A 57,671-nucleotide genomic window follows, 5' to 3' on the forward strand; every position below is an offset into this window, starting at 1 on the left:
AGTTCCACGCCGCTCGGAGCGGCCATCGGTCTGGCGATCTCGGACTCGCCCGCCGGGCCGTGGAAGGACATCGGTCACCCGGTCGTGGACTTCGTCGCGGACAGCGAGGTGATGGAGATCGACCCGATGATGTTCATCGACGAGGACGGCACGAAGTACCTGTACTACGGCTCGTTCCGCCGTGGCGGGATGCACGTCGTACGCCTGGCGCCCGACGGCCGCAGTACGGTCGGTACGTCGCAGCAGGTCGTCGCCGGCGAGCGTGGCGAAGGCGCGTGGGTGACGAAGCGCGGACCCTGGTACTACCTGTTCTACTCCGGCTACGGCTGCTGCATCGGCAACGTCGGCGGCGGTGGGTACCCGGTGCTGGTCGGGCGCTCCACCTCCCCCACCGGCCCGTTCGTCGACGAGAACGGCGTGTCGCTGACCGCCGCGCGGCCCGGCGGGACGATCGTGAACTCGTTCAACGGGAACTCGCTCTCCGCGACCGGACACAACGCCGTCACGGTGGACCGCTCCGGGCAGCAGTGGAACCTCGTCAACTCCGACATCCGCGCCGACCACACGTGGGGCGGCCGCCCGCAGTCGATGGACCGCCTGGACTGGATCGGCGGCTGGCCGACGGTCCGCGCCGGCCAGTGGACCTCCGACCAGCCGCAGCCCGCACCCGCGACAGCGGCGAGCGTCAGCAGCTCATTCGACGACGCCGCGGCACTGACGGACTGGCGCACGGTCGCCGGCGAGTGGAAGGACGCATCAAGCGGTGGGTACGTCGAATCCACCGAGGCCTCGTCGTTGCTGGTCAGTCGTACGAACGGACCGGCCGACTACCGCGTAGAAGCCGACCTGCGCACCTCGGCGGGCAAGGCCGGGCTGGTCTTCGCCTATCACTCGCCGCGGAACTACTCCGTCGCCTGGCTCGACCCCGAGCGCGGCTCACTCCGCGTCGAGCAGCGTGTCGGCGGCAAACTCGTCAGCTCCTCGGAAAGCGTCCTCTACAAGGGCTTTCGGTACGACACCTGGCACTCAGTCAGCGTCGAGGTCCGCGGTGACCGCGCCACGATCCAGGTCGCGCCTGCGCTCGGCGACAACCCGTTGGGTGAGCTCACGGTGCGCGTGCTGGCCGGACCGGCGCAAGTGGGCCTCGCCGGAGCAGCACAGGGCGACAACATCGCGATGACCAAGCTCTACCAGCCGGTCACGCGGAAGGTCCCGGATCCGCACGTCGGCAAACTGCTCCCCGCCTTCAGCGACGAGTTCACCGCCGCCGACTCCCAGTGGCAGTGGACCGGCGCCAACCAGGGTCACCTCGAGAACGGTCAGCTGGTCTGGGACACCCAGGCCACCGACCTCAGCAAGGAAGACAACCTCGCCACCGTCCTCCTGCGTGATGCGCCGCAAGGCGACTACACAGTGGAGACGCGCCTGTCCCTGCCGTTCCAGGGCAGCACCGGCAACGCCCGCGCCGGACTCATCGCCTGGGCATCACGAACACAGTCACTGCAGCTGGCTCCGACCCGCACAGGCGCCGTACAACAGTCCTTCCTGTGGCCAGGGGCGGACGCGACTCCTTGGGCCGAGGCGATTCAGCTCGGACCGAGCGCCGACACGATGTGGTTGCGGCTGCGCCACACCACACAGCCGACCACTGGTGAGCATCTGTTCCAGGCCGCCACCAGCCTCGACGGTCGCCACTGGCAGTGGGGCAGTTACTGGTACCTCCCCGCCGACGCCGGCCCGCTCAAGCTCGGCCTGATCTCTATGGGCGGCACAGGCACGACAGCCCGGTTCGACTACGTGAGGACGTACCAGTCATGACCATCACCCGCCGTACCGTGCTAGCCGGCGGCGCGGCCGGAGCATTGGCCGCCGCTCTCCTGCCCGGCTCAGCATTTGCTGTACCGCCCAATGAAAACGGCTACGACCTCTGGCTGCGCTACCGCCTAGTGGCCGACAGCAACCTCTTGACTCGGTACCGGGCCGCGTTCACCCACGTCGTTGTGCAGGGCAACCACGCCGTACTGCGCTCCGCGGGTGCCGAGCTGGCCCGTGGGCTGTCGGGACTCCTCGGCCGCTCGATACCGGTACGCGACCAGATCGGCCGAGGCGCCGTGGTCGTCGGGACCAAGGCCAACGACGCTCTCGGCCCAGAGGGATTCACGATCAAGCGCCGTACCGACCGGGTCGAAATCACCGGGACGGGAGAGCGTGGAGCGCTCTACGGCGCCTTCCGGTTCCTGCAGCAACTGCAGCGGCGACGCCCGCTCGAGCGCCTCGACCTGACCGACCGGCCCGCGTCACCGCTGCGCATGCTCAACCACTGGGACAACCTGAACCGCAGCATCGAACGCGGCTACGCGGGCAAGTCCATCTTCGTCTGGGACGAGCTCCCCGGACTCCGCGAGCGGTACGTCGACTACGCGCGCGTCCTCGCCTCGGTCGGGATCAACCACACCGTCATCAACAACGTCAACGCCAGCGCCGAGTTCCTCCGCTCCGAGCGGTTGCCGGGGCTGGCGGCGCTGGCCGGCGTACTGCGGTCGTGGGGTGTGCGGCTGTGGTTGTCGGCCAACTACGCGGCGCCGATCACGCTCACCGCGGGTCAGTCGTCGCCGATCACCGTCGCGGATCCGCTCGACGCACGGGTGCAGCAGTGGTGGCAGGACAAGATCGACGAGATCTACCGGCTGATCCCGGACTTCGGCGGGTTCCTGGTGAAGGCGAACTCCGAGGGACAGCCAGGTCCGCTCGACTACGGGCGGACGCATGCCGAAGGCGCCAACATGCTGGCCGACCGGCTCGCGGCGTACGACGGAAAGCTGGTCTGGAGATCCTTCGTGCACGAGGGGTTCGACGACTGGGCCGAGTACCAGTACCGCGTGTTCCAGCCGCTCGACGGGCAGTTCCACGCGAACGCCGTCGTACAGACGAAGAACGGGCCGATCGACTTCCAGGTCCGGGAGCCGGTCAACCCGCTGTTCGGCGGGCTGCCGCAGACGAACCAGATGATCGAACTGCAGGTCACGCAGGAGTACACGGGGCACTCGACGCATCTGTGCTACCTGGTGCCGGAGTGGAAGTCGATCCTCGGTTTCCAGACCCATACCGGCACGGGCAGCGGTCCTTCGGTCGCGGATATCGTCACCGGCGTCGCGTACGACCAGGAGAACGTCGGTCTGGCCGGGGTCGTCAACCTCGGCGATGACCGGGACTGGACCGGGTACCAGCTCGGCGCGGCCAACACCCACGGTTTCGCCCGGCTGGCTTGGAACCCGAAGCTGTCCGCGGATGAGATCGTCACCGAATGGATCGAGCTGACGTTCGGGGGCGATCGCCAGGTCGGGTCGGTGCTCAAGGCAATCATGTTGCGGTCGTGGGAGACGTACGAGAGCTACACGTCGCCGCTCGGGATGGGCTACCTCACGTATCCGCTCGGCTCGCACTTCGCGCCGGCGCCGACCACCACGCAGAACCTGTCGCACCACACCACCGCCGATGGGACAGGGTTCGACCGGACCGCCGCGACCGGCAGCGGGTTCACCGGGTTGTACGCCGAGCACTGGCAGAACATCTACGGTTCGCTCGAGAACTGTCCGGACGAGCTGCTGCTGTTCATGCACTGGGTGCCGTACACGCATCGGCTGCGCTCGGGGAAGACCATGATCCAGCACATCTACGACAGCCACTTCGACGGGTACGAGCGCGTGGTGGAGTTCCGGCGCGCGTGGGGCCGGTTGGCGGGGCGCGTGGATCAGGCGCGGTACGCCGATATCGCGGCGACGTTCGACGCCCATGTCATCGAGGCGGAGCGCTGGCGGGACACGATCGTTGCGTACTTCTATGGGTTCTCGCGGATCGTGTCGAGCGGTACGGGGTGGTTGCAGCTCGCGTATCCGGGCGGGCGACTGCTGTTCGGTGGGCGCGCCAACAGTCTCGCGGTGGAGGTCACCAACGCTTCCGGCGCGGAGCGGTCGATTACGGCGGCTGTGCATCCGGTGGACTCGGGTTGGCAGGTCGGCACGGCTCGTGCGACGGCCGCGGCGGGGGAAGCTGCGACCGTCGTACTGCCGGTGACTCCGCCTTTGATCGCTGACCATTTCGACCTGGCGATCGATATCGATCCTGCGCAGATGGCGTTGGGGTCGCGGAACCAGACGTTTGTCGTCACGCCGGATGCCGGGCAGTGTCATCTTGCGTTGGACATCGGGACCACGGACAGCCCGCTGGTGACGGGTTATGCGCGGGTCTCCCCCAGCACTAGTTGGGACGCGACCCGGGGATATGGCTGGGTCGGTACGGCGCCGCAAGGTCGGGATCGCGGCAGTACGTGGGACGCGCTCCGGCGGGACTTCTGCGGTGACTATCCCGCGCGCACGCTGCGGATCACCCTGCCGCCCGGTCCGGTCCGGCTGTCCGCGCTCGTCGGCGACGGCGGCCCGGACTGCCCGCCGACGATCATCGCCGAGGGCAACAAAGTCCTTGCCACGTCCACCGATCTCCCCGGCGGCATCTTCACCTGGCTGCACGCCGACCTCGACGGCGGCCCCACCGGCCGCACCGCCGACCTAACCCTCGACAGCGAACCAGACCGCTTCTGGCACCTAGGAGCCCTGATCCTCACCTAACCTCATCGCCGGCGGGGTGGGACTGTGGTGTCGCGGAAGACTATTTCGGTGGGGGCTGCGGGGAGGGGGGCTGGTTCGGGTTCGTTGCGGATGGCTGCGATGAGGCGGCGCATGCCGTGGCGGCCTGAGGTCTCGCGGTCCACGCGGACCGTTGACAGCGCGGGGGTTCCGTAGCGGACGAGGGTCAGGTCGTCCCATCCGGTGACGCTCAGATCCTCCGGCACCCGCCACCCGCGCCGGAACGCGGCATGCATCACCCCGACCGCGATGTGATCGCTCGCCGCGACCACCGCGGTAACAGGCGTGTCGTCAGCCAACGACTGCACAGCCTCGACACCGGTATCGGGATGCCACGGCCCGTCGTACACACCGTGCGACCGCAACCCCAACCGCTCACAAGCCTTCAGATACCCGGACTTGCGGAGCTGCGCCGACCTCCAGTCCTGCGGCCCCGCCGCGTGAAAGAAGTCCCGATGCCCGAGCTCCGCCAGCCTCTCCAGGATCTCTTCCATCGTCGCCTCATCGGCCGCCACCGCCTCGACCGCCCGCAGCCGATGGTCGAACTCAGCAGTCTGTACGACGACACCCGCGCTGTGGGTGTCGACCGTCAACGGTGTCACCGACAGCACCCCGTCGACCTGACCGCGCGCCAGGATCTCGTCCGCCAGCCGGCTCAGCTCGGCCGGGTCCTCGTCGACGCCGATCACGATCTCCACCTGGTACCCGAGCCGCTGCGCCTCCTCGCACGCCGCGGCCACGGTCCGTTCCGGCCCGGTCCACCCCGGCAGGATGATCGCGACCGCCCCGGTACTCCGCGTCCGCATCGCCCGCGCCATCAGGTTCGGCCGGTACCCCAGCTCGTCGACCGCCGCCTTGATCCGCACCGACGTGTCCGCCCCCACGGTCGGATCGGCCCGCAGATACCGAGACACCGTCTGATGCGACACACCGGCCAGCGCAGCCACGTCGTACATCGTCGGCCGCCGCTGCACACTCATACCGCCACGATACTTGGACGAAGTACCGATCAGTCCGAGCCGCCGGCCAGCAACTGCTCCAGCACCTCCGCAGCCTCGTCGTAGCCGGCATCCGCAATCCGCTGCAACTCCAGAAGATCACGAGCGGCCGCCGCACGCCGCGTCAGCAACTCCCCCGCGTGCAGACACCCCTCGTCCAGCAGATCGCTCAACTCCTGTACGTCGCCACGCGCCTCAGCCAGGTCCGCAAGCCGGTCCAAGGCCCGCTCGTTGCCGTCATCGGCCAGCGCCCGCAGCGTTTCCCGATCAAAGTCCGTCATACCGGCATCATCCGCCTTCTCGTGCTCAGCCGACGTGGACCCAGGGGCGGTTCGAGCGTTTGGGTTCGGCTCGGCGGAGGACTTCGCGGGTGACTGGGGGTACGTCGCCTTCGCCGGAGATCAGGTAGCGGAAGAGGAAGTAGAACGGGTTGCCCTCGGCCCAGGCGAAGTAGATGTGGGGCATCACGTTCCAGTCGTCGCGCATCTTCAGCAGCAGGGCGGCGATCGCGTTCGGGACGCTGGGGCTCTCGACGCGGAGGATCTTGTAGCCGTGGCGTTCCTCGCCGCGGACGTCCAGCTCGGTCTCGAACTGGGACGCGTCGGTCAGCGTGACCTCGAGGAACAGGATCGGCAGGCCTTCCGGCAGGTTGCGCACCTCACGCTGCTCGGCCTCCTTCTCCTGGTACTCCGCCTTGTCCCGGGCGTCCGGTTCGTTCGCGATGATCCGCAGCTCACCGTGCCGGGCGGCCGCGGCGATCAGCCGGCTCGCCTCCTCGTCGAACCGGACCTCGGTGGCCCGGAGCTCCAGCGACCGGGTGGCGCGCGAGATCAGCGAGGTGAGGATGATCGCGACGATGAAGAACGAGGCGATCTGTACGCCGTCCGGCCGCTCGATGATATTCGCGACGGTCGTGTAGAGCAGCACCACGCTGATCACGCCGAACCCGACCGTCTTGGCCCGCTCCCCCTTCCGCCGGGCGGACAGCGTGACCGCGATCGACGCGGACATGATCAGCACCAGTACGCCGGTCGCGTACGCACCGCCCTGCGCGTCGACGTCGGCCTTGAACAGGATCGTGATCACGAACGCGATCAGCCCGAAGACGATCACCAGCGGCCGGGTCGCCCGTGCCCAGTCCGGAACCATGCCGTAGCGGGGCAGGTAGCGCGGCACGATGTTCAGCAGGCCGGCCATCGCGGACGCCCCGGCGAACCACAGGATCAGGATGGTGCTGACGTCGTACACCGTCCCGAACACGCTGCCGAGGTGCTCATGCGCAAGGTACGCGAGCGCCCTCCCGGAGGCTTCGCCGCCGTCCTTGAACTCGTCCTCCGGGATCAGCACGATCGTCGCGAAGCTGCTGGTGATCAGGAACCCGCTCATGATCAACGCGGCTGTGGTCAGCAGCTTGCGGGTGTTGCGGATCCGCGTCTCCGGGTGGGCCGGGTCGTCCCCGGCCGCACCGTCGACCTGCGGCATCACGGCGACACCGGTCTCGAAGCCGGACAGGCCGAGGGCGAGCTTCGGGAACACGACCAGCGAGATGCCGATCATCACCCAGATGTTCGAGTGCTCGGTGGTCAGCATGCCGCTCCAGTTCGTGACCAGCTCCGGCGCGGTGACGACGTTCCAGAGCGCGTTCGCGACCACGATCAGGTTCAGGCCGAGGTACACGACGACCAGGGCGACCGCGATCCCGATCGCCTCGCCGAACCCGCGCAGGAACACGCCCGCCAGCAGGGCCAGCAGCACCAGGGTGATGATCACCTCCTTGCCCTCGAACCAGTGCGGCACGTACGGGTTCTCGACCACGTGCGCGGTGGCGTCGGCGGCGGACAGCGTCATCGTGATGATGAAGTCGGTGGCCATGAAGCCGAGCAGGACCAGGATCGTGAACTTGCCCTTCCAGCGGCCGAGCAGCCGGTCGAGCATCGCGATGGAGCCCTCGCCGTGCGGGCTCTCGGCCGCGACCCGGCGGTAGACCGGCAGCGCGCCGAGCAGGGTCAGGAGAACCAGGATCAACGTCGCGACCGGTGACAGCAGGCCGACCGCTGCCGCGGCGATCGCAGGCTGGTAGCCGAGCGTCGAGAAATAGTCGACACCGGTCAGGCACATCACCTTCCACCAGCGGTGCGTCGGGTGCGGCGCCGGCCGATGCGGGCCCGGGTGCCCGGCCGGACGGTCGTGCAGCAACCAGCCGACCACCCGCCCATGGGTAGGCGGCGGGACGCCGACCGTCTCGTTCTCACGCGTTTCTGTCACCGCCCGGAGCCTAACCAGCGCTCGGCGCCCGACCCGGCCCTTCTAACGCCCTTCTAACAACCCCACCGTGAGAGCCCCGCCACGTCGGCTACGGCGCGGTGTTGAACCACGCGGTCAGGCGTGGGACTCGGCGGAGCACGAGTTGGTCGAGGAGTAGTGCGGCGGCCAGGGTGAGGCCGAAGAGGGGTAGGAACAGGGCGAGGGCGACGACGAGGACGGCCAGGGCCGGGGTGGCGCGGAGTGGGAGGCGGCCGCGGGGTGCGCCGAGGGCGTTGCCTTTCGGGCGGCGGCGCCACCACATCAGCGGTCCGCTGACACACATGAACATCACACCGAGACAGAAGACCGTGGTCGCCCAGAAGTTGAGCGTTCCCAGGCGCCGGCCCTCGTGCAGCGCGATGCCTTGGGCAACGACCTTCGCGAGCGCCGGGTAGTCGCTGTACCCGTACGTTGACACCACGCGACCGCCGTACCGGTCGACGTGCAACGTGCGCTCCTTGCCGGGGTCGTTGAACGCGTAGCCGATCGCCGAGTAGACGCCCGCGTCGTCGGCGGGCAAGGCGATCGTCATCGGGCGGCGCAGCCCGTTGCGCTGGCCGACCGCGATCGCAGTGTCGACGGTGGCGACCGACCGTTTCCCATCGGCCGGGTTCGAGCGCGGCACTTCGGTCTTACCGAGACCCCACGGCACCGAGTGGCTGTGCGGGAGCGACTCGTCGAGGGTCGAGGTCGGGTTCGACAGCGCACCGGGATCCTCGCCCCAGAACGACGTACCTTGATGCGTCGCGAGCTCCTGGGTCTTCGCGCCCCAGAACCCGGTCCACGGCAGACCCGACACGATCAGGAACAGCAGCCCGATACCCAGGACCGCGCCGGTGCGGCCGTGCCGTGAGCGCAGTACGGCGCCCGCCGCACCAGCAGCCCGTCGACGCGCCCGCGCGACCCTGCCCTTGAAGAACAGGTAGTAGCCGGTCAGCGCCATCACGATCGCCCAGCAGGCGGCGATCTCGATCACGTAATCGCCCCAGCGGCCGGCCATCAGTTCGCCGTGCAGCAGGATCGCGGCGCCCGACAGCGTCGTGTCCGGGTCGAGCGAACCCAGGACCTTGCCTTCGTACGGGTCGACGAACACGTCCCGCGGACCGGCCGCGGTGTCGACGGAGAACACCGTCGAGCGGTTCGGCGCGGAGGGCTCGGTCATCGAGACGACCGTGGCGTCGGGGAAGGCCTGGTGTACCTCGTCCAGCTGTGTCTCGTACGGCTGCGCGACCAGACCCGCGGGCTGGTCGACCTTCATCAGATCAGCGTGCAGAACCGGTTCGATCTGGAAGCGGAACAGGTAGATGAGGCCCGTCGCGGCGAGGATCAGCAGGACCGGGATCACCAGGAAGCTCGCGTAGAAATGCCATCGCCAGAACGCCCGGAACAACCCGGCGCCGCGGGTCCGCGCACCGTTGTCCGGCTTCGCTGGGGCCTCCAGTACTGCGCTCACGTCCACTCCTTCTTCGCACCGTCCACACCAGGAGTCGGTTCGCCGGCGCGATCAGTTCCAGCCGGCCGATGTGGCGTGGGACACAGGTGCGGCCCGAAGGGCTGTCCGAGCGGGATGCGACGATGGTCCGGCCATGCAGCAGACGTGGGGGTTCCGAGGGACGCGGGCCGCGATGTTCGCGGTCACCTGCGTGCTGCTCGCCGCCCTCGGCCACGTCGTGATGTCCGGCGCGGGCCTCCCGTGGTGGGCGATCCCGATGGGCTTCGGCTGGATCGGCGGCACCGCGTGGATCGTCGCCGACCGGGAGCGCAGCGTACCGTTCGTCGTCCTGAGCACGCTGGTGGCGCAGGGCGCGCTGCACCTGGTGTTCTCGCTCGCACAGTCGATGGCAGTCCCGCACGCAATGCACACCGGCCATCAGATGACCGGTACGTCGTCATTCGGCATGCTCGGTGCTCACCTGCTCGCGGCGCTCCTGTGCGGGCTGTGGCTCGCGTACGGGGAGCGCGCCGCGTTCGCCGTACTGCGCTCCGTCGCCCGCCTGATCCTGGTGCCGTTGCGGCCGTTCACGCGCCCACAGATCACCACGCACCGGCCCCGGATCCGGCCCGCCCACTCCCCCGCGCCGTACGACGATCTGCTGCTCGCGCACGCCATCACCTCCAGGGGTCCACCGAGCGGAATCGCTGCTTTCTGACAGCACGATTCACCCCGGGCGTTCGCCGTCCGGGGCTGTGCCATGCCATTCGGCAGGCCTCCGCTCACCGGTGCCGCGGTTCCCCGCGCCGCCGGATCATTTGGACCCCAGAAGGACTCACTCCATGGCTTCTGCCTTGATCGACGACCGATCGACCCATTGGGCGATCGCCGCACGTGACGGTGATCTCGTTGCCCTCGACCACTTCGTCCGCGCGCTGCACCACGACGTACGGCGCTACGTCGCCCACCTCAGCGGCGACGCGCACGCGGCCGACGACCTCACCCAGGAAACGTTCCTGCGGGCGCTGCAAAGCCTGCACCGGTTCGAGGGCCGCTCGTCAGCGCGGACCTGGCTACTGTCGATCGCCCGGCGTACCGTCGCCGACGATCTGCGCCGCAAGGCCGCGCGCCCGCGGATCTCGCGGCACGACTGGCAGCGCGCCGCCGAACAGTCCCAGCCGCGGGGCCTGCCCGGATTCGAGGACGGCATCGCGCTGACCGAACTGCTCGACAAGATCCCCGGCGACCGCCGCGAGGTCTTCGTCCTCACCCAACTCGCCGGCGTCCCCTACGCCCAGACCGCCGCCCACCTGGGCTGCCCGATCGGCACGGTCCGCTCCAAGGTGTCACGGGCCCGAACAACCCTCGCCGATCTGCTCACCGCCTGACGGCCCAGGCTGCCTCCCGATGCGGGAGGCAGCCTGGCCTAGGATCGGCCGTATGGCGACGCGGCTGGTACAGATCTCGATGAAGGCGCACGACAGCTCGGCGCTCGGCAGGTTCTGGGCGGAGGCCCTCGGCTGGGAGGTCACCGCCGACAATGCCGAGGAAACCAACCTCGAGCCCGTGGGTTTCAGCTATCCCGACCCGACTGCCGTCTGCATCGACGTCATTCCGGTCCCCGCTCCCAAGACGGCGAAGAACCGCGTCCACGTCGACCTCGCCACCACCTCCGCGGCTCACCAGGCCGACCTGATCGAACGCCTCCAGAAGCTCGGTGCGACACCCGCCGACATCGGCCAGGGCGACGTCCCGTGGACCGTCCTCGCCGACCCGGAGGGCAACGAGTTCTGCGTCCTGGAGCCCCGGCCGATCTACAGCGACACCGGCCCGATCGCCGCGGTCGTCGTGGACTGCGCGGACCCGCGAGCGATGGGCCGGTTCTGGTCGGAAGCCATGGACTGGACGCTCCACGAGACGACCGACAACTCCGCCGTACTGCGGTCCGCCAAGGGCGTCGGGCCCTACCTCGAGTTCATCCGCACCTCCGACCCGAAGATCGGACTGGACCGCATCCACCTCGATCTCCGCCCGTACCCCAGCGACGACCACGCAGCGGAGGCGGACCGGTTGCGCTCACTCGGCGCCACCGACCTCGACATCGGCCAGGGCGACGTTGCGTGGACCGTCCTGGCAGACCCCGAGAACAACGAGTTCTGCCTGCTCACTCCCCGCTGAGCACGTCACGCCGGGCTCGCGTCGGTGGCCGCCTTCTTGCGGGCCCTCGGCTTACGGGGTTTGGTCCCGTTGCTGCCGTTGCCGTTGCTGCCGTTGAGCGCGGGCTCAGCGGCGAACGGGACGAACGGCATGGTCAGCGGGAGCGCCGCCAGCCGCATCAGGAGCAGGACGTTGTCGTCGCCGGCGGTCTTGTTCAGGCGCAGACGCCCGCAGTTGGTGCACCGGTGGATGAGGACCCAGCGGCCCTCGCCGCGGACCGTGACCGCGATCGGCTCCATGCCGCCGGCACAGTCGGCCTTGCGATCACCCGGCACGTTGCGGTCGAGGTGACGCGACCACAGGCAACTCGGGCAATGATTGCGATGGGTAGTTCCAGGGGCGTCGAGGGAGACCTCTACGCCGCAATGTTCACAGCTGAACGAACGTGCGAATACCAAACCGAAGAACCTTTCAGAGCAAACCTGCAGGACAGAGCAGACATACGCGTCCCTCCTTCCGGTCCGCACCGACTGATCCGGCGCACGTCCCCCCAGCAGATCAGTCCCCATCGGCACCGTCAATCAAATAACCCGCACGCGGCCGCTTGACCTTGACGCTGGGTCAACCCCGCAAGGTGATCCCCATGACAGTTCAATCGACCTCCGGCCCGGCGATCCGGGTGCAGGGTCTGGAGAAGGCGTACGGGACGAAGGCGGTGCTGCGCGGCGTGGACTTCGACGTCGCGCGCGGCAGCATCTTCGCCCTCCTCGGCTCCAACGGGGCCGGCAAGACCACCACGATCAGGATCCTCTCCACCCTCCTCAAAGCCGATGCGGGCGCCGCCGCCGTCAACGGTTTCGACGTGGCCACGCGGCCGGCCGACGTCCGGGAATCCATCAGCCTGACCGGGCAGTTCGCCGCCGTCGACGAGATCCTCACCGGCCGCGAGAACCTCGTCCTGGTCGCCAAGCTCCGGCACGTCGCAGACCCCGGCGCGGTCGCCGATGCCCTGCTCGACCGGTTCTCCCTGACGGAGGCGGCCGCCCAGCGCACAGCGACGTACTCGGGTGGAATGCGCCGCCGCCTGGACATCGCGATGAGCCTGATCGGCGACTCGCCGGTGATCTTCCTGGACGAGCCGACCGCGGGGCTCGATCCCGAGGCACGGATCGAGGTCTGGCAGACGGTGAAGGAACTCGCCGGCCACGGTACGACGGTGCTCCTCACGACGCAGTACCTGGAAGAGGCCGAACAGCTCGCCGACCGGATCGCGATCCTGCACCAGGGCCGGATCATCGTCAACGGCACCCTCACCGAACTCAAACAGCTCCTCCCACCCGCCGAGATCGAGTACGTCGAGAAGCAGCCGACCCTCGAGGACGTGTTCCTCACCATCACCAAGGACCGCGCATGACCAGCCATTTCCTGGGCGACACCGCAGCCCTTACCGGACGCAGCCTGCGCCACATCGTTCGCAGCGTCGACACGATCATCACGACGGTGCTCACGCCGGTCGCGATGATGGTGATGTTCGTGTATGTGTTCGGCGGCGCGATCGACACCGGGTCCGAGGCGTACGTGAACTACCTGCTGCCCGGCATCCTGCTGATCACGGTCGCGTCCGGCGTCGCGTACACGGCGTTCCGGATCTTCATGGACCTGAAGAGCGGAATCTTCGAACGGTTCCAGTCGATGCCGATCGCCCGATCGGGCGTGCTCTGGGCGCACGTCCTCACCTCGCTGGTCGCCAACCTGGTCTCGCTGGTGATCGTCGCGGGCGTCGCGCTGCTCATGGGATTCCGTTCGAGCGCCGGCGTACTGGACTGGCTCGCCGTCGTGGGGATCCTGTTCCTGTTCACCCTGGCTCTGACGTGGATCGCCGTCATCCCGGGACTCTCGGCGGCAACGGTCGAGGGCGCGGGCGCGTTCGCGTACCCGCTGATCTTCCTGCCGTTCGTCAGCTCGGCGTTCGTGCCCACGCAGACCATGCCGGGCCCGGTGCGCTGGTTCGCCGAGAACCAGCCGGTGACGTCGATCGTCGACACGATCCGCAACCTGTTCGCCCAGCAGCCGGTCGGGGACGACATCTGGACCGCTCTGGCGTGGTGCGTCGGCATCCTCGTCGTCGCGTACGTCTTCGCCGTGGCTGCCTACCGCCGCAAGATCGCCTGAGGCAGGCTGGGACCCATGCTCACGATCAGCCAGCTGGCGACGCACGCCGGGGTGACGGTGCGAGCGGTGCGGCACTATCACAAGATCGGCCTGCTGCCGGAGCCCGGACGCGACCACTCCGGGTACCGGGCGTACGACGCCGGCGCGGTCGTGCGCCTGATCCAGATCCACACGCTCGCCGGTGCCGGCGTACCGCTCGCCCGCGTGCAGGAGCTGCTCGACGCCGCTCCGGAGGAGTTCAGCGACGGCGTCGAGAAGATCGACAAGGACCTGCGCGCCGAGATCCGGCGGCTGCAGGACACCCGCAAGCGCCTGGCCAGGCTCGCCGCGGGCGAGCACCTCGCACTGCCGGCGAGTGTTGTGGACTACCTCGATCGGCTCCGCGAGCTCGGCATGGACGAGCGGTACATCGTGCTCGAGCGGGACGCCTGGATCATGATCGCGGCCCAGGTCCCGCACCTGGTCGACGATGTCATCGTCCAGAAGCACCAGGCGCTGGAGCACCCGGACACGGTGAAGCTCTACCGCCTCGTCAACGAGACCCTCGACGCGGCGGCCGACGACCCGCGGATCGTCGAGATGGTCGACCTGATCGAGAGCATGATGATCGCCGCCGTACAAGCAGGTGCTGCCGGCAGCTACGGCCTCGACGACGACCTGGTACGGCTGATGGACACCGCGATGCTGGAAGCCGCCCCGGAGGCCCAGAGAATCATCACCCTCCTCGAACAACGCGGCTGGAAAGGCTGGACCCGCATCGAACGGATACCCGCTGACCGACTCTGAATCGTCAGGTGTTTCGGTCGATCAGGTCCGGCGCCGCTGGTGTGTCGGAGCGTGCGATCTCGCGGCGCTCGGCGGCTGAGATCAGGCCGAGCTCGTGCAGGATCCCCGCGGACCGGCGCCAGCAGTCGCGGGCGGTGCCGGCCGCGCCGAGATCGGCCTGCGTCCGGCCGAGCCCCCACCAGATCTCGGCGTCGAGCAGCGTCTGCGTCGCTTCCGACCGGCGGCTGGCCGCATGCGCACGCTCGAAATGGGCAAGAGCCTCAGCAGGCCGACCAGCCAGCCGGGTCGCCTCGGCCAGGTTGCAGAGAATGTTCGCCAGCCAGTTCATCTCGTCCAGCGACTCAGCAATCGCCAACGCCTCGGTGTGCGCGGCGACCTCGTCCGCGGGCCGGTCCGCGTGCCGATAGGTCAACCCGAGGCTGGTCAGAGAGTCGGCCAATGCGGTCGGCCGATCATTGCGCCGGTTCAGCTCGATCGCAGCGCGCGAGTGAGCGATCGACTCGTCATGCCGCCCGAGCAGCCGGTACGCCGACGCCATCGAAGCCAGCTGCACCGCCTGACCAGCCTCGTTCCCGATCTCCCGGTACGCGGACAACGCGCGCGACAGGTGCTCCAGCGCGAAACTGTTGTCCCCCCACCGCAGCAACGCGGCCCCGATGTTCTCGTGCGCAACCGCCGTATGGAACGGCTCGACGGCCGCGGCCAGCACCAGCTCACCGAGCCGGAGCCTGTCGCGATGCCGCCCGCGCAAGGTCAGCCCAAGACCAACCGCCGAGCCGATCGCGGCCGACAGCCCCGGGTCCATACCGGCAGCCTGGCGCACGATCGCGGACAGATTGTCGGCCTCCGCATCGAGCCATGCGTAGACCTCGTCGCGATCGCGGAGTTCGACACCGACCCCCGGCAGGGTTGCGGGTCCGGCCTCGGTCCGCCAGGCGGCATCGGCGTTCAGCAGTCGGCACGCGGTCCGCGCGGTCGCCAGGTAGCAGTGCAGAGCCCGCCAGACAGCGGCTGCGCGACTCGCGTCGTCGTCCGTTGCACGAGCACGGTCGCGTCCGAACAGCCGGAGCAGGTCGTGCGCCCGGTACCGGCCTGGCGCGTGGCTGTCGAGCAGCTGCATGTCGACCAGGCTCTCGAGCAGGTCCTCGGCGGTACTGGTGCTGGTGTTCGCCAAGGCCGCGGCAACTGGAATGCCCACGTCGGCAGCGTCCAAGAGGTTGATCTGCCGGAAGAGCCGCTGTTGCCGATCGTCGAGCTCCTGGTAGCTGACCTGGAAACTTGCCCGCACGCCGCGGTCCTCGGTCTGCAACTCACTCAGCCGCCGGCTGCCGTGGTCGGTGGTTGCGAGCCGGTCGGCCAACGTCGGCAAGGTCCACGACGGACGGGAGGTCAGCCGGGACGCAGCGATCGAGACCGCGAGCGGCAGCGCGCCACAGAGCCGTACGACGTTTGCGGCGGCCTGGCGCTGCTCCGGGTCGGCCAGGTCGACCCGCTGGACCAGGCGGGCGAGCAACGCGATCGCGTCTTCTTCAGGCAGGACCTCGAGCGGTTCGTGGACGGCGCCGGTCAGCGCCGCGAGGATCCGGCGGCTGGTGACGATGGTGCGGCACTCCGGCCCGGCCGGGATCAGCGGTTCGACCTGGCTGACGTCCAGGGCGTTGTCCAGGACCACGAGCAGCCGCAGGTCGTTCGTCATCGAGCGGAACCGGGCGGCTGCCTCGTCGGTGTCCGCAGGTACGGTCCCGTCGGCGGCGCCGAGCGACCGCAGGAACCGTCCCAGCACCTCGGCGGGTTCCAGGGGCGCGACATCCGGGGTGGATCCGCGAAGGTCGACGTACAGCTGACCGTCCGGGAACGCGTCGGCAACCAGATGCCCAACATGCACCGCAAGTTCCGACTTCCCCACACCACCAGGCCCCGCAAGAGCCGCAATCGGCGCCGGCCGCACCCGCACACCCCCCAACACCTCCCGAAGCCGACCAATAGCCGCCCCCCGCCCCACAAACCCCGGCACCCCCAACGGCAACTCCGCCGGCACAACAGCCCGGGGCTCGTCCCGGGGCTCGTTTGGAATTGTTCCTGCTAGTACTGCGCGTTCGAGGTCACGGAGTTCTTGGCCGGGTTCTATGCCTAGTTCCTCGACGAGGAGGTCGCGGCCCTCGCGGTAGCACTCGAGGGCCTCCGCCGGTCGGCCGGAGCGCCACAGAGCTGTCATCAGCAGGGCGCGCAGGTGTTCGCGCAACGGCTGCTCGGCGACCAGCGCACTCAGCTCCGCGATCGCCTGCCGGTACCGCCCCAGCGCGAACTCAACGTCGTACAACTGCTCCGCGATCGTCAGCCGCAGCTCAGCCACCCGCTGGGCGCTAGCACTCAGCGCCCGCGTCGACAGGTCCCGCAACGCCGTACCACGCCACAACGCGAGAGCAGCCCGCAACCGATCAGCCGCATCCTCGAGATCACCCGCAGCCTGCGCCTCGGCCTGCAACCGCTCGGCCTCTGCCAGGTCGATCCGAACCTCCTGGTCGTTCAGACGGTACCCATGCGGTGTCGTCTCGATGAGTTCCCGTTCGCATCCGGCGTCCGCGAACGCCCGCCGCAACGTGGACACCTGAATGGACAACTGCGTCCGCGCCGAAGCCGGCGGACTCTCGTCCCACACCGCATCGATGAGTTCGTCGGCCGACACCGCCCGACCGGCCTCCATCAGCAGCGCGGCCAGCACCTGATGGGCCCGCTGACCCCCGAGGCTCGCCGGTCTCCCTCCGACCATCACCTCGACCGGGCCCAGCACCCGGATCTCCACCCCGTCCCCGACCATCACTTCAGGTTAGGCGACGACCGGGTCCCCTACTTCCTGTAGCTGTCGCGCGAGCTATTTGACACGCCAGCCGAAGAAGCGTTTGCACTTGTCCGGCTTCATCTCTCGGTGCGAGCTGATGCTGTTGCTCCAGTTGCCCGCCTCGTCCTTGCCGTCGCCGTACATGTAAAGCTTGGTGACGTAGTGCCCCGGGCGGACGCAGAAGCGATCCCCCTTGTCGCTGTAGTTCGTGCGCGTGTAGAACTCCACGGTCGCGTCACTGTGATTGATCAGCGAACCCGCGTTGTTGTCCCACTTCTGAATCTGGCCCTCGCTGTCGCCGTGGTCGCGGTCCTCACCGGAATCGTCCTTCGCACCATGGGCGGTTTCGCAGTTCATCGCCGTGTACAGATAGATGTGCTTGTCACTGCTCGGCAAACTGTTGGCAGTCGCCCGGCAGTCCTTCTCCCGCGCGGACTCGGCTCCCGCTTTCACGGTCGGCCCCATCGCGGTCGCGCTCACACCGCCCACCATCAGCACGGCGGTCGCCCCCGAGATCAGCACCCATCGCGTGCCCATCACAACTCCTCTTCCTGGATGGTTGATGCCACGACACTAGGAACAGCCGCTATACGCGCGTTATCCCGGCGCGATAACCGGCACATAACCGGCGTACCTACCGTCGCCGGTATGAAACCTTCGGATCTGGTCAAAGGACTCGTGATCGCCGCGACGACAGGCGCACTGGTGTACGGCGGAGGCGCCCAAGCCACCGCTGCGGCGCAGGAGGAGGGGAACGGCGCGCCCGACAAACCAACCATGTTCGTGGACAACGATCCGAACGGCACCGACAATCAGCAGTTCCGGATCCGCAACTACCTCGTCAACCTGATCAAGGGCGCCAAGGACGGCTCGGAGATCACCATTGCGTCGTACCGGTTCGACGACACGGACGTGTCGAAGGCGCTGGTCGACAAGATCGAGAACCATGGCGTGAAGGTGCGCGTGATCGCCGACGGGAAGGACGCGGACAAGAAGGCCTACAAGGATGTGGCTGGTACCGACGAGCCGGGGTCCTGGATCCACAACTGTGGAAAGCCCCAGGAAGACCCTGACCACAACATGCACACCTCGTGCAACGGTATCCACATTATGCACAACAAGTTCTACCTCTTCAGCAACACCGGCGGGAAAACGAATGTCGTCATGCACACGAGCTCGAATCTGAGCACGAAAGGCGACGATCACGTCACGTCCTCGGGTCCGGAGATGTGGAACACGGCGTACACGGCCATCGGCGAGAAATGGCTGTACGGCATGTACCAGAACTACTTCAACGACCTGACCGCAGGTATCGACGTCCCCGACTACTACGAGTACTTCAACAAGAAGTACGGCCAGTCGAACGGGAAGTACAAGCTGTACGTCTCACCGCGCAAGGAGTCGGACGAGAACGTGACGTTCGCGAACATCCTGAAGAACGTGGAATGCGGTGACAACAAGACGGGCGGTACCAGCGGCACCGGCAAGGACGCGCACCGCACCATCGTCCGGGTCGCCGCGGCCCAGATTGCGAAGGGCGGTGGCGCGACCGTCGCCGCCGAGCTGTTCAGGCTGGACAACGAGGGCTGCTACGTCGACGTCGTCGGCACGGAGGTCAGCCAGGCCAAGGACGGGCCGCTCCGCGGTGGACTGCTGCGCGCTCCGACGGGCATTTACCACGGGCCGGAGGTCCGCGAGTTCAGCGAGAACCAGTGCGGTACGCACGAGAAGAACATCCTGATCGACGGCAACTACGACGGGGACGGGGACCAGAAGATCGTCTTCACCGGAAGCCACAACCTCAACAAGAAATCGCCGTTCCACAACGACGACATGATCCTGCGGATCAACGACGCGGACGTGCACGAAGAATTCAGGAAGCACTTCTTCAAGATCCGCGCCGCCGCGGCGATCACGTGGCAGACGAGCAAGTACGAGACGACCGACCCGGACGATCTCAAGTTCGAGTGCCCGGTGAAGAAGTGAGGCCCTACGAGACCCGCGCCGCGGCGTGCAGGGCGAGGCCGTCGGTTGGGGCGATGTCGGCGCGGAACCAGCCCGACGAGTCGACGGTGTACGTCGGGCCGGTGCAACGGCCGGCGGAGTAGTCGCCGTGGAAGATGTCGCAGTACACGCCGGCCGGAAGCTGGGTGTGGAAGCTCCGGCCGGTCAGCGCCGTACTCTCGTCGTTGAGGACCAGGTAGCCCTTGCCGCCACGCCCGAACGCGATCGCGTCGTTGCCGTTGTCCCACCACTCGGTCACGCCGGTCCCTCGTACGGCGTTGTGGAAGCCGACCATGTTGGCGATCACCCGCCACTCGTGCTCGCACCGCCAGCGCTTGCTGAAGCAGGTCGTGTCGACCGTCTGCCCGCTGCCGGTCGAGGGCGGTCCCTGGTCGTTCGACGTGTACTCGTAACTCGACATCACCTTCGGCGTCCCGTACGTCCAGGCCAGCATGAAGGCGTTCGCCATCGCGTACCGCCCGTTGTCGCGGAACGTCAGTACGCCGGTGCCGCGCTGGGTGTCGTGGTTGTCGGTGAACACCACCGCGCGATCCGAGGCCAGCGGCTCCGCGAACGTCTTCAGGTAGGCGAGCCGCTCGGTGTTGAAGATCTTGGCGAGATCCTTCCCGTACCGGAACTCGAGCACATCGCCGTTCCCGACGTACTCGTCCGGGGTGATCGGCTCGCCGGCGCCGTAGATGACCTCCTGATACAGGTACGCCGGACGCGACAACCGGGACTTGATCGCGGCGATGTCCGCGGCGGGCATGTGCTTGGAAGCGTCCAGGCGGAACCCGTCGACGCCGATCGACAGCAGATCGTTCAGGTACGCCGCGATCCGGCCGCGCACGTAGTCGGTGTCGGTGGCCAGATCGGCGAGGTCGACGAGTTCGCAGTTCTGCACCTCGTACCGGTCGCCGTAGTTGACGATGTCGTCGTTCCCGTTCCGCCCGCAGTGATGGAAGTCCTGCGTCTGGTACGTCCCCGGGTAGTCGTAGTGCGTGTACGACGAGCCCGCGCTGCCGGTGCCGCCCGACGAGCCGCCGGTCATGTGGTTGATCACGGCATCGACGTACACCTTGACGCCGGCCGCGTGGCAACTGTTGACCATGGCAACGAATTCGCCGCGGGTCCCGCGCCGTGTGCTGTCGAGTTTGTAGCTCACCGGTTGGTAGTCCTGCCACCACGGATACCCGGATCCCGGCAGCACGACATGCTCCTGCGGAGGCGAGACCTGGACGGCGCCGTACCCCTTCGGGCCGAGCACCTGGCCGCACTCTCGCCCGACCGACGTCCAGTTCCATTCGAACAGCTGGACGATGACGTCGCGCTCCCCCGCCGGCGCCGCCTGCGCAGTCGCCCCGCTCATTCCGGCCATCGACAGACCCAGCAACAGGACCAGCAGTTTGCGCATCATCGGACTCCTCGGGGCGGTGGGCCTCCTCATCAAACCACGCGGTCCGGCGAGTCCGAGGGGTTCCCGTGTCGCACAGTCGCCCGGGACGGCGCATACTGGAGGCCTGATGCTGCCCTATCGCGCGACGACGCGTCGTCACCTGTCAACCAGTCCTTTCAAGGCCCAGGTTTCTGACTCGCTCAAGAGTTACGAAGTCGGTGAGCGGGTCTCCCACGACAGGGAAGGACTCGGCCGCGTCCATGCGGTCGAAGCCGATGGCACCACGGTGATCATCGACTTCGGCGCCGGACGCCTCCTCCGGGTCGCGGCCCCGTTCTCGAAACTCCACTCCCTCGGCCAGGCCGACGCCTGATCCGCTCACGCTGCGCAGCGGGTGTTGCGCGGCGGGACCGTCAGCGACGCCAGGTAGTCGGCGACGTACCGGTTGATGCAGTCGTTGCGACCGACTGCGGTATGCCCTTGACCCTCCCAGGTCAGTAACTCCGCGTTACCCAGACTCGCGGCCATCGCGACGGCACCGGCGTACGGCGTCGCGGGGTCGTGACGGGTACCGACCACGACGATCGGGTGCGGCGTGGCGGCGACGGGCGGCTGCAGCGTGTGCCGCGCCGGCTGCCAGAACGCGCAGCCGAACAGCTGCCACGACCCCCAGACCCCGAACAGCGGGTACTCCTTCGAGAACCGGGCCCCGGCCGCCCGGATCTCACTCTCCGTCGGCCCCGGCGCGCTGTCGTTGCAGTTGATGACGAGGAGTGCGTCTTCCGAATCTCCTCCGCGGCCGGCCTCGGCCAGCTCACGCAGCGTGCCCGAGTCGCCGTCCGCGGCCTCCCCCAGCCCATCGGCGAGATCGGGCCAGCGCGCGTCGTCGTACAGGGACGCCACCACAGCATCGACGACATCGACGCCGTACGTCGGTACGTCGTCGCCCGGCCGCCCGCTCGGGATCGGCGACGCCTGCGCCTTGCGGACCAGCTCGCCGACGGACCGGCGCACATCGCCATCACACCTGTCCTGAGTCCCGCACCAGGCCGCGAACTGATCGAACGACGCCTCGAAGCCGGCAATCTGCCCTTCGACGGTCTCGATCCAGGTCGTGCCCGGGGCGGTCGGAGCGTCGAGTACGGCGGCGCGCACCTTGTCCGGATAGCGGCGCGCGTACTCCGCACCGAGTTTCGCGCCGTACGACCAGCCGAGGTAGGTCAGTGTCGACTGGCCCAGAGCCACTCGGATGCGGTCGATGTCGCCGGCCGTCGCCGTCGTACTGAACAAGGCCGCCTTCGGGCCCAGCGCCGCGGCGCATTCCTCCGTGATCCCGCGCATCACACCGGCAGCGCGCGCGTACCCCGCGTGGGTCAGCAGATCCGGGAACGTCGGCGTACCGCTGTCCGCGTGCTCACACCGAATGGGCCGCGACCGCCCAACCCCACGCGGATCGAACCCCACCAGATCGAACCGATCCAGCACAGCCTCAGGCAGCAACCCTGCTGCAACCACCGCATGATCCACACCAGACTGCCCAGGCCCACCCGCAATCAGCACCAACGGATCCTTGACCTCGGCCCCACCCAACCGATGAACCCGAACAACCTGCACCCCGAGAGTCCCCGCGCCCTCGTCCGCAGGATCGAACTCAACCTCCACCACCCCACACCGAACCTCAAACCCCTCGCCCACGTCAGCAACAGCCGAGCAGTCCCCCCACTCAATCCCCGCCGACTCCCCCACCGACGAACAAGAGCCCAGACCCAACCCAGCCACCAACCCCAAAACCACCCCCACCCGCCCCACACCCCCAGTAGGCACCCACCCCACCCCCACGACAAGACCGAACCTCGGTCAGCCGAGGAACTTCTCCGCTCGTGCCACGTCGGCTTCGATGCGTTCCGGTGAGAAGTGTTTGAGGACTGACTCGTGGACCTGGTCGACCATCCAGTGGGCCTCGTAGCTGCGTCTTGTTGCCGGGGTGAGGTGGGCCAGTTCGTTCTCGACTACCTTCAGCTCCTCCGTGCCGACTGTCTTTCGGCCGATGCTGCCCCAGTGGAGGCCGAGGAGGGCGTAGTGGCGGTCGCCGCGGGCGGTGCCGGTGTTCCAGTCGACGACGCCGGTGACGTTGCCGGTGTCGTCGAACAGGACGTTGCCCGGTGTGTAGTCGGTGTGTACCAGGTCGTCGCCTTGCATGCGGAAGGGGCGTCCGCCGTCGACTTCGAGCAATCGCGCCAGCAGCCGCCGGCCACGCTTCCCGAGTCGGCCGATGGTGTTCTCGAACACGCCGTCGACGTCCGGGAAGGCCCTCGGCCGTGGGACCTGTGGATCGTGGCGGAGCAGGCCGGCGAAGCGGTTGTTCATGGCGACGAACGACGCTGCGGTGGTCTCGTCGAGCGCGTTCACGTGGTGGCCCGGCAGCCTTTCCTGCACAACAGCGACGTACCCGTCCGAAAGCTCCATCACCAACTGATGCTCCGGAACGGGCAGGCCTTGTCCGCGTACCTTGTTCAGCACGCTCGCCGTCTGCCGCATGACGGCCAACGGTGTGCGCGTGCGCGTCATCGCCGACTCGCGCCCGTCCGCCCACGCGACGAACGCCGCGCTGCTGGAACCGCCGTCCTGATCGGCCAGCCCGGTCAGCACCAATCCGCTGCCCGTGCGAGCGTTCACCTCTTCGATGACCGCGGTCGGCGCCCACGGATTCTCCGAAAACCGAAACTCGATCTTGTGCTCTGTCACGGCCTCACCTCCGAGACATTCTCGACCAGCCAGCGGGCCAACGGGCGCAGTTGGGAGAACGCGGCGAGCACCTGATCTGCCGCGGCGGGCGTGTGAATCCATTCTTCGCAGCCGAGCGAGCGGGTCGCGATCACCGACTTGTGCCGCAAAAGCTCCGCCCGCGGATGATCAACGGGATAACCCCGCAGCGGCCGCTTCAGCAGCTCGCCCGAGAGTACGAATCCCTCCCGCTCGAGCTTCCGCACAATCGCCACCAAACGCGAACCAGAACCGTCGACCGCAACGGCAGCGCGATAACGCTCGATCTGCGCCGACGGCGCGTACCACCACGCCACGCAGACCTCCAATCCCTCCAGATCGAACCGCACCCCGAGCTCGATATTCCGGGCCAATCGCACAATCGCGCTCTGCCGCTGCCACGCTCTCAGCAACACCTCGCCGTATCCCCAGACCGAAAAGTCCTCGTACGCCGAATCCGCGTCCGCCACCGCATTCAGCAGGTCGATCATCGGCTGCCGAACCAATTCCTCCCGCTCCCGCCGGCACTCCCGCCGCACATCGGCCGAAGGCTCCCCCTCGAGCCTGAGCAGCACATCGAACGCCTCGCGCGGCCACCCCTCGAATGTCCCACTCACCCAAGGCAGCATAACGATTGAATACGCACCTCCAGGCGCCGTATCAGCTGCCGTTCACCCGCCTCTTATGGGCAAGAGAAGCGGAGGTGGAGCACATGGGGATTCTTCAGGATCCGCCAGACAACGGGCTCGGATCGACCACGGCTGTTTCCTTTCACTACTGGCGGCGGGTCGGGTTCCTGCTGGCAGGCGTCGCCCTCATCGTGCTTGCCGTCGTATTTCTCGGTGACCGTGCCGGGGACAACGATTCGTCTCAGGCCGTCTGGGTCGTGCTCCTGCTGATCGCCGTCGCGCTGAGCGGCGTCGCCCTCTTCACGGCCACTCACATGCAGCGTCAATGGCACGCCGGGCTGCGCTGGCTCGCCCTGATCCTGGGCGCTGTCGTCGCCGCACACTTCGGCGACCTGGCGAGCCTCAAGGGTCAGAAGAGGTCGATCGTCGAGATCGAGCTCGCCGGCAGCAGCGAGGCCTGGACGGCCTGCGGCTGCGACCCGGTCTTCACGAAGGCCGTCCAGCAGGACTTCTGGTTCATCGTCTCGTACGTCGCCCTGCTCGCCCTGCTGGCGTCGTGGGCGGGCCTGTACTTCCGGCTGCCGCTGCTCCGGCGGGCTCGCACCACCGTGGTCATCGCCGTCGTCGTCGCGGGCGCCTTCGATGTCTTCGAGAACATCCTCATGCTCACCGCGGGATCGTCGAACGGACCGTGGCGGTTCGCAGCAGTCTTCGCCTGGGCCAAGTTCGCCTTGCTCGTCGTGACCGTCGTCTACATCGCGGCCGGTGCCTTCGCGTGGTGGTCGACGCCACGCTGGGTCAGGCTCGCCGCTTGGGCGCTGCCGAAGTACGCCCAGAAGGCAGCCGGCATGAAGGCGAAACCCTCGGACAAGGCCGTCCAGGCCGCTGAGGGGGCCATGATGCAACGCCCCGCACCCCCGCGCGGGAAGGCGAGGTACGGCATTGCCCTGTCCGGTGGCGGGATCCGGGCCTCGTCGATCAGCCTCGGCGCGCTCCAGGCGCTCGACGGTGGTGTCCTCGGCTGGTCCGGAGCGCGCGCGGTCACCGCTGTGTCCGGCGGATCGAACATGGCGGCGGGCTGGAGCATCTCGCGTTCCAGCCTCCAGACGACGGACCCCGAGAGCCTGCCGCGAACGAACCTCCGCCAGCTGGCACCTCGCCCGTGGCAACAGCAGGAGAACGGGTGGCTCACCGCCGAAGAGCGCCATCTGGTCGACAACCTCGGATACCTCGGGTCGAACCAGCCTCGAGGATCCGACACTGATCCCGCCGCTGCGAAGGCAACCAGGCAGGCAGGACCCGAAGGCAACCAGACATCCACCAAGGCGTCGTACCGCCCGGCCGTGTTCGCAACGGTGATCGCGGGGCTGACGGTCAACGTGATCGTGCTGACGAGCATGCTCTGGGCGATCACCCGGCCTGTGGGCTGGGCATTGCGCAGCTTCACAGAACTGAGCGGCGAGCTGCCGAACAACGCGATGCACCAGCTCGTCAAGGAGCATTCGCTCTCGCTCCCCGGGCTCATCTTCCTCGGCGCCGGATTCGCCGTCCTGATGCTCTGGGTCCTGGCCGGCCGGTTCCTCGTCGGCTACGCCCAGAACAACAAGTGGGCACGGGTCACGCTGCAGACGTTGAAGCGGGCGTCGTACAGCGCGTTCGCGCTGGGGGCGCTGCTCGCACTTGCCCTGTGGGGCTTCGTCGAACTGGTCGGCGCTGTCGCCCACCTGTCGTTCGCCACGCTGGTCGCGACGGCTGGTGCGAGTGCCGGTGTTGTTGGTTCGGTCGTCCGCATCCTCCGGAAGCCGGCTGCGCGCTTCGCGCCCATGCTCGGCGGGATCGCCTTCGTCGTGGTCGGGCTGGGTGTGACAGCCCTGGCGACCTGGACCGCGGCCAAGTACGAGGTGACGTGGTCCGGGGATGATCTGTTCAGCTGGCGATCCGGCTGGAACTGGGTTCTCGCGCTCGTCCTGCTGACCATTGTGCTGCTAGGACCCAGCTCGGAAAGCTGGTCGCTGGCGCCCTTCTACCGAGGCAAGCTGCGGCTGGCGTACGCGACGTACCGCACCGGGAACCCACAGGACGAGCTTCATGTGCAGCCGTACGAGAACGACGTCCCCGGTACCCCCGACGTCAAGCGTGAACCCGGGTTGTTCGAGTTCAACCGCGGCCCGACAGCGGTGCGTACGCCGTTGGTGGTGTGCACGACCAGCACGGTGACCTCGCGGGCGGTCCGCAGCCGGTACGGCACGCCGGCGCTGAGCGTGACGTTCGACCCGGAGCGGACGATCCTGCATCTGCCGCAGGACGGGCGCGGCAACACGCTGCAGTTCGCCGCATCGACCCGAGTGCTCGACCGGCTCGGGACGAAGATGCACAAGCGGATCACCACGATGATGGCGGTCGCCATCTCCAGCGCCGCGGTCTCCCCCGCGATGGGCCGGTACCAGATCGGTCCGACCAGCATGCTGCTGGCGTTCTTCAACATCCGGCTCGGCGTGTGGATCGCCAACCCGCGGTTCATCACTCAGCTCGAGGCCGCCGGCCTACAGAACCAATCCGATCTGGCCTACCCACGGACCGGGCTCGGTTATCTGTTCAAGGAGTTCTTCGGCGTCCACGACCTCGACGACCCCTATCTGTATCTGACCGACGGCGGCCACTGGGAGAACACCGGACTCGTCGAGCTGCTCCGGATCCCCGAGATCACCGAGATCGTCTGCGTCGATGCCGATTCCGGTCCAGGTGACGCGACCAGCTCACTCGGCAAGGCGATCGCGATCGCCCCGAGCGAGTGCGACATCCGGATCGACATCAGCCTCGACCCGCTCCGGGCGGCGCCCAGCGGTTCGCGCGTACCGGCGTACTCGCCGCGGACCGTCAACATCGGGTTCTTCACCAAAGGCGCGGGATCCTTCACCGACCAGACCGCGATCGGTGTCCTCTGGTATGCCAAGCCCGGGTTGGCCAAGGAGATGCCCGCGGCGCTGCTCGCGTTCCACGAGCGGTATCCGACCTATCCGCGGGAGTCGACCCTGAACCAGTTCTTCGACACCGCGAGCTTCGTTGCCTACCGCAACTTCGGTCGCTACAACGCCCGCCAGATCCTGCTGGCACGCCAGAAGCTTCAGTCAGCGCTGACCGAACTCCTGGCGCTCCCAGACGCGGACCTCGACGAGCAACTGCAAGAGATGGCCGTTGACCACTGGGTCATCGCCGAGCTGTCCCGCGCCGCCCACAGCGCCGCGGCCACGCCGCCCTTGATCAGAGCATATTGCCTCGCGGTGCAGACCTCACTGGTGTCGTGATCAGGAGCGGTAGCGGCGCGACTTGTTGTCCGTTGTGGATTCACCGGGCTGCCATTGGGCGATCCACGGGCCGGTGCCCTCGGAAGGATCCACGATGCCGGCCTCCAGCCAGCTGTGTTTCCCGTCGAGCACCTGCCGCGCCAGCCGTCGATCGTCGTCGTCCGTGTTGCTCCACAACTGATCGAACAGGTGGTCGACCCTCAGCCGCGCCTGCTCACAGAACACCGCCGCCAGCTCGTACGCCGACTCGCCCCGGCCAGTGTCCTGCGCAGTGTCCTGGCCGCGCAGCGTCTCGGCGCGCGAACAGGAGGCCGCCATCGCGAACAGCTCGGCGCCGATGTCCACGATCCTGGCCAGGAACCCTTGCCGGTACTCGAGCTTCGCCTGCCAGCGCCCCATCCCGTAGAACGTCTGCCGCGCGAGCTTGCGCGACGAGCGTTCGACGTACCGCAGGTGCTTCGCGAGCGGCCCGAACTCACGGTACGACCTGGGATCGGTGCCCTTGCCGACGGCGAGCTGCGGCAGCCACTTCGCGTAGAACCCGCTCGCGTTCACCGCGGCCCGAGCCTTGGCCTGGAGGTCCGCGTCCGGTGAGGCCAGGTCGCCGGCCGCGGACAGGTGCGCGTCGACCGCTTCCCTCGCGATCAGCAGATGCATGATCTCGGTCGAGCCCTCGAAGATGCGGTTGATCCGCAGGTCCCGCAGGATCTGCTCCGCCGGCACCGCGCGCTCGCCCCGGGCCGCCAGCGAGTCGGCGGTCTCGTACCCTCGTCCGCCGCGGATCTGCACGAGTTCGTCGGCGATCCGCCAGGCCATCTCGCTGGCCCACAGCTTCGCCAGCGCCGCCTCGATCCGGATGTCCTTGGTGCCCGCGTCGGCCAGGTTCGCGGACAAATCGAGCACCGCCTCGAGCGCGAACGTGGTGGCCGCGATGAACGAGATCTTGTCGGCCACGGCCGCGTGGGCGCCGATCGGCCGGCCCCACTGGACGCGTTCCGCGGACCACTCCCGCGCGATTTTCAGGCACCACTTGGCCGCGGCCGTGGTCGTCGCGGGGATGGACAGGCGGCCGGTGTTCAACGTGGTGAGCGCGATCCGCAGGCCGTCACCCTCCCGACCCAGCCGGTTCTCGACCGGCACCCGGACCTGGTGGAAACGGGTGACGCCGTTCTCGATCCCGCGCAGCCCCATGAAGGCGTTGCGGTTCTCCACCGTGATTCCCGGCGCGTCGGCCTCGACCACGAACGCGCTGATGCCACCCCGCCGGCCGTCCTGCTCAGGTACGCGGGCCATCACCACGACCAGCTCAGCGATGACGCCGTTCGTCGTCCACAGCTTCACGCCGTCCAAGAGGTACGCCGTACCGTCGTCCGTCGGCGTCGCGGTCGACGCCAGCCGGGCCGGGTCCGAACCCACATCGGGCTCCGTCAGCAGGAACGCGGTCACCGCGCCGGCCGCGCAGCGGGGCAGGAACCGCTGCTTCTGCTCGTCGGTCCCGAACATCTTCACCGGCTCCGGCACCCCGATCGACTGATGCGCGGAGACGAGCGCGCTGACGCTCGGATGCACCGACGCGACCAGCATCAGCGCCTTGCCGTAGTACGACATCGGCAGGCCCAGGCCGCCGTACTCGGTCGGGATCTTGATGCCGAACGTCCCCAGCTCCGCGAGCCCCCGCACGTATTCGTCCGGGATCTTCGCCTCCCGCTCGATCAGCAGGCCGTCGAGGCTCTCGCAGTACGCCGCCAGCCGGGCGATGAACTCGTCGCCGCGCGCCGCGTCGTCCGCCGCGACGGCATGCGGTTGCGGGTGGATCAGCGACAGGTCGAAGTCGCCGAGGTACAGCTTCTTGGCGAAGCTCGGCCGGGTCCACTCGGTCTCCCGGGCCGCCTCCGCGACCTCTCGGGCCTCGCGCTCGCCGACCTGCCGGGTTTGAGCCGTCATGGGTATCCCTCCTCGTCTGAGGACTCCTACTACCCGCTAGTACCCTAAATCTCAGAGTCCGACCATGGCCATGCCAGCTGGGTTGTAACGGTCCCCCTGCACACCGATCCGAGCGGCGAGCGCGTCCAGATCCGCGATCTCGTCCGCTGACAGCGCGACCTGGGTCGCGGCGGTGTTCTCGTCGACCCGCGGGCGCCGCCGGGTTCCGGGGATGGGCACGATCCACGGGTGCTGCGCCAGCAGCCAGGCGAGGGCGATCTGGCCGGGCGTGCAACCCTTCGGCTCGGCGAGGGCGCGGACATGGGCGACCAGTGCCTCGTTGGCGGTGAGGTTGCCGGCCTCGAAACGCGGGACCCGCGAGCGGATGTCGTCGGCGGTGAACTCGGTCGACGTACTCACGGTGCCGGTCAGGAAGCCCTTGCCCAGCGGACTGAACGGCACGAACCCGATCCCGAGCTCGGCGCACGCCGGCAACACCTCCGGCTCCGGGTCCCGCGTCCACAGCGAGTACTCACTCTGCACAGCCGTCACCGGATGTACGGCGTGCGCCCGGCGGATCGTCTCCGCACCGGCCTCGGACAGCCCGAAGTGCCGGACCTTACCGGCCTGCACGAGTTCGGCGACCGCACCGGCGACGTCCTCGATCGGTACGTCGGGGTCGACCCGGTGCTGGTAGAACAGATCGATCACGTCGATCCCGAGCCGCTGCAACGACTCGTCCGCGACCCGGTGGATCTGCTCGGGACGTGAGTTCGTCCCGGCCATCCGTCCGTCCTGGATGTTCCACCCGAACTTGGTCGCGATCACGACCCGATCCCGCAACGGTGCCAGCGCCTCGCCGACGAGTTCCTCGTTGACGTACGGCCCGTACACCTCGGCCGTGTCGAAGAACGTCACGCCCGCGGACTCCACGGCGTACCGGATCACACCGATCATGTCGTCGCGATCACCAGGGTTCGGACCATAACTCTGCGACATCCCCATACAGCCGAGACCGACCGCGGAGACCTCCAGCCCTTGACCGAGCGTACGTGTGTGCATGCCTTTTCCTCCTCAGTTCGCTGCCGCGACCGTAGGCCAGCACCACGTGCGCCCGGGAGTCTCTGCGGTTCCAGGTACCAGCAGTACCTCCTTCGCCCTGCACCGCGTTGTGGGCTTGACGTGAGGCGGTTTCCAGCGTGCTATGAGCCATGGGTGGGCGCGAGGGGGTTCCTTGGAGCTCCAAGGCATTCGGGCTGCGCCTACCGGCGGATCTCGGGCACACCGCCGCCGCACTTGTTCTGGTCGGTGCGGCTTACTATCTCGGTGCGCGTCTGGGGCTGGGACTGTCGCTGGTCGAGCGGAACGTCACGCCGCTGTGGCCGCCCAGCGGCATCGCACTGGCAGCGTTCCTGGTTCTGGGACGGTCGATGTGGCCGGCGGTCGCACTCGCGGCGCTGGCCGTGAACCTGCCGATCAGCGCCGGTCCGGTACCCGCGCTGTTCACCGCCCTGGGCAACACGCTGGCGCCGCTGGTGGCGGCGTACGTCCTCGACCGCGTCGGGTTCCGGCGGCAGCTGGATCGCTGGCGTGATGCGTTGGCGATCGTCTTCCTGGGTGCGCTGGGGAGTATGACGATCAGCGCGACCATCGGCTCCATCGCGCTCATTTCCTCGAAGGGAACTGGTGGGCTGGCCGGTGCGTGGGTGGTGTGGTGGACCGGTGATGCGATGGGCGTTCTCGCCGTCGCGCCGTTCCTTCTGTGCATCCCGCTGTTCTGGGAGCTCGAGCCGTGGACGGCTGTGCGCTGGCTCGAGGCGGCGGCAATCCTCGTCCTGACCTCGGCCCTTGCCTTGTGGACCGCGTCCACCGACCTGGCCTTGTTGTTCCTGGTGCTGCCGTGCCTGGGCTGGGCCTCGTGGCGACTGCAGTTACGCGGTGCCGCCCCTGCCGCTCTGATCGCCTCCCTGATCGCAACCTGGGCGGCGACACACGAGCTCGGACCCTTCGCGGGTGAGTCGCTGCTGGAGCAGATGCTGACGCTCCAGGCGTTCAATGCCACCGTCGCGCTCACGTCGTTCTTCCTCGCCGCGCTCGTGACCGAGCGGGTGGGGTTTGCTCGCGCGCTGATGTCCGCGGCTTCCGGCCTGGAGGAGCGCGTCAAGACTCGTACGGCGCAGCTCACGGCGACGAACGACCGCCTGCGCCGCGAGATCCTCCACCGGCACGCGGCCCAGCAACAGCTGACCCTGGAGGAGGCACGTTCCCAGCGCGAGCATGACATCGCGGAGACGCTGCAACGGAGCCTGCTTCCGGACCGGTTGGCCGCCATCCCTGGCGTGGCAGTAGCCGCCCGATACGTCCCAGCGACCGCGGACCTGCATGTCGGCGGCGACTGGTACGACGTGATTCAGCTGCGCGGCGGCCTGATCGGTCTCGTGATCGGCGATGTCGCCGGGCACGGTCTGCAGGCCGCTGCGGCGATGGCACAGCTGAGGATGGCGGTCCGCGCGTACGCCGTCCACGATCCGGCCCCCGTCGCGGTGATGAACGGCCTGCACGACCTGGTCCGGGAGCTGCCCATGGCCGAGATGGTGACCTTGCTCTACGTCCTGTACGACCCGGACAACGGCACGATGCGGTTCACGAATGCCGGCCATCCTCCGGCGCTCCTGATCGACGACGGAGACACGCGGTACCTGGACGGCGGGCTGGCCCCACCGCTCGGCGTACTCACACGATCGGACTACACCGAGGCGTCGCTGCACCTGCGGCCGGGAGCGACCCTGCTGCTCTACACCGATGGGCTGGTCGAGAAGCGCACGCTGTCGATCCAGGACGGCCTCGACCGGCTACTCACCGAAGCGTCCGGCGCCGGCCGATCCGACCTCGAAGCGCTCTGCGATCACCTCCTCTCGACCCTCCCGGACCTCGACCAGGTCGCCGACGACATCGCACTCGTTGCGCTCCAGCCGGTGGTGCTCGCCGGTAGACCGCTGTCGCTCGACGTACCGGCCGAGGCACGCATGCTCTTTCAAGTACGGCACGCGTTACGCCGCTGGCTCCGCGAGTCAGGCGTCAGCGCCCAGATCGCCGACGAGCTCGAGATCGCCTGCGGGGAGGCCTGCAGCAACGCCGTCAGCCACGCGTACGGCACCTCACCAGGCGACATGCAGGTCGAGGCACGACTCGTCGACGGCGCCGTCGAACTGACTGTCCGCGACCACGGCCACTGGCGAACCCCAACCGGCCGCACCGGCGGCCTGGGCCTGACCCTGATCCACAACCTCACAGACGCACTGGACGTCGACAGAACCCCATCCGGCACGACGATCCACATGCGACGCCACCTGACGGCAGAAGACGACCAATGACAGCAGGCTTCCAGCTTCATGGGAGGGCGTCCAGCAACGCGCACCGGCGATCGGCCCGCGGCAGATCACAGCTGTCGACCAGTGCCGACAACGAGTCGTGCATCCGTTGCAGATCGGCGATCCGGGCCGCCAGGTCAGCGCGACGATGCTCAGCCAAGACCCTCGCCGCGTCACAGCCGTCCGGTCCGCCGGCGTCCAGGTGCAGCAACTCCTGCACCTCGTCCAACGTGAACCCCAGCTCCTGCGCCCGTTTCACGAATCGCAGCAGTTCCACCGCCGAGACCGGATAGTCCCGATGGCCACCCAGAGTGCGCGGCGGCTCCGCGAGGAGGCCGCGCCGCTCGTAGTACCGCAACGTCTCTGTGTGCACACCGGCCCGTCCGGCCAGCTCGCTAGTCCGCATACCCCATCGTGAACCCTGTACCTGACTACGGAATCAACCTCTCACTTCCCAATCACCACCTCCAGGCATTAACATCGCCGAATGGCGATGACAGTGGAACCGGTCGATGAGGCGGCAGCGCTGAGCGTGGCGGCCTGCCTGTTCCACGGGTTCAGCGACGCATCCCGGCTCGCGATCGTGCGGCACCTCGCGCTCGGTGAGCACCGCGTAGTCGATCTGACCGAGCATCTCGGTCTGGCCCAGTCCACGGTGTCCAAGCATCTGGCCTGTCTGCGGGACTGCGGCCTGGTGGACTCACGGCCGCAAGGCCGGGCCTCTCTGTTCAGCCTGACCCACCCCGAAGCGACGATGCGGTTGCTGTCCGCGGCCGAGGAGTTGCTCGAGCTGACCGGCGACGCCGTTGCCCTCTGCCCGGTCTACGGCGTGGAGGCCCAGGGATGAGCGAGCAGCAGCCCCTGCAGATCTCGCCTACTCCCCCGAGCACCTGGACCACAGATGCCGAGCAACGCCGCAGGCTGAGCCGGCGCGCTCAACTGCTCGCCGGCGCATCGGTCACCTACAACGTGATCGAAGCCGTCATCGCCATCAGCGCCGGCCTGGTCGCGGGGTCCGTCGCGTTGGTCGGCTTCGGGCTGGATTCGGTCGTCGAGGTCTCCAGCGGCCTGATCATCTTGTGGCAGTTCCGCCACCGGCTTCCCGAAACCCGGGAGCGGCAGGCGCTGCGGCTGCTCGCGTTCTCGTTCTTCGGGCTCGCCGCGTACGTCGCCTTCGAGTCGATCCGGACCCTGATCACCGGCTCCGACCCGGACACCTCACCGGTCGGCATCGGGCTCGCGATCGCGTCCCTCATCGTCATGCCGTTCCTGTCCTGGGCGCAGCGCCGTACAGGCAAAGCCCTCGGCTCGAACGCTGTCGTCGCCGACTCGACCCAGACCTTGCTCTGTACGTACCTGTCCGCCGTCCTGCTGATCGGTCTCGTGCTGAACGCGACCCTCGGCTGGGGCTGGGCCGACCCGATCGCGGGCCTCGTCATCGCCGCGGTCGCCGTACGGGAAGGCCTCGAGGCCTGGCGCGGCGAAGGCTGCTGCTCACCCATCGCGAGCACAGGCCCTGCGAGCTGCAGTTGCGACGGCACCTGTAGCGACGGCTGCTGCGACTGAGCTGCGGTCATACAGGAGAACCCTGCCCTGCCCGCACCTCCACAGGCAGCCGCTGGGCGAGGAACAGGAGGAGACCCGCGACAGCGCAGGAGGCCGCGACCAGCAGGACGAGGGTTCGGTAGCCGAGCGCGGCGGCGAGCAGCGCCCCACCCAGCGGCGCCGTGGCCTTCGCGATCAGGATCGGCGCGGCCAGCGTGCCCGCGATCGTGCCGTACCCGGTCGCGCCGTACCTCTCGAGCAGGATCACCGGAGTCGCGATCGACGCCACCCCGAAACCGAGACCGAACACCACCAGGCACGCGATCGCTCCCGGCAGGTCGCGACCCAGGACGGGCAGCAGCGACATCGCCACACCTTGGCCGATGAGGATGATTCCGACGATCGTCGCCATGGGCAACCATCTGGTGGACAGGGTAGTGACGACCCGGCCGGTCACCGACAGCAGCCCGAGCAGGCCGGCGAGGGTCGCGGCAACCACGGCCGGGTGGCCGAGGCTGATCAGGTACTGCACGAGATGTACGGCGATCACGGCCAGCGCCGCACCGTGCAGGACGAAGGTTGCGGCGAGCAACCAGAACGCGGAATCCCGCAGAACCCAGGCCGGCGACGCGCGCAACCGTCGCTCGTGACGACCAGCAGCCGCGACGCGCCGCAGCCCGAAGCCATGCAGCGGGACGGTCAGCGCAAGCGCCATCGCCAGTACGACGAGGGCCTGCCGCCACTCGATCCGGTCGACCAGCTGACCGGTCAGTGGGATGAAGATCGAGCTCGCGAACCCCGCGACGAGCGTGATCCCCAGCAGTGCCTTCGCCCGCCGCGCGGGCTGCGTGGCCGCCACGACCACCGCGAACGCCGGCTCGTACAACACCATCGCCGACGCCACACCGATCAGCACGAACACGGCGTACAACTGGACAGCGTTGTGGACCTGCGACCACCCGAGCACGGCCAGCGACCCGATGATCGATCCGGCCGTCATCAGCCCGTGCCCGCCACGGGCGTCGAGCCGACGTCCGACCGGTATCGACAACAGACCGGCCACCAGGACGGCGACTGTCAGCGCGCCGGCGGCCGTAGTGTGCGAGATCCCTAGGTCGTTGCTCATCGGGCCGAGGATCACGCTGAAGGCGTAGTACAGCACGCCGTACCCGACGGTCTGGGTGACGGCGAGCACTCCGACCAGCCGTCCAGGTCCAGTGGTCAGACCTGGGGTTGTGGTCATCAGTTGCAGCAGCTGGATTGCTCGGCCTCGATGACTGTGAGCAGGCCGCCGCTGATCCCGGTCGCCAGCCCGCGGCTTACCGGCGCCTCGATGCTGACCGGAGCCGGGCCGCAGCAGCCGCCCGCGGCCTCGTCGGCGGTGTCGCCGTACGCCAGGTTCGACGAGCACACACCGGTCTCCGGCAGGTTCAGCTGAACGTCCCGCGCGGCCTCCCAGTCACCGGCCAGCGCCGCGACCACCGAGCGCGCCTGCTCGTACCCGGTCGCCAGCAGGAACGTCGGCGCGCGGCCGTACGACTTCGCGCCAACCGCGTAGTACCCCGGCTCCGGGTGCGTCAGCTCGTCGACGCCATGCGGCGGGACGGTCCCGCAGGAGTGCTTGTTCGGGTCGATCAACGGCGCCAGCGCCCGCGTCGAGCCCAGGATCGGGTCCAGGTCGAGCCGCAACTCACCCACCATGTCGTGGTCCGGCCGGAACCCAGTCGAGTTCACCACCGTGTCCACGACGACCTGCTGGGCGCCCGCCGTCAGCGCCACGCGGCCGTCCGCCGTACGCGCCATCGACTCGGTCCGGAAGCTGCCCACCAGTTGCACCCGCTCCGACTGCACCAGCTTCTTCAACCGGGCGCCCAACGCGCCGCGGGCGGGCAGTTCGTCGGCCTCGCCGCCGCCGTACGTCCGCGCCTGGTCGGTCCCCCGAACAACCCAAACCACCTCCGTACCCGGCTCATGCTCGGCCAGCTCACCCAGCTCGAGCAGCGTCGTCGCCGCCGAGTGACCAGCACCCACAACCGCCGTACGCCGACCCGCGAAGCGTTCACGATCGCGCCCGAGCACGTCCGGGAGCGCCGACGAAATAGCGTCCGCGACCTCGGCCTCGCCGCGCGCCGGAATGCCCGACGCACCGAGAACGTTCGGCCGCCGCCAGGTCCCGGCCGCGTCGATCACCGCCGACGCGAGTATCTCGTCCCCGTCCGCCAGCCGCACCAGGAACGGGGCCGACTCACGGCCCGCCGTACGGATGCGGTCGTACCCGACGCGGGTGACTGCGACCACTTCAGCGCCGTACTGGATGTTGTCCCCGAGCGTCTTGGCCAGCGGGGCCAGGTACTCGTCGATCAGGTCGCCGCCGGTCGGCAACGCGTCCAGGTCGGGCTCGACCCACTCGCCTTGCTCGAGCAGCCGGCGCGCGGCGCCGTCGATGTCGTAGCGCCACGGACTGAACAGCTTGACGTGCCGCCATTCGTCGATCGCCGCAGCCACGGCCGGACCCGATTCGAGCACCCGGAACTCGACTCCGCGTTCGGCCAGGTGCGCCGCCGCGGCGAGTCCCACCGGGCCTGCTCCGATGACTACCACCGGCTCTGTCACGATCATCCTCCGTGCTGTCTAGAAGTTCATCTAATCAGCAGCTTGCCTCTTGATTCGATGAGAGTCAAGATAGACATATGTCGAAACAGGAGCTGCAGGTGCTCACCGGCTGCTGCACGCCGATCTCCGAGGCCGCCCTCGACCCGGCGCAAGCGGCCGACGGCGCCGCGGTCTTCAAGGCCCTCGCGGACCCGATCCGGCTGCGACTGATGTCGATCATCGCCTCCGCCGGCGACGAGGTGTGCGTCTGTGACATCACACCGCACTTCGAGGTGAGCGGCCCGACGATCTCGCACCATTTGAAGGTTCTCCGCGAGGCAGGCCTGGTCGACTGCGAACGTCGCGGCACCTGGGTCTACTACTGGCCGCTGCCTGAGCGCCTTACCTGGCTCTCCAGCTTGCTGTCCGCGCCTGCCCGCGTGTCAGGAAACGTGTAGCTCGCCGACCAATTTCTCGACCCGTTCGCGGATCTCGTCGCGGACCTGGCGGACGACCGATCGGCTGACCGGCCGGGTCGGTCAGCTCCCAGTCCTCGTACCGCTTACCGGGGAAGACCGGGCAGGTGTCGCCACATCCCATCGTGACGATCACATCGCTGCTCTTGGCGGTGTCGTACTCCAGCAATTGCGGGACGTTGCCGACGATGTCGATGCCCCAGCGCAACGCCCGCTCCACCAAGGAATCTCGCTCAACGTTCATTGCCTCAATAATTGCTGAGCGATAACTCCAGGTCAACCGGCTGGACTCACGGCCGGCGCTCGACCGGCAGGCCCGCCAGCGACCACTCCGGGAAGCCGTCCTCAAGACGGTACGCAACTCGACCGGCAGTGCTGAGCATCCGAACGGCCTCGTCGGCGTACACGCAGTACGGGCCACGGCAGTACGCGACCACGTCGTTGCCGGCACGGACCTCACCGAGACGTTCGCGCAGTTGGTCAATCGGCAACGAGACCGCACCAGGAAGGTGTCCGGCCGCGAACTCCGGTGCCGGCCGGACATCGAGTACGACGACATCACCGACCCGCAGGCGCGTCGTCAACTCGTCGCGAGTCATGGTCCGCAGCGCCGTACGGTCACCGAGATAGTCCCGCGTGAGCTGATCGAGTCCGGCGACATGCTCCTCGGCGGCCGCACGCAGCGACACCCACAACGCGACGACCGCCGGACTCGCCGGCGCGTAGTAGATGTGCGTTCCGGAGCGACGGGTGCGGACGAGTCCGGAGCGCAGGAGCCGCTGCAGGTGGTGCGAGGTGTTCGCAACGGTCTGGCCGATCTCGGCCGCCAGTTCCTCGACCGGCCGCTCCCCCTGGGCCAGCACGTCGATCAACTCGGCCCGGCGACCGTTCGCCAACGCCTTCGCCACCTCGGACAAGGCGTCGAACAGTCGCGCCTTCGCCGCGTGATCACCCATGCCCAGCCTCCCGACCAGCATATTCAAGTCTTCTCTTGACAATATCCAGGGCCCGGCGTCTTATTCAAGTAACCTCTTGAATAGGGTGCCCGATGACCGTAGTACCCCTTGTCGACGAAGGACTCGGCAACTCGTCGTACCTCGTCGACGTCGACGACGGCCGCGCGCTGGTTGTGGACGCGAGTCTCGATCTGCGAGCGGTCGGCGCCGCGGCCGAGCGGCGGAAGCTGACCGTGGCGTTCGCAGTGGACACGCACCTGCACGCCGACTTCCTGTCCGGTGCGCGTCAGCTCGCCGCGATGCAGGGCGCGGAGGTCCTGGCCTCGGAGGCGGGGCGGCGGACCTTTGGGCATCGCGGTCTGCGCGACGGCGACGAGGTCGACCTTGGCGGTCTGCGGCTGCGGGCTCTCGGTACGCCGGGCCACACGCACGACCATCTCTCGTTCTTGCTCCTGGACGGCGAGCGCCCGCTGGGGGTCTTCACCGGCGGGTCGCTGATCGTCGGTGCGGCGGCCCGGACCGATCTCGTCTCCCCCGACCGGACCGAGTCGCTGGCCCGCGCGCAGTACGCGTCGCTGCAGCGCCTTCTCGAGCTGCCCGACGCCGTCGCCGTGTGGCCGACGCACGGAGCCGGTTCGTTCTGTTCGGCCCCGCCCGGCACGGACCGGGTCAGCACGATCGGCCGGGAACGGGCGACGAATCCGTTGCTGCAGGTCGACGGCGAGGACGAGTTCGTGGCGGCGTTGCTCGGTTCGCTCGGCAGCTTCCCGCCGTACTTCCTCCGACTCGCGGAGCTCAACCGGCGAGGTCCGTTGTCCGACCGCGCCCCGGCTCTCGAGCCGCTCGCCGTGGACGAGGTCCGGACGATGCTCGGTGAGGGAGCCGAGTTGATCGACGTACGCCCGACGCGGGACTTCGCGGCAGGGCATGTTCCCGGGGCGTTGTCGATCCCGTTCCGGGCGGCGTTCGCATCCTGGCTGGGCTGGCTCGCGCCGGACGACCGGCCGCTGATCGTTGTCCGAGGCACCGATCAGGACGCGGGCGAGATCGCCTGGCAGGCGGCCAAGATCGGGTACCGCTTCGCCGGTGAAGTTGCTGTCGCTGCGTGGGACGGGCCACTGGCGCGCACTCGGCTGGTCGGCGCGGACCAGGTCAGCGGCGCGGTTCTCGACGTACGACAGGACTCCGAGTACGACGCCGGCCACGTTCCCGGCGCCCAGCACATCGAACTCGGCGCGCTCCCGCACCGCGCCGACGAGGTACGGCGGGAGCCGACGATCGTGATGTGCGGGCACGGCGAACGCGCGATGAGCGCGGCCAGTGTGCTCGAACGCGCCGGGCACCGCGACCTCGCCGTACTCACCGGCGGCGCCGACGACTGGGCGGCCGCGACCGGACGCCGCCTGGCGACCTGATGCGACTCGGGATCCGCGCGAACCTCGCGCAGTTCAGCCTGCTCGTCGCGGTCAACGCGCTCGTCGGCGGCATGCTCGGCCAGGAACGCACTGTCCTGCCCCTGCTCGCCGAGCAGACGTTCCAGCTGACCGGCTACACCTTCCTGCTCACCTATGTGCTGGCCTTCGGGCTGACCAAAGCGGCGACGAACTACTTCGCCGGCACTTGGTCGGACCGGTTCGGCAGGAAACCCGTCCTGCTGGCCGGCTGGCTGATCGCCCTCCCCGTTCCGCTGCTGCTGATCTGGGCGCCGTCGTGGGCCTGGGTGATCGTGGCCAACGTCCTGCTCGGCATCAACCAAGGCCTCACCTGGTCGACCACCGTGATCATGAAGATCGACCTCGCCGGACCCGATCGACGCGGCCTCGCGATGGGACTGAACGAGGCCGCCGGGTACGTCGCGGTCGCGGCGACCGCGCTCGCAACGGGGTACCTCGCGGCACATCACGGACTCCGACCGGCACCGTTCCTGCTCGGACTCTCGTACGCCGCTCTCGGCCTCGGGCTGTCCGTGTTCGCTGTCCGCGAGACGCGCGACCACGCGCACCTCGAGGCCGCACGACACCAAAGTCGCGGTGAACTGACCGATCAGGAAGTGTTCACCCGTACCAGCCTCACGGAGCCGGCGCTCTCGTCGGCCAGCCAGGCGGGGATGGTCAACAACCTCAACGACGGACTCGCCTGGGGGCTGTTCCCGATCCTGTTCAGCACCGCAGGACTCTCGGTGGCGCGCATCGGGATCCTCGCCGCCCTCTACCCGGCCGTTTGGGGCCTCGGGCAACTTGTCACCGGACCGCTGTCCGACCGCTGGGGACGCAAGTGGCTGATCACCGTCGGCATGCTCGTCCAGGCCGCGGCGCTGGCCGTCATCGCGGCAGCCGGCTCCTTCACCGTCTGGGCGTCGGCCGCCGTACTGCTCGGCATCGGCACCGCGATGGTCTATCCCACCCTGCTCGCCAGTGTCGGCGACGTCGCTCATCCGGCCTGGAGAGCGCGGGCCGTCGGCGTCTACCGGTTGTGGCGCGACGGCGGCTTCGCGATCGGCGCGATCCTGGCCGGCGTGATCGCTGACGTCTGGGGCGTGCGCGCAGCGGTCTGGGTGGTCGCGGCCGTGACCGCCTTGTCGGGTCTGGTCGTTGCGTTGCGCATGTACGAGACGCACCCTCGTCGTACGGGCACGCTTCCGAGGGGGACGCGATGATCCAGACGAACTCGGAGCCGCCGCCCGGATCGGAGGGGATCTGATGGCTATCGACGAGCGGGTGAGCGAGGTTCAGGCTGGACTCCCCCGCCTCACTCCTGTTCAGGCGTTCGAGGCTGTCCGGAGCGGTACGGCGTACATCGTAGACACCCGGCCCGAGTACCAGCGCCGGGCGGCCGGCGAGGTACCTGGCGCGATCGTGATCGAGCGGAACCACCTCGAATGGCGGCTCGACCCGGTCTGCGCTGCGCGCATTCCCGAGGCGGCGTCCTCCGACATCCAGTGGATCGTGCTCTGCGAAGGCGGCTACTCCTCGAGCCTCGCAGCCGACTCCCTCCGGGGGCTCGGGTTGCTCCGCAGTACCGACGTCGCCGGCGGCTTCCAGGCCTGGCAGGACGCCGGGCTACCCGTCGTACATCCGGCGACGCCGACCGAGCCGCGCCTCGCCGGTGATCCGAGAACGCCTGAGCGGCCTGTGATCTCTGAGGCCTCTGGAGCACACTGAGGCTGTGACGGCGAGCGGTGTGCTCGACCAGGCGCGGGAGGCTTTCGCCCGGCGCCTGTGGGCGGGCGCGTACCTGGACTTCGCAGCAGCGGACGCGGCGATGCCACTCGAACTCTCCGACCTGGAGAGTCTCGCGCTCTCGGCGTACCTGTCCGGTCACGATGAGGAGTCGACCAGTGCGTGGACGCGTGCACACCACGCGGCGCTCCGTCGCGACGAACCGACCCGCGCCGCGAAGTACGCCGTACAGATCGGCGCAGGGCTGTTGTTCCGCGGGGCGGCGGCACCCGCGATGGGCTGGTTCGCGCGCGGCGAGCGTGCACTGGAGGGATGCGGCGACTGTCCGGAGCGCGCCTGGTTGAGTACCTGGAACGCCTTCGTCTGGATGTGGAACGGCGAGTTCGGCAAGGCCCAGCCGGCCTTCGCCGACGGCGCGGCAGCCGGACGACGGTGCGGCGACACCGACCTGCTCGCGATGGCCCGCCTGGGCGATGGAATGAGCCTGGTGCTGCAAGGCGACGCCCAAGCCGGGATGGCGTTGCTGGACGAGGTGATGGCCGGCGTCACCTCCGGCGAGGTGTCGCCGATGTACGCCGGGATCGCGTACTGCACCGTGATCGCCGGCTGCTCGGATGTGTTCGACCTCCGCCGCGCCAGAGAGTGGACCGAGGCGCTGACCCGGTGGTGCGATGCCCAGCCCGAGCTCGTTCCGTTCCGTGGCAACTGCCTGGTTCACCGCTGCGAACTGATGCAGCTGGACGGCTCCTGGCCGGAGGCCGTCGCGGCTGCGCGGCAGGCCTGCGAGCACCTGTCCGGCTCGGTCAAATGGGACACGCTCGGTTCGGCGTACTACCAGCTCGGCGAGCTGCAGCGGCTGCGCGGCGACTTTCCCGAGGCGGAGGAGAGCTTCCGCAAGGCCAACGAAGCGGGCCGCTCGCCCGAACCCGGTCTCGCGTTGCTCCGGCTGGCGCAAGGACGGATCGACATCGCCCTCGGCATCCTCGCGCGCGCCCTGAGCGAGGCCGACGATCCGCCGGCGCGATCACGGATCATGCCGGCGTACGTCGAGACTCTGCTGGCCTCCGGTGACGTCGAGTCGGCACGGGTGCACGCGAGCCAGCTGAAGGAGTACGCCGACCTCATGGATGCGCCGTACCTGCACGCGATGGCCGACGCCGCGCTCGGCGCCGTTCTGCTCGCCGACGGTGAGACCGGCGCGGCGCTCCGAACCCTCCGCGCAGCCGCTACGACATGGCGCGCACTGAACGCGCCGTACGAAACGGCGCGCGTCCGGGTGCTCATCGGCGCCGCCTGCGACGAGCTCGGGGACCAGGAAACGGCGACCCTGGAGACCGCGGCCGCACGGAAGACCTTCGAGGAACTGGGCGCGGTCCCCGACCTCGAACGGCTCGCCCGCCCAGTCCACGGGAGCCTGACCGCGCGAGAGGCCGAGGTACTGAACCTGCTCGCGGCGGGGAAGACGAATCGGAGCATCGCGCGAGAACTCGGTCTGGCGGAGAAGACGATCGCCCGGCACGTCAGCAACATCTTCACCAAGACCGGTGCACAGTCCCGGGCGGCGGCAACGGCCTACGCGTACGAGCATCACCTGATCCAGGTGCGATGAAGTACCCACGGGCTCCGGCCCGTCCGTGGGTCGTTCGACCGATGCCGCCCGTCGGGCCGGCCGCCTAGCGTCGATCTCATCCTCGAAAGGAGACGATGATGACCGACCTACAGACCAGTCCGGTGGCGGCGTGGGACGCGATCGCGGCCCAGTACGACGAACATGTCGCGCCCGGCGAATCCGACCTCGCGGAAGCCGCGCTCCGGATCGCAGGACTGCACCCCGGTGACACCTTCCTCGACGTCGCCGCGGGCACCGGCGGCCTGAGCCTTCCGGCCGCACGTCTCGGCGCGACGGTCCTCGCGACCGACTGGTCACCGAAGATGATCGACCGCTTCACCGCCCGCGTCGCCGCCGAAGGTCTGGACGCCGAGGGACGCGTGATGGACTGCCACGCACTGGTCCTCCCCGATGACAGCTTCGACGTCTGCGGTTCGCAATTCGGCGTCATGCTCGTCCCGGACCAGGCCCAGGCGCTGCGCGAAATGGTCCGGGTCACGAAACCCGGCGGCCTGGTCCTGATCGTTGCCTACGGCAACCCGGACGAGTTCGAAGCCCTGCACTTCTTCGTCAGCGCGGCCCAGGCCGTCGTCCCCGGCTTCGAAGGCCCGCCGGAGGACGAGCCCCTGCTCGAGTTCCAAGTCGCCGACCCGGACGTCCTGCGCGGGCGACTGCTCGAAGCAGGCCTGCACGACGTCACAGTCGACACCGGTCACCAGGAGCGGGTCACGGTGAAGAGCGGCCGCCAGCTCTGGGACTGGACCCTCGGCGGCAACCCCATCCCCGGCAACCTGGTCGCCGACCTCACCCCACACCAACGCGAAGACATCATCCACGTCCTCGACGCCATGCTCCGCGAGCGCGCCGTCCACACCCTCACCGCCCCCATCAACATCGCGACCGGCACCAAGTAGGGCTACCGTGTGCGAGTGAGTGTTGATCCGGTAGCGCACAACCGTGCGGCGTGGGACCTTCAGGTGGAGAGCGGCAACGAGTGGTCGCGGCCGGTCACTCCCGAGACGATCGCGCGAGCGCGCGCCGGCGACTGGTCCGTCGTACTCATCGGATACCAGCCGGTCGACCGGACGTGGTTCCCCGCCGACCTGACCAACGTCGACATTCTCTGCCTGGCCTCGGGCGGTGGGCAGCAAGGCCCCACACTCGCCGCAGCCGGCGCGCGCGTCACGGTCTTCGACAACTCGCCACGCCAACTCGCCCAGGACCAGCTGGTCGCGGACCGCGACGGCCTCGAACTCCGCACCGTACTGGGCGACATGCGCGACCTGTCAGAGTTCGCCGACGCCTCGTTCGACCTGGTCTTCAACCCGGTCTCAAACCTCTTCGTCCCCGAACTCGCACCCGTCTGGCGCGAATGCTTCCGCGTCCTGCGCCCAGGCGGCACCCTCCTGTGCGGCTTCCTAAACCCAGACGTCTACCTGTTCGACAACGAAGCCATGGACACCCGAGGCGAACTGATCGTCCGCCACCGCCTCCCCTACAGCGACCTGACCCACGTCCCCGCCGAGGAACGCGAACGCCTCTGGGGCCCGAACGCACCCCTCGAATACAGCCACACCATGGCCGAACAACTAGGCGGCCAACTATCCGCCGGCTTCCTCATCACCGCCTTCGAAGAAGCCCCCCACCACGCCGACGCCACCGCCGACTGGCTCCCCGGCTACTACGCCACGAGAGCCCTCAAGCCCTGACGCTGTCGGTGGCTACTCTGCGATGGGATCTGGGTCTGGTCGCTGGTCTGCCTTGGGGTGGCTCTCTGGGTCGAACATGGCCAGGAAACGCGTCTCGATGGTGTGGATCTCGTTTCGCCACAGGCGGGCAGCGGCCGGGTCGTCCTGTTCGTCAGCGGCAGCCTTCATGGAGTGGGCCCTGGAGAGCTCCCCCAGTTCGTGCCGCATGAAGCTGCGCATGTCAGCCCAATGGGCTTGCTCCTCCTCGCCCGTACGGGGGTACTCCTCGGCCATCAGGCGTGCTCTGACGATGGACGGGTGTTCGATGAGGCCCGCCAGGACGGCGCGCATCAGCACACCGTGGGACAGGCGATGCTTCTGTATTCCCTGGGCGAAGATCAGGGCCGCCAACGCGACCACGACGACCGTCGCCAGCTTGGTGCGCCAATCTGGATCCGGGGTGGTGGCAGAGAGCACGACGGCGAAAGCGACCATGGGGATGGCGATATTGATACGGAAGGTAGCTTCCGCCTCCAGACGGTCGTACTGGTCGTACATTCCCTGGCTCACGACCAGGAGACGCGCCTGGAGGTCATCGGCCGGTACCAGCTCGCCGAACCCTGGGTAGTCGCCGTACTTGGCGAGTTCCTTCTCGAGGTGATCCATCAGCTCGAGCGCGACGCCCTTGCTCCTCCGGCGCGCGATCCATGCCTCGGCGAAGCGGATCGGAGGACTGTCCGTGTCCACGGTCACCACCGCGCCGAACAGGTAGGCGGCGAACGAGAGCGCCGTGAGGACCGCGCCGGTTCCGAAGAAGTTCGACAGGTCCAGGAGGTTGGTCCGGACGGGCGAGCCGGCTGGTAGCTGATGCAGAAGTCGATCTCCGAAGAACAGCCAGATGGTGAAGAACCACAAGAAGCCCACTGCGAGAGGTGTCCGGACGTCCCGCAATCCGGGCAAGAGGCTCGCCAACATCTGCACCCCAGAAAATGTCGCGCTGTAGGCCCAGGCAACCGAGCCTCCGGTTCAGCAAGTATCCCGTGCGACCGGGGTCGCAGCACCGTTGCTCATCGTGGTAGCGTTTCAGGAGTTATCGCCTATAGGGCGAAAACTATCTGAATCGAGAGATGAGCTCATGAACCTGGCGATCGAGACCATTCGGGCAGCCGTGCGCGCCGCGTTGGCGGAGGATCATGCGGAGAGTGACGTGACGACGGAGTGGAGCGTTCCGTCGGATGTGCGGGTTGAGGCTGTGATGATTGCTAAGCAGGCGGGGCGGGTGGCGGGGCTGCCGGTGATGGAAGGGGTGTACGACGCGATCGACGCTTCTGTCGCGGTGCGGGCGGCGGTGGTCGATGGTGACGAGGTCCGCCCCGGGCAGGTGCTGGCATGGGTCAGTGGGCCGGCGCGGTCGATCATCACCGGGGAGCGGGCGGCGTTGAACTTTGTGCAGCGGATGTCGGGGATTGCCACGCTGACCTCTGCGTTCGTGACTGCCATCGGCGACCACGACGTCAAACTCCTCGACACCCGCAAGACGGCGCCGGGACTCCGGGCGCTCGACAAGTACGCGGTGACCTGTGGCGGCGGCACCAATCACAGGCTGGACCTCAACGCGATGGTGCTCCTGAAGGAGAACCACCTGGCCGCCGCGGGTGGCGTGCGCCCGGCTGTCCGCAGCGTGCGCGACGGTATGGCTGCGACTGGCCGGCACCTGGCCGTCGAGGTCGAGGTCACCACCTTGGCCGAGGCCTACGAGGCAATGGACTGCCAGGTCGAGTGGATCATGCTGGACAACATGTCCGTCGACGTCATGAGGTCAGTGGTCGAGCAGCGTGACGCATCCGGGTCCGATTGCCGACTCGAGGCCTCGGGCACGATCAATCTCGAGACCGTCGCCGACATCGCCGCCAGCGGCGTCGACGCCCTGTCCGTCGGCGCACTGACGCACTCAGCACCGGCGCTCGACATCAGCCTGCTGATCAGCCCGTTCGAGCAGTCGGATCATCGAGGTGGGCGCAGTACGGCGAACGGATCCGTCACCGTCAGCTCGCGCGCCACGAACTTGTAAACCGCAGCGGGCCGCCCTCCGGACTGTCCGGAGGGGGCGGTCCGCTCGGTCGGGCCGATCACCTGCCGCCGGGTCAGCACCCGGGTCAGATTGGTCGCGCTCAGCTCATAACCCAAGGCCGCGCTGAACAGATCGCGCAACTCGGCGATAGTGAACTCCGCCGGCGCCAGAGCGAACCCTATATTCGTGTACGACAACTTCGCCCGCAAACGCGCAACGGCGGCGTCGATGAAGTAGTGGTGGTCGAACGCCGTACGCGGCAACTCGTCCACCCGATGCCACGCGGTGTCGTCCGGCAGATTCGGCTGTACGTCGGACGGGACCAGCCCGAGGTACGCGGTCGCGAGGACCCGCGCCCGCGGATCGCGATCGATCGCACTGTGGGTCGCCAACTGCTCCAGATGGGCGACATTACGGATGTCGACCTTCGCCGCGAGATGACCGGTGATCGCCTCCCGGAGCCGTTCCGTGGGCCGCACCCCTCCCCCGGGCAGCGCCCAGCGATACCGGAACGGGCTCTGTCCGCGCCGCCACAGCAGAACGCACAGATGTCCGTCACGGACGGACAGCACCACGGCCAGCACCTCGTGCGGGTAGCTGGGGATGTTGACCGGATCACTTTTCTTGGCCACGGGCATGTGGCCGATGGTACCGTCATACCAGTTATCGCCTATTAGGCGAAAACTAGAAGGAAGGGAACAGGCAATGTCCGTTGCCCAGAGCATTGCGACGACCTGGCAGGAAGAGGTACGCCGCCTGGCCCGCGAACAGAACGCGGTCGTCCTCGCCCACAACTACCAGGACCCCGCGATCCAGGATGTGGCCGATCACGTCGGCGACTCCCTCGAACTGTCGCGGATCGCCGCCACCACCGACGCGTCGACGATCGTCTTCTGCGGCGTGCACTTCATGGCCGAGACCGCGAAGCTGCTCAGTCCGGACAAGACCGTACTGATCCCGACGGCCCAGGCCGGATGTTCGCTGGCCGACACGATCGACGCCGATCAGCTGCGGAGCTGGAAGGCCGAGCATCCCGGCGCCGCGGTGGTTGCCTATGTCAACACCAGCGCCGCGGTCAAGGCGGAAGCCGATGTGTGCTGTACGTCGTCGAACGCGGTGGCCGTCGTGGAGTCGATCCCGGCGGACCAGGAGATCCTGTTCCTGCCCGACCAGTTCCTCGGCAACCACGTACGGCGGCAGACCGGGCGCGACAACATCCACGTCTGGATGGGTGAATGCCACGTCCACGCCGGGATCAGCGCGGCCGATCTGCGCGCCCAGGTGGAGGCCGATCCGGCGGCGGAGGTCCTGGTGCATCCGGAGTGCGGCTGCGCGTCCTCGGCGGTCTGGCTGGCCGGCGTCGGTGATCTGCCCGCGGACCGGACCCGGATCCTGTCCACCTCCGGGATGCTCGGCGCCGCCCGCGACATGACGGCGAAGACGGCGCTGATCGCGACCGAGATCGGCATGCTGCATCAGCTGCGCAAGGTCAACCAGCACACGGACTTCCGGCCGGTGAACCCGAAGGCCTCGTGCCGCTTCATGAAGATGATCACGCCCGAGCTGCTGCTGCGGTGCCTCCGCGAGGGCCGCGACGAGGTCGACGTACCTCTCGACGTGGCCGAACGGGCCCGGGAGTCGGTCCAGCGGATGGTTGCCATCGGCAAGTCCGGTGGTGCTCGGTGAGAAGATCCGTCGACGTCGTCGTCATCGGCAGCGGTGTGGCCGGCCTGTCCGCCGCGCTGGGCCTGGCAGCGACCCGGAACGTACTGCTCATCAGTGCCGGCGCCGGGAGTACGCCGTGGGCGCAGGGCGGGATCGCCGCCGCGTACGGCGATGACGACCCGCTCGACCACGCCCACGACACGGAGATCGCCGGCGCGGGGTTCTGCGACCCGCGCAACGTCCGGGCACTGGTCGAGGAAGGTCCGCAGCGGCTCGCCGAGCTCATCGCCCTGGGTGCACGGTTCGACCGCGACACCGACGGTTCGCTGTCACGAACCCTCGAAGGTGGCCACGATCGCCACCGGGTTGTCCATGCCGGCGGTGATGCCAGCGGCGCCGAAGTTCATCGGGCACTGCACCAGGCGGTACAGCTCGCCGGCCTCCGTACGGTGACGGGCCGGGTCGTCGGTCTGGTCAAGTCGGGCTCCGGACACGTCACCGGCGTACTCGTCGAGGAGGACGGGGACGTCAGCCAGATCGACGCTCGCGCCGTCGTACTGGCCACCGGCGGGATCGGCAACGCCTACCTGGCCAGTACGAACCCGTCGTCCGTCCGCGGCGACGGCATCGCGCTGGCGCTGCAGGCCGGGGCGTCGCTGGTCGACATGGAGTTCGTGCAGTTCCATCCGACCGCGCTCTTCACCGGCGAGACCACGGGTCAGCTGCCCTTGGTCACCGAGGCGGTCCGCGGTGAAGGCGGCGTACTGCGTGATCTGCGCGGCCGCAGGATCATGCCCGACGTACACCCGCGTGCCGACCTCGCGCCGCGGGACATCGTCGCCCGGGCGATCGAGTCGACGATGCGGCGCGACGGGTGTGGGTATGTGTGGCTGGACGCCCGGTCGATCCCGGAGGACACCATCCGCCGGCGGTTCCCGACCGTCTTCGCGTCGTGCCGCCGGATCGGCGTCGACATGCTGCGCGAGCCGATCCCGGTCGCCCCGGCCGAACACTTCCTCTGCGGCGGAATCCGCACGAACCGCGACGGAGCCACCGACGTGCCGGGGCTGTACGCCGTGGGCGAGGCCGCGGGCGGCGGTGTCCACGGGGCCAACCGACTGGCATCGAACAGCCTGCTCGAGGGACTGGTGTTCGGGCGTCGGGTCGCGACGGCGCTTACCCTCGACCTGCCCGCGGCGTCGTACGGACAGCCGACCCGGCTGACCTTGGGCGAGGACCGCGAACCGGACAGGATCCGGGCGATCCTGACTGAGTACGCCGGTATCCGCCGCGACGGCCCTGGCTTGCAGACCGCCGCCGACGAGCTCGACTCGGCGGGTGACGGTCCCCTGGCAACAGTGGCCCGCACGGTTGTCGCAGCCGCGATGACCCGGGAGGACAGCCGCGGGTGTCACTGGCGCTCCGACCACCCGCAGACCGACGAACGGTGGAACCGGCACGTTGTCATCCGTCTCGACGAGGACGGCCGCCCGGCAGTACGTGAACTCCTCCACTCGACCGCCGCCTGAGCAGGGCTTACACCGTGGGCGGTTCGACTCCGAGTTCGCGGAGGGCCGTGGTGTAGCGGTCGACGTTGCGGAGCTTGACGGATTCGTAGCCGCGGACGAGGTCGGGCAGTTCGGCGAGCTGGACCGCGCGTTCGTAGGACGCGAGGTCCAGCTCGGCGGCCAGTTCGGTCATCAGGGCGCGGTAGTGGTCCCGCAAGGTGCGCTCGAGCTTGCGGAGGTGGGCGTAGCCGAAGAGGTCCGCGCGGGTGCCGCGCAGCGACTTGAGCCGTGCGAGGACCCGTAGGGTGCTGTGGGACTTGGGGCCGAAGGAGAGCTTCTTCTTGCGGCCCAGCGCCCGCAACACCGGCGGGTGCAGCTTGAAGGACATCACGCCACCGGGGAACGACTCGCCGGTGGCGTCGAGGAACGCCGGGTCGGTCAGGAGCCGCGCGACCTCGTACTCGTCCTTGTACGCCGTCAACTTGAACAGGTTGCGGGCAACAGCCTCGCTGAACCGGGTCTCCGCCGTGACCGCCTGCTCGGCCGCCGCGACCCGCGCGACGAAGGCGACGTACGAGTTCGCGAGCTTGAGGTTCTGGTACGCGACGAGGTCGGTGGCGCGCTGGGTTGCGAGCCGCAGTACCTCACCCTCCAGGCCGGACGCGGCGACTGAGGCCGGTACGTCGGCTTTCACGGCCGGGGCCGTTGCGGTTCCGGCGGCGCGGAAGGTGGCTGGGTCGGTGACTGCGACGCGTCCCCAGGTGAAGGCGGCGATGTTCGCGGCGACCGCGGTGCCGTTGATCGTGATGGCTTCCTCGATGGCGGCGGCCGGGAGCCTGAGCGCGCCGGTCTGGTACGCGGCGCCGACGAGCAGGAAGTTCGCGGCGATCGTGTTCCCGAAGATCCGGTCCGCGGCCTCGAGCGCGTCGAAGTCGAACAGCTCCCGGCTCGCGGTGCGGACGCGTTCCAGCAGGCCGGCCTCGTCAGGGTGCTGGACGGCCGGGTCGTACACCATCGCGCCGGTCGCCGTCCGGCTGGTCGAGACCACGGTCCGCGTCGCGGCACCGTTGCCGTAGGCAAGGTTCCGGTCCTCGGCGAGTGTCAGCAGGTCGAAGCCGAGGAAGCAGTCCGCGGATCCGGGAGTCAGCCGGTTGGCCGGCTCGAGCTCGCCGTCGGCGAACCGCAGGTGACCGGTCACCGGTCCCGCCTTCTGGCTCAGCCCGGTCTGGTCGAGCGACTCGACGGCGTACCCGGCGCGATGCGCGGCAGTCGCGAGCACCTGGTTGACCGTGACGATGCCGGTCCCGCCGATACCGGCCAGGAAGACGTTCTGGGTACCGGTCACCCGCTCCTCGGCACTGCTGGGCGCAACCGACGGCGGCGCCGGGAACGCGGCCTTCTTACGGGGCGCCTTTGCTGTCTCGACGACCACGAACGACGGGCAGTCGCCGTCGAGACAGCTGTAGTCGGTGTTGCAGGACGTCTGCTCGATGCGGGTCTTGCGACCGTACTCGGTCTCGACCGGCTGCACCGACAGGCAATTGCTCTTCACGCCACAGTCGCCACAACCCTCACACACTGCCTCGTTGATCACGACACGCTGCGTACGGGCAGGCAGACTGCCGCGCTTGCGCTGGCGGCGCGCGTCGGCGGCGCAGTGCTGGTCGTAGATCAGCACCGTCACACCGGGGACGTCCCGCAGCATCCGCTGAGCCTCATCCAGACGATCGCGGCTCCACAACAGGGTCTCGGGCGCGAGGTCGCGGCGACGGTACCGTCCGGGCTCGTCTGCGCAAACGACGATCTTCCGCACGCCCTCGACGTACAGCTTGTGGGTCAACTGGGGCACGGTGAGCGCGCCCTCGGCGTCCTGCGCGCCGGTCATCGCGACGACGTCGTTGTAGAGCACCTTGTACGTGATGTTGACGCCGGCCGCGATACAGGCCTGCACGGCGAGCTGCCCGGAGTGGAAGAACGTGCCGTCGCCGACGTTCTGGAAGATGTGGCCGGCGTCGGTGAACCACGCCTGGCCGATCCACTGCGCGCCCTCACCGCCCATCTGCGTGACTCCGGTGACGGCGCTGTCCTGCCGGTCGGAGATCGTGACCATCGCGTGGCAGCCGATCCCGCCGCCGCCCATCGACCCCTCGGGCAGCGCGGTGGAGCGGTTGTGCGGACAGCCGCTGCAGAAGTACGCCGAGCGGCTCGTGGAGAGCAACGGGAGTTGGGTCCGCTTCGGGGCAGGCGGCGTGATCGGGACCAGACCCGCGAGCAGGTGCCTCAACGGCGCGAGTAACCGGCCCGACGTGAGCTCGCCGTCGGCTGGGATCAGCGCGCGACCCTCGGTGTCCCGCTTGCCGAGGATCTGCGGCGCGTCCGGCGTACCGTACAGAATCTCCCGGAGCTGGGTCTCGACGAACGCGGTCTTGTCCTCGACCACGACGATCCGGTCGAGGCCCTCGGCGAACGAGCGGACGGTCCCGGGCGCGACCGGGCTCATCAGGCCGAGTCGCAGCACCCGGACGCCCGCCCGCGCGAGCGCCTCGTCCGTGACGCCCAGGTCCTTCATGGCCTGGCGCATCGAGTCGTAGCAGCTGCCCGTCGCGACGAATCCGACCCGCGCGCCGGCCGGGTCGACGTCGACCACGTCGAGGCCGTTCTCGACGGCGTACGCGCGAACCAGCTCGGTCCGGGGCCCGACCAGATCCGCCTCGGCGCGCACGATCGCGTCCGGCCGTACGACCATCGGGCGCTGCTCGTAGCGGTACGGCCGGCCCTCCCACTCGATCGCGGGCGTGACCGGCAGGACCTCCCCCGCGGCGGCGTCGACCGTCCACGCGCCGTCGGCGACGTCCGCGACGATCTTGAGTGCGACGACGCAGCCCGTCACCCGCGACATCTCGATCGCGTGCAGGCCGAGCGTCACGATCTCGGCCGCGTTGCGCGGGAACAGGACCGGGATCCCCAGTGCGGCCAGGGACCGCTCGCTCACCGCCGGTACGGTCGACGACTTCGAGGCGGGGTCGTCACCGACCAGGAGTACGGCGCCGCCGCGCGGGTTCACGCCGTACATGTTGGCGTGACGCAGCGCGTCGGTCGCGCGGTCCACGCCAGGGCCCTTGCCGTACCAGAAGCCAGTCACGCCGTCGTGGGTACCGGTGCCGAGCGGCAGCTCGATCTGACTCCCCCACACCGAGGTCGCGGCGAGCTCCTCGTTCAGTCCGGGTACGAACCGGATGTCGTTCTCGTCGAGCACGTCCTTCATACCCGCGAGCAGCCGGTCGAGTCCGCCGAGCGGGCTCCCCTGGTAGCCGGAGACGAAGGACGCCGTACGCAACCCCCGGCGCCGGTCGAGCGCGCGATGCTCCACGAGCAGCCGCGCGATCGCCTGGACACCGGTCAGCAGCGTCGGCGGACCGGCGTGCCGGAACCGGTCGTCGAGGTCGTACGGCGGCAGCGCGGCGAGCCGCTCCACAGTGATCTCGACGGGGATCTCGGCGGGGGCGATCGCGGTCATCGACTCTCCAGGGGTCCGCAGCAATTCCCCCGAGACTGCGGTCTCGGTGGGCCACGTCACAAGAGTTGTCGTCGAGTTTGGCGACGATTCGCAATCCCTGGTCTTGTTCAGCTGGTTCATGCGCAACAAAGTGCATGCCGAGAGTAGACTTCGTTGCGTGCCCGAGCAAGCCAGCCTGGACGACACCGACCGCGCGATCCTCGACCTGCTCCGCGACAACGCCCGCCGGCCGCTCCGCGAGATAGCGACCGCGGTCGGCCTGACCGTCGCGCCGGTCCAGCGACGAATCACCCGGCTGGAGAAGCTCGGCGTGATCGAGCGCTACACCGTCCAGATCAACCACGGCCGCATCGCCGGCGGCATCGAGGCAATGACCGAACTCCACTTCGCCGACGACCTGGACCTCGCCCAGATCATGGAGTTCGTCGCCCAGGTCCCCGAAGTCAAAGAAGTCCTCACCCTCGCCGGCGACCCCGACGCCCTGATCCGAATCCAGGTAGAAGGCGTAGAAGACCTCCGCCGAGTAGTCAGCTCCCTCCGCTCCACCAAAGCCATAGCCAGCACGAAAACCCTAGTAGTCCTAGAACAATGGACCCGCCGCACCTAAACCAACCATCGCCACCACTGGCGACGGCACCACCGGCGGGAGATACCAACCACCCGGGTTGTTGACACTGGAGCTGCCGCTCGCGCGCAGCCTCACGTCGGCGGCGGCTTGTCCAGACCAAGGCGGGCTGCGGTGGCGGCGGCTTGCACCCTGGTCTGGACACCGAGCTTCTCCAGGATGTGGGTGACGTGGACGCTCGCGGTCTTCGGGCTCATGTAGAGGGCCTGGCCGATCTCGCGGTTGGTCATTCCCTCGGCGAGGAGCGCCAGGACCTGATGCTCGCGGTCCGTCAGAGCGGGCGCACCCGTCGGGTCCGGTACCGGATCTGTGCTGTCATGGGCCGGGCCGCCCCGCCCTGCGTCGATCCGGGCCAGACGCGCGAGGTTGCTGATCTGCTCGAGCAGCGGAGCCGCCTGGAGCCGTTCGGCCAGGCGCCGTGCCACGATGAGCTGTTCGGCGGCTGCGTGCCGGGCGGGTGCGCCCCGGCGGCTGGTGAGGATCGCCTCGGCGGCTCGGAGGCGTGCCCGCGCCTCGTCGTACGGCCGACCGAGCGCGGACCATTCCCGCACCGCGACTAGCCACGGTTCCGGGTCGTAGGTTCCGTTGGCGCGCGAACGTTCGCCATCGATGATCGCGGACACGGCCGCTTGGGTCGGGCGCTCGGTCACGCCGCCGAGGCGCGACACCAGATGTTCGAGGCGATCGGGCGCCCGGACGGTACCGGCCGCCTCGAGACCGGCGAGGAGCAGGCCCTCCTTCACCTCGTCATCGGCGCTCGCCTGCACGGTGCCGGCGAGCGACAAGGTCAACTCGAGCGCTTCCTCGGCACAGCCGGTCTGCAACAGCAGGCGCGCTCTCCCTTCGCCGTACGGCCCGAAGAACTGTGGTTGATCGCGTTCACCGAGGGAGGCCGCCTGATCGATCAACCTCTCCGCCGTTGCGATGTCACCGCGTGCCAGGTGGACGTTGACCGCCATCATCTGGAAGAAGCCGAGATCGGACGGTGCCGAGGGATCGGACATCCAGGCGATGGCCTCGTCCCAGCGACCGGACTCGTAGAGTGCTTGGACCACGTTGCCGTCCATCAGGTCTTCCAGCCAGTGCCTGCTCAACATCAGCCTGCGTACCCGCTGCCCGACGAAGCGAGCGACCTGGGCGGCCCGGTCGGGGTCCCCCAGCCGCAGATACGCATCGGTCACCCCGACACCTGCCATCGCGAGATCCTCGGGTTCGGCGAGCGTGTGCGCGATCGCTAGTGCCGTCTGGTGATGTTCGAGACCTCGCTCCGGCAAGCCCCGGACACTCGCCCTGACACCGAGTAGAGCATGAGCCTTGCCGACCGTCCTGAGGTCTGAGTGCTTCGTGCCGAGTTCGAGCGCGACCTGCGCCGGCGCCTCGGCCTCGTCCCATCGTGAGCAGGTGCCGAGCGCCATTGCCTGACCGGCGGCGATCTTGGCCCAGGTCGGCTCGTCATCAGCGGGCACCAACCGCTGAGCGAGCTCGACATCGCGCAGCGCCTGCGCGGTGTCGCCCACAGTGGTTCCGAGCCAGCACCGGGTCAACGCGGCGCGTAGCACCTCCTCGCGCGTATCGGACATGGCCGTCAGATCGCCCTCCAGAAGCGCCGCGGCCTCGGCCGCATGCCCCACGGAGGCGAGGTGGGTTGCCGCGGACACACGCAGCGACAGTTCCTCGGGCACCTCAGCCGGCACGTCGCGGGCGGAGCCCCACAAGTCTGCTGCCACCGCGTACCAATGACCGGCCTCAGCAACCGCATACTCCTGCTCGGCAGCCACCGCAGCCCGCACCGACCAGACGAGCCCGTCTTCGACGCTCTCGGCGCGGCGATACTGCTCGGCGATTTCCGCAACCGCAGCCGCGCCCGGCCTGTTGGGCACAGCCGCCTCCAAGCGTCCCGCCAATCGTCCGTGCAGCCGTCTCCGATCCCTTGACAGCAGCCCTTCGTAGGCGAGCTCGGCCAGCACGGGATGACGGGCGATAGCCCCGTTCCCTGGCTCGCGCACCATGAGGCCTGACGCGCATGCCCGCCGTACAGCATCCGCGTCATCGGAGGCCGCTGAGAGCATCTCGTCGTCGGTCAAGCCCCGGCCGAGGGTCGCGGCAGCGGCGATCACCATGCGGGCGGGCAATCCGACAGCATCGAGCTTCGCGCTCAGCACCTGGCGCAGCGACTCGGACGGTTCAGCGGCCCCGCGGGCCAACTCAGCGCTCAGGTAAGGGTTGCCGGCACTGCGCGCGTACACCGCTGCCACGACCTCAGCCGAACACTCCGGAATCTGCTGAGCAGTCTCCTCCAGCGTCAGTCGGCGAAGCGGCACGTCGGTGACCGAGGTGATGCGCAACTCCTCTCCGAGCCAGCGGGCCTGCTCAGCGCCGGTGTCCTCGTCTCGCCAGGTCAGCAAGACCAGCAGACCTGTCGCAGGGAGATTACGGGTGAGGTGTGCCAGGAAATCCAGCGTCGACCGGTCTGCCCAGTGCACGTCCTCCACGACGAGTACTGCACCACCGTCGGCAATCTCCGTCACCGTGCGCATCATCGCGCCGACAGTCCAGGCTCGACCCGCCGCTACCGACGCGAACACCTCACCGCCGGCTTCCCTGCCCACCCCGAGCGCCGCATCCAGTCCCCCATAGGCCACCGCACCGGACAACGGCGCACACGCCCCGCTCAGGATGCGTAGCCCGGCAGAGTCGGCATCTGCTACGGCGGCGCGGACCAGAGATGTCTTGCCGATCCCCGCCTCACCCCGCACGATCGCAACGGCCGACCCTGTTGACAGTCCGGCCGTCAGCTCCCTGAGCAGCACGAGCTCCGTCTCGCGCCCGATCAGCGCCCCACCCACACCACCATCATGCGCCTCGCCGCATCGGCTTGCTAAGGCACAGACAGCCGCCGCCTAAGGAAACGACCCGGCAATCTGCGCACAGATGCCCGATCCGCCGAATCCGCCCGCGGAGCACTGTGATCGAAAGCCGAACTTCAAGGAGGAACCATGAACAACAAGCGCTTCATCATCACCGCCCCCGTCCTCGCCGTCGCCGCCCTCGTGTTGACCTCGACAGAGTCGAACGCCAAAGTCCCACCCGAAGACCCCAGCCCCACCGCCGCCGTACCGAACCACGCACTCTCAACCCAGCCCAGCACCACGACCTCCCGCGCGAACTCGGCCGACGACACCACATCCGAAGTACTCCGAGCTGCCACGTCAGGCCTCGGCGGAGCCGGCATCGCCCTCGCCGGCGTATGGCTGTACCGCCGCCGCCCGACCCACGCCGCCTAGGACACCGAGGGCCACAATCTCAGCGCTGCCAACACCACTTCCCGCGAGGACGTCGACCAGCTGTGCCGAGAGGTATTTGCCTACAGCAACCTTTCGTGACCATGAGGCAGCGATGCGCGGCCGCCAAGGTCACCCCGGCACGGCCCCAGTCGGCACCGGCTACCGGCCATGACGCCTATCGGATCCGACTACTAAATCAAATGTGCCATGGAAATCGATGGCTTGCTTAAGCCG

47 protein-coding genes (1 of these 47 running past the window's edge) are annotated in these 57,671 nt (G+C 68.4%); 26 read left to right on the plus strand and 21 right to left on the minus strand.

Annotation, left to right across the window (positions count from 1 at the left end; all coding sequences use genetic code 11):
• Together E0H92_RS33960 and E0H92_RS33965 are read left to right on the plus strand one after the other, a co-directional pair.
• Positions 1–1,818, plus strand: partial view of a family 43 glycosylhydrolase gene (locus E0H92_RS33960; protein WP_131499123.1) — the 3' portion only. The gene continues 417 nt to the left of window position 1, outside the view; the window shows 1,818 of its 2,235 coding nt (coding positions 418–2,235); the start codon falls outside the window, past its left edge; its stop codon occupies positions 1,816–1,818.
• Positions 1,815–4,625: an alpha-glucuronidase family glycosyl hydrolase gene (locus tag E0H92_RS33965; RefSeq protein WP_131499124.1), complete on the plus strand. Its 2,811-nt coding sequence runs from the start codon at positions 1,815–1,817 to the stop codon at positions 4,623–4,625. The genes E0H92_RS33960 and E0H92_RS33965 overlap by 4 nt, the downstream gene beginning before the upstream one ends.
• A 2-nt stretch (positions 4,626–4,627) precedes the next feature.
• On the opposite strand, the gene E0H92_RS33970 is transcribed toward E0H92_RS33965, so the two are convergent.
• The 4 genes from E0H92_RS33970 to E0H92_RS33985 form a co-directional block, all read right to left on the minus strand.
• Positions 4,628–5,623, minus strand: a complete 996-nt coding sequence (locus tag E0H92_RS33970; protein WP_131499125.1) for a LacI family DNA-binding transcriptional regulator — start codon at positions 5,621–5,623, stop codon at positions 4,628–4,630.
• A 29-nt stretch (positions 5,624–5,652) separates the two neighbouring features.
• A complete protein-coding gene (locus tag E0H92_RS33975; RefSeq protein WP_131499126.1) occupies positions 5,653–5,922 on the minus strand; it encodes a hypothetical protein in 270 nt (89 codons plus the stop codon).
• Positions 5,923–5,947: 25 nt separating this feature from the next.
• Positions 5,948–7,906 carry an APC family permease gene (locus E0H92_RS33980; protein ID WP_131499127.1) on the minus strand — a complete coding sequence of 653 codons (1,959 nt, stop codon included), beginning with the start codon at positions 7,904–7,906 and terminating at the stop codon, positions 5,948–5,950.
• 88 nt (positions 7,907–7,994) lie between these two features.
• Positions 7,995–9,398, minus strand: coding sequence for a PepSY-associated TM helix domain-containing protein (locus E0H92_RS33985; RefSeq protein ID WP_238173718.1), 1,404 nt, complete (start codon positions 9,396–9,398; stop codon positions 7,995–7,997).
• Between the two features lie 133 nt (positions 9,399–9,531).
• Between E0H92_RS33985 and E0H92_RS33990 the strand changes: the two genes are divergently transcribed.
• From E0H92_RS33990 to E0H92_RS45310, 3 genes are all read left to right on the plus strand, one after another.
• Positions 9,532–10,095, plus strand: coding sequence for a hypothetical protein (locus E0H92_RS33990; protein ID WP_202873958.1), 564 nt, complete (start codon positions 9,532–9,534; stop codon positions 10,093–10,095).
• Positions 10,096–10,219: 124 nt separating this feature from the next.
• Positions 10,220–10,765, plus strand: coding sequence for a sigma-70 family RNA polymerase sigma factor (locus E0H92_RS33995; protein WP_131499129.1), 546 nt, complete (start codon positions 10,220–10,222; stop codon positions 10,763–10,765).
• Between the two features lie 52 nt (positions 10,766–10,817).
• Entirely contained in the window at positions 10,818–11,555 is a 738-nt protein-coding gene (locus E0H92_RS45310) for a VOC family protein (protein ID WP_131499130.1), read from the plus strand.
• Between the two features lie 5 nt (positions 11,556–11,560).
• Here the strand turns inward: E0H92_RS45310 and E0H92_RS34005 are convergent, their stop codons facing one another.
• On the minus strand, positions 11,561–12,103 hold the full coding sequence (locus E0H92_RS34005; RefSeq protein WP_131499207.1) for an RNHCP domain-containing protein: 543 nt from the start codon (positions 12,101–12,103) through the stop codon (positions 11,561–11,563).
• A gap of 74 nt (positions 12,104–12,177) precedes the next feature.
• Here E0H92_RS34005 and E0H92_RS34010 point away from each other — a divergent pair, with 74 nt between their 5' ends.
• The 3 genes from E0H92_RS34010 to E0H92_RS34020 are packed head-to-tail and all read left to right on the plus strand — an operon-like array spanning position 12,178 to position 14,492.
• Positions 12,178–12,948, plus strand: a complete 771-nt coding sequence (locus E0H92_RS34010) for an ABC transporter ATP-binding protein (RefSeq protein ID WP_131499131.1) — start codon at positions 12,178–12,180, stop codon at positions 12,946–12,948.
• Positions 12,945–13,706 carry an ABC transporter permease gene (locus tag E0H92_RS34015; RefSeq protein ID WP_131499132.1) on the plus strand — a complete coding sequence of 254 codons (762 nt, stop codon included), beginning with the start codon at positions 12,945–12,947 and terminating at the stop codon, positions 13,704–13,706. The genes E0H92_RS34010 and E0H92_RS34015 overlap by 4 nt, the downstream gene beginning before the upstream one ends.
• A 15-nt stretch (positions 13,707–13,721) precedes the next feature.
• On the plus strand, positions 13,722–14,492 hold the full coding sequence (locus E0H92_RS34020; RefSeq protein ID WP_131499133.1) for a MerR family transcriptional regulator: 771 nt from the start codon (positions 13,722–13,724) through the stop codon (positions 14,490–14,492).
• Between the two features lie 4 nt (positions 14,493–14,496).
• Here E0H92_RS34020 and E0H92_RS34025 read toward each other — a convergent pair whose 3' ends face one another.
• Complete coding sequence (locus E0H92_RS34025) at positions 14,497–17,310, minus strand: AfsR/SARP family transcriptional regulator (protein WP_131499134.1); 2,814 nt, start codon at positions 17,308–17,310, stop codon at positions 14,497–14,499.
• A 54-nt stretch (positions 17,311–17,364) separates the two neighbouring features.
• Positions 17,365–17,868: a peptidase inhibitor family I36 protein gene (locus tag E0H92_RS34030; protein WP_131499135.1), complete on the minus strand. Its 504-nt coding sequence runs from the start codon at positions 17,866–17,868 to the stop codon at positions 17,365–17,367.
• Positions 17,869–17,979: 111 nt separating this feature from the next.
• Between E0H92_RS34030 and E0H92_RS34035 the strand changes: the two genes are divergently transcribed.
• Positions 17,980–19,317 (plus strand): phospholipase D-like domain-containing protein, encoded by a 1,338-nt coding sequence (locus E0H92_RS34035; protein WP_165550147.1) that lies wholly within the window; start codon positions 17,980–17,982, stop codon positions 19,315–19,317.
• Between the two features lie 4 nt (positions 19,318–19,321).
• Here the strand turns inward: E0H92_RS34035 and E0H92_RS34040 are convergent, their stop codons facing one another.
• A complete protein-coding gene (locus E0H92_RS34040) occupies positions 19,322–20,752 on the minus strand; it encodes an alpha-amylase (RefSeq protein WP_131499137.1) in 1,431 nt (476 codons plus the stop codon).
• A 106-nt stretch (positions 20,753–20,858) separates the two neighbouring features.
• Between E0H92_RS34040 and E0H92_RS34045 the strand changes: the two genes are divergently transcribed.
• Positions 20,859–21,104 (plus strand): hypothetical protein, encoded by a 246-nt coding sequence (locus tag E0H92_RS34045; RefSeq protein WP_131461811.1) that lies wholly within the window; start codon positions 20,859–20,861, stop codon positions 21,102–21,104.
• A gap of 5 nt (positions 21,105–21,109) precedes the next feature.
• On the opposite strand, the gene E0H92_RS34050 is transcribed toward E0H92_RS34045, so the two are convergent.
• Genes E0H92_RS34050 through E0H92_RS34060 form a run of 3 tightly spaced genes read right to left on the minus strand, consistent with a single transcriptional unit; the run spans position 21,110 to position 24,111 of the window.
• Positions 21,110–22,570, minus strand: a complete 1,461-nt coding sequence (locus E0H92_RS34050; RefSeq protein ID WP_131499138.1) for an alpha/beta hydrolase — start codon at positions 22,568–22,570, stop codon at positions 21,110–21,112.
• Positions 22,571–22,588: 18 nt separating this feature from the next.
• Complete coding sequence (locus E0H92_RS34055) at positions 22,589–23,476, minus strand: phosphotransferase family protein (RefSeq protein ID WP_165550149.1); 888 nt, start codon at positions 23,474–23,476, stop codon at positions 22,589–22,591.
• The gene (locus E0H92_RS34060) at positions 23,473–24,111 is read right to left on the minus strand and encodes a DUF2461 family protein (RefSeq protein WP_238173720.1); all 639 of its coding nucleotides are present in this window, start codon (positions 24,109–24,111) and stop codon (positions 23,473–23,475) included. Before E0H92_RS34060 ends, E0H92_RS34055 begins: the two co-directional genes overlap by 4 nt.
• 95 nt (positions 24,112–24,206) lie before the next feature.
• Here E0H92_RS34060 and E0H92_RS34065 point away from each other — a divergent pair, with 95 nt between their 5' ends.
• The gene (locus tag E0H92_RS34065; RefSeq protein WP_131499141.1) at positions 24,207–27,428 is read left to right on the plus strand and encodes a hypothetical protein; all 3,222 of its coding nucleotides are present in this window, start codon (positions 24,207–24,209) and stop codon (positions 27,426–27,428) included.
• Here the strand turns inward: E0H92_RS34065 and E0H92_RS34070 are convergent, their stop codons facing one another.
• On the minus strand, positions 27,429–29,372 hold the full coding sequence (locus E0H92_RS34070) for an acyl-CoA dehydrogenase family protein (RefSeq protein WP_131461816.1): 1,944 nt from the start codon (positions 29,370–29,372) through the stop codon (positions 27,429–27,431).
• Between the two features lie 51 nt (positions 29,373–29,423).
• Positions 29,424–30,413: an aldo/keto reductase gene (locus E0H92_RS34075; RefSeq protein ID WP_131461817.1), complete on the minus strand. Its 990-nt coding sequence runs from the start codon at positions 30,411–30,413 to the stop codon at positions 29,424–29,426.
• A 149-nt stretch (positions 30,414–30,562) separates the two neighbouring features.
• Between E0H92_RS34075 and E0H92_RS34080 the strand changes: the two genes are divergently transcribed.
• Positions 30,563–32,725, plus strand: a complete 2,163-nt coding sequence (locus E0H92_RS34080) for an ATP-binding SpoIIE family protein phosphatase (protein WP_131499142.1) — start codon at positions 30,563–30,565, stop codon at positions 32,723–32,725.
• A gap of 16 nt (positions 32,726–32,741) precedes the next feature.
• Here E0H92_RS34080 and E0H92_RS34085 read toward each other — a convergent pair whose 3' ends face one another.
• Positions 32,742–33,128: a MerR family transcriptional regulator gene (locus E0H92_RS34085; protein WP_131461819.1), complete on the minus strand. Its 387-nt coding sequence runs from the start codon at positions 33,126–33,128 to the stop codon at positions 32,742–32,744.
• Between the two features lie 81 nt (positions 33,129–33,209).
• On the opposite strand from E0H92_RS34085, the gene E0H92_RS34090 reads away from it, so the two are divergent.
• Together E0H92_RS34090 and E0H92_RS34095 are read left to right on the plus strand one after the other, a co-directional pair.
• Positions 33,210–33,569, plus strand: coding sequence for an ArsR/SmtB family transcription factor (locus E0H92_RS34090; RefSeq protein ID WP_420323479.1), 360 nt, complete (start codon positions 33,210–33,212; stop codon positions 33,567–33,569).
• Complete coding sequence (locus E0H92_RS34095) at positions 33,566–34,288, plus strand: cation diffusion facilitator family transporter (RefSeq protein WP_131461820.1); 723 nt, start codon at positions 33,566–33,568, stop codon at positions 34,286–34,288. The genes E0H92_RS34090 and E0H92_RS34095 overlap by 4 nt, the downstream gene beginning before the upstream one ends.
• Before the next feature lie 7 nt (positions 34,289–34,295).
• On the opposite strand, the gene E0H92_RS34100 is transcribed toward E0H92_RS34095, so the two are convergent.
• Together E0H92_RS34100 and E0H92_RS34105 are read right to left on the minus strand one after the other, a co-directional pair.
• Positions 34,296–35,510, minus strand: a complete 1,215-nt coding sequence (locus E0H92_RS34100) for an MFS transporter (protein WP_131499143.1) — start codon at positions 35,508–35,510, stop codon at positions 34,296–34,298.
• On the minus strand, positions 35,510–36,886 hold the full coding sequence (locus E0H92_RS34105; protein WP_131499144.1) for an FAD-dependent oxidoreductase: 1,377 nt from the start codon (positions 36,884–36,886) through the stop codon (positions 35,510–35,512). The genes E0H92_RS34100 and E0H92_RS34105 overlap by 1 nt, the downstream gene beginning before the upstream one ends.
• A gap of 71 nt (positions 36,887–36,957) precedes the next feature.
• On the opposite strand from E0H92_RS34105, the gene E0H92_RS34110 reads away from it, so the two are divergent.
• The gene (locus E0H92_RS34110; protein WP_131461823.1) at positions 36,958–37,317 is read left to right on the plus strand and encodes an ArsR/SmtB family transcription factor; all 360 of its coding nucleotides are present in this window, start codon (positions 36,958–36,960) and stop codon (positions 37,315–37,317) included.
• 308 nt (positions 37,318–37,625) lie between these two features.
• On the opposite strand, the gene E0H92_RS34120 is transcribed toward E0H92_RS34110, so the two are convergent.
• Positions 37,626–38,291 carry an ArsR/SmtB family transcription factor gene (locus tag E0H92_RS34120; protein ID WP_131499145.1) on the minus strand — a complete coding sequence of 222 codons (666 nt, stop codon included), beginning with the start codon at positions 38,289–38,291 and terminating at the stop codon, positions 37,626–37,628.
• A 92-nt stretch (positions 38,292–38,383) separates the two neighbouring features.
• Between E0H92_RS34120 and E0H92_RS34125 the strand changes: the two genes are divergently transcribed.
• The 6 genes from E0H92_RS34125 (at position 38,384) to E0H92_RS34150 (ending at position 44,788) form a co-directional block, all read left to right on the plus strand.
• Positions 38,384–39,706: an MBL fold metallo-hydrolase gene (locus tag E0H92_RS34125; RefSeq protein ID WP_131499146.1), complete on the plus strand. Its 1,323-nt coding sequence runs from the start codon at positions 38,384–38,386 to the stop codon at positions 39,704–39,706.
• Positions 39,706–40,947 carry an MFS transporter gene (locus E0H92_RS34130; RefSeq protein ID WP_131499147.1) on the plus strand — a complete coding sequence of 414 codons (1,242 nt, stop codon included), beginning with the start codon at positions 39,706–39,708 and terminating at the stop codon, positions 40,945–40,947. Before E0H92_RS34125 ends, E0H92_RS34130 begins: the two co-directional genes overlap by 1 nt.
• A gap of 43 nt (positions 40,948–40,990) precedes the next feature.
• Positions 40,991–41,452 carry a rhodanese-like domain-containing protein gene (locus tag E0H92_RS34135; protein WP_131499148.1) on the plus strand — a complete coding sequence of 154 codons (462 nt, stop codon included), beginning with the start codon at positions 40,991–40,993 and terminating at the stop codon, positions 41,450–41,452.
• Positions 41,453–41,456: 4 nt separating this feature from the next.
• Positions 41,457–43,079, plus strand: a complete 1,623-nt coding sequence (locus tag E0H92_RS34140; protein WP_131499149.1) for a helix-turn-helix transcriptional regulator — start codon at positions 41,457–41,459, stop codon at positions 43,077–43,079.
• A gap of 98 nt (positions 43,080–43,177) precedes the next feature.
• A complete protein-coding gene (locus tag E0H92_RS34145) occupies positions 43,178–43,993 on the plus strand; it encodes a class I SAM-dependent methyltransferase (protein ID WP_202873960.1) in 816 nt (271 codons plus the stop codon).
• A 15-nt stretch (positions 43,994–44,008) separates the two neighbouring features.
• Positions 44,009–44,788, plus strand: a complete 780-nt coding sequence (locus E0H92_RS34150; RefSeq protein WP_131499151.1) for a class I SAM-dependent methyltransferase — start codon at positions 44,009–44,011, stop codon at positions 44,786–44,788.
• Positions 44,789–44,800: 12 nt separating this feature from the next.
• Here E0H92_RS34150 and E0H92_RS34155 read toward each other — a convergent pair whose 3' ends face one another.
• A complete protein-coding gene (locus E0H92_RS34155) occupies positions 44,801–45,748 on the minus strand; it encodes a hypothetical protein (protein ID WP_131499152.1) in 948 nt (315 codons plus the stop codon).
• A gap of 91 nt (positions 45,749–45,839) precedes the next feature.
• On the opposite strand from E0H92_RS34155, the gene nadC reads away from it, so the two are divergent.
• Entirely contained in the window at positions 45,840–46,838 is a 999-nt protein-coding gene (nadC, locus tag E0H92_RS34160) for a carboxylating nicotinate-nucleotide diphosphorylase (protein WP_238173726.1), read from the plus strand.
• Here the strand turns inward: nadC and E0H92_RS34165 are convergent.
• The gene (locus tag E0H92_RS34165; RefSeq protein ID WP_131499153.1) at positions 46,772–47,476 is read right to left on the minus strand and encodes an NUDIX hydrolase; all 705 of its coding nucleotides are present in this window, start codon (positions 47,474–47,476) and stop codon (positions 46,772–46,774) included. The genes nadC and E0H92_RS34165 overlap by 67 nt on opposite strands.
• 7 nt (positions 47,477–47,483) lie before the next feature.
• Between E0H92_RS34165 and nadA the strand changes: the two genes are divergently transcribed.
• Positions 47,484–48,524, plus strand: coding sequence for a quinolinate synthase NadA (gene nadA, locus E0H92_RS34170; RefSeq protein ID WP_131499154.1), 1,041 nt, complete (start codon positions 47,484–47,486; stop codon positions 48,522–48,524).
• A complete protein-coding gene (nadB, locus tag E0H92_RS34175) occupies positions 48,521–50,032 on the plus strand; it encodes an L-aspartate oxidase (protein ID WP_131499155.1) in 1,512 nt (503 codons plus the stop codon). The genes nadA and nadB overlap by 4 nt, the downstream gene beginning before the upstream one ends.
• A gap of 7 nt (positions 50,033–50,039) precedes the next feature.
• Here nadB and E0H92_RS34180 read toward each other — a convergent pair whose 3' ends face one another.
• Positions 50,040–53,528 carry an indolepyruvate ferredoxin oxidoreductase family protein gene (locus E0H92_RS34180; protein WP_131499156.1) on the minus strand — a complete coding sequence of 1,163 codons (3,489 nt, stop codon included), beginning with the start codon at positions 53,526–53,528 and terminating at the stop codon, positions 50,040–50,042.
• Between the two features lie 157 nt (positions 53,529–53,685).
• On the opposite strand from E0H92_RS34180, the gene E0H92_RS34185 reads away from it, so the two are divergent.
• Complete coding sequence (locus E0H92_RS34185) at positions 53,686–54,135, plus strand: Lrp/AsnC family transcriptional regulator (protein WP_202873963.1); 450 nt, start codon at positions 53,686–53,688, stop codon at positions 54,133–54,135.
• 92 nt (positions 54,136–54,227) lie between these two features.
• Here E0H92_RS34185 and E0H92_RS34190 read toward each other — a convergent pair whose 3' ends face one another.
• Positions 54,228–56,999 carry a helix-turn-helix transcriptional regulator gene (locus tag E0H92_RS34190; RefSeq protein WP_131499157.1) on the minus strand — a complete coding sequence of 924 codons (2,772 nt, stop codon included), beginning with the start codon at positions 56,997–56,999 and terminating at the stop codon, positions 54,228–54,230.
• A 150-nt stretch (positions 57,000–57,149) separates the two neighbouring features.
• On the opposite strand from E0H92_RS34190, the gene E0H92_RS34195 reads away from it, so the two are divergent.
• Complete coding sequence (locus E0H92_RS34195; protein ID WP_131499158.1) at positions 57,150–57,437, plus strand: hypothetical protein; 288 nt, start codon at positions 57,150–57,152, stop codon at positions 57,435–57,437.
• Positions 57,438–57,671 lie beyond the last annotated feature (234 nt).

The sequence above is a fragment of the Kribbella speibonae genome (genome assembly GCF_004331375.1).
In the GTDB taxonomy this organism is placed as follows: Bacteria; Actinomycetota; Actinomycetes; order Propionibacteriales; family Kribbellaceae; genus Kribbella; species Kribbella sindirgiensis.

What these genes read in the sequence shown, in the direction of transcription:
- E0H92_RS33965 (WP_131499124.1), top strand. Translation starts at nt 1,815, where the DNA reads ATGACCATCACCCGCCGTACCGTGCTAGCCGGCGGCGCGGCCGGAGCA.
- E0H92_RS33970 (WP_131499125.1), bottom strand. Translation starts at nt 5,623, where the DNA reads ATGAGTGTGCAGCGGCGGCCGACGATGTACGACGTGGCTGCGCTGGCC.
- E0H92_RS33975 (WP_131499126.1), bottom strand. Translation starts at nt 5,922, where the DNA reads ATGACGGACTTTGATCGGGAAACGCTGCGGGCGCTGGCCGATGACGGC.
- E0H92_RS33990 (WP_202873958.1), top strand. Translation starts at nt 9,532, where the DNA reads ATGCAGCAGACGTGGGGGTTCCGAGGGACGCGGGCCGCGATGTTCGCG.
- E0H92_RS33995 (WP_131499129.1), top strand. Translation starts at nt 10,220, where the DNA reads ATGGCTTCTGCCTTGATCGACGACCGATCGACCCATTGGGCGATCGCC.
- E0H92_RS45310 (WP_131499130.1), top strand. Translation starts at nt 10,818, where the DNA reads ATGGCGACGCGGCTGGTACAGATCTCGATGAAGGCGCACGACAGCTCG.
- E0H92_RS34005 (WP_131499207.1), bottom strand. Translation starts at nt 12,103, where the DNA reads ATGGGGACTGATCTGCTGGGGGGACGTGCGCCGGATCAGTCGGTGCGG.
- E0H92_RS34010 (WP_131499131.1), top strand. Translation starts at nt 12,178, where the DNA reads ATGACAGTTCAATCGACCTCCGGCCCGGCGATCCGGGTGCAGGGTCTG.
- E0H92_RS34015 (WP_131499132.1), top strand. Translation starts at nt 12,945, where the DNA reads ATGACCAGCCATTTCCTGGGCGACACCGCAGCCCTTACCGGACGCAGC.
- E0H92_RS34020 (WP_131499133.1), top strand. Translation starts at nt 13,722, where the DNA reads ATGCTCACGATCAGCCAGCTGGCGACGCACGCCGGGGTGACGGTGCGA.
- E0H92_RS34025 (WP_131499134.1), bottom strand. Translation starts at nt 17,310, where the DNA reads ATGGTCGGGGACGGGGTGGAGATCCGGGTGCTGGGCCCGGTCGAGGTG.
- E0H92_RS34030 (WP_131499135.1), bottom strand. Translation starts at nt 17,868, where the DNA reads ATGGGCACGCGATGGGTGCTGATCTCGGGGGCGACCGCCGTGCTGATG.
- E0H92_RS34035 (WP_165550147.1), top strand. Translation starts at nt 17,980, where the DNA reads ATGAAACCTTCGGATCTGGTCAAAGGACTCGTGATCGCCGCGACGACA.
- E0H92_RS34040 (WP_131499137.1), bottom strand. Translation starts at nt 20,752, where the DNA reads ATGATGCGCAAACTGCTGGTCCTGTTGCTGGGTCTGTCGATGGCCGGA.
- E0H92_RS34045 (WP_131461811.1), top strand. Translation starts at nt 20,859, where the DNA reads ATGCTGCCCTATCGCGCGACGACGCGTCGTCACCTGTCAACCAGTCCT.
- E0H92_RS34065 (WP_131499141.1), top strand. Translation starts at nt 24,207, where the DNA reads ATGGGGATTCTTCAGGATCCGCCAGACAACGGGCTCGGATCGACCACG.
- E0H92_RS34070 (WP_131461816.1), bottom strand. Translation starts at nt 29,372, where the DNA reads ATGACGGCTCAAACCCGGCAGGTCGGCGAGCGCGAGGCCCGAGAGGTC.
- E0H92_RS34075 (WP_131461817.1), bottom strand. Translation starts at nt 30,413, where the DNA reads ATGCACACACGTACGCTCGGTCAAGGGCTGGAGGTCTCCGCGGTCGGT.
- E0H92_RS34080 (WP_131499142.1), top strand. Translation starts at nt 30,563, where the DNA reads ATGGGTGGGCGCGAGGGGGTTCCTTGGAGCTCCAAGGCATTCGGGCTG.
- E0H92_RS34085 (WP_131461819.1), bottom strand. Translation starts at nt 33,128, where the DNA reads ATGCGGACTAGCGAGCTGGCCGGACGGGCCGGTGTGCACACAGAGACG.
- E0H92_RS34090 (WP_420323479.1), top strand. Translation starts at nt 33,210, where the DNA reads ATGGCGATGACAGTGGAACCGGTCGATGAGGCGGCAGCGCTGAGCGTG.
- E0H92_RS34095 (WP_131461820.1), top strand. Translation starts at nt 33,566, where the DNA reads ATGAGCGAGCAGCAGCCCCTGCAGATCTCGCCTACTCCCCCGAGCACC.
- E0H92_RS34100 (WP_131499143.1), bottom strand. Translation starts at nt 35,510, where the DNA reads ATGACCACAACCCCAGGTCTGACCACTGGACCTGGACGGCTGGTCGGA.
- E0H92_RS34105 (WP_131499144.1), bottom strand. Translation starts at nt 36,886, where the DNA reads ATGATCGTGACAGAGCCGGTGGTAGTCATCGGAGCAGGCCCGGTGGGA.
- E0H92_RS34110 (WP_131461823.1), top strand. Translation starts at nt 36,958, where the DNA reads ATGTCGAAACAGGAGCTGCAGGTGCTCACCGGCTGCTGCACGCCGATC.
- E0H92_RS34120 (WP_131499145.1), bottom strand. Translation starts at nt 38,291, where the DNA reads ATGGGTGATCACGCGGCGAAGGCGCGACTGTTCGACGCCTTGTCCGAG.
- E0H92_RS34125 (WP_131499146.1), top strand. Translation starts at nt 38,384, where the DNA reads ATGACCGTAGTACCCCTTGTCGACGAAGGACTCGGCAACTCGTCGTAC.
- E0H92_RS34130 (WP_131499147.1), top strand. Translation starts at nt 39,706, where the DNA reads ATGCGACTCGGGATCCGCGCGAACCTCGCGCAGTTCAGCCTGCTCGTC.
- E0H92_RS34135 (WP_131499148.1), top strand. Translation starts at nt 40,991, where the DNA reads ATGGCTATCGACGAGCGGGTGAGCGAGGTTCAGGCTGGACTCCCCCGC.
- E0H92_RS34145 (WP_202873960.1), top strand. Translation starts at nt 43,178, where the DNA reads ATGACCGACCTACAGACCAGTCCGGTGGCGGCGTGGGACGCGATCGCG.
- E0H92_RS34165 (WP_131499153.1), bottom strand. Translation starts at nt 47,476, where the DNA reads ATGCCCGTGGCCAAGAAAAGTGATCCGGTCAACATCCCCAGCTACCCG.
- nadA (WP_131499154.1), top strand. Translation starts at nt 47,484, where the DNA reads ATGGTACCGTCATACCAGTTATCGCCTATTAGGCGAAAACTAGAAGGA.
- E0H92_RS34180 (WP_131499156.1), bottom strand. Translation starts at nt 53,528, where the DNA reads ATGACCGCGATCGCCCCCGCCGAGATCCCCGTCGAGATCACTGTGGAG.
- E0H92_RS34195 (WP_131499158.1), top strand. Translation starts at nt 57,150, where the DNA reads ATGAACAACAAGCGCTTCATCATCACCGCCCCCGTCCTCGCCGTCGCC.